This is a genomic window from Enterobacter nematophilus (assembly GCF_026344075.1).
GTDB classification, from domain to species: Bacteria; Pseudomonadota; Gammaproteobacteria; order Enterobacterales; family Enterobacteriaceae; genus Enterobacter; species Enterobacter nematophilus.
The window spans coordinates 1-55895 of sequence record NZ_JAPKNE010000008.1 but is presented as its reverse complement, the minus strand read 5'-3'; the positions used below and the strand labels follow the sequence as shown (position 1 = coordinate 55895).

At 56.9% G+C, this 55895-nt stretch carries 59 protein-coding genes (1 of these 59 running past the window's edge); 40 read left to right on the top strand and 19 right to left on the bottom strand.

Translation table 11 applies throughout. From position 1 onward, the window contains the following. The 5 genes from pckA to OSH03_RS18125 form a co-directional block, all read right to left on the bottom strand. Positions 1-616, bottom strand: partial view of a phosphoenolpyruvate carboxykinase (ATP) gene (pckA, locus tag OSH03_RS18145; protein ID WP_045259359.1) — the 5' end (the start) only. The gene continues 1004 nt to the left of window position 1, outside the view; only the first 616 of its 1620 coding nucleotides appear in the window; the start codon lies at positions 614-616; its stop codon lies off the left edge, out of view. A 353-nt stretch (positions 617-969) separates the two neighbouring features. Continuing rightward, positions 970-1854 carry an Hsp33 family molecular chaperone HslO gene (gene hslO, locus OSH03_RS18140; RefSeq protein WP_161495995.1) on the bottom strand — a complete coding sequence of 295 codons (885 nt, stop codon included), beginning with the start codon at positions 1852-1854 and terminating at the stop codon, positions 970-972. Between the two features lie 18 nt (positions 1855-1872). Continuing rightward, positions 1873-2274 carry a ribosome-associated heat shock protein Hsp15 gene (gene hslR / locus OSH03_RS18135; RefSeq protein WP_028014669.1) on the bottom strand — a complete coding sequence of 134 codons (402 nt, stop codon included), beginning with the start codon at positions 2272-2274 and terminating at the stop codon, positions 1873-1875. Further along, the gene (gene yrfG / locus OSH03_RS18130) at positions 2271-2954 is read right to left on the bottom strand and encodes a GMP/IMP nucleotidase (RefSeq protein WP_028014668.1); all 684 of its coding nucleotides are present in this window, start codon (positions 2952-2954) and stop codon (positions 2271-2273) included. The genes hslR and yrfG overlap by 4 nt, the downstream gene beginning before the upstream one ends. A gap of 67 nt (positions 2955-3021) precedes the next feature. Then, positions 3022-5157, bottom strand: coding sequence for an intracellular growth attenuator family protein (locus tag OSH03_RS18125; RefSeq protein WP_266179741.1), 2136 nt, complete (start codon positions 5155-5157; stop codon positions 3022-3024). Positions 5158-5479: 322 nt separating this feature from the next. Between OSH03_RS18125 and nudE the strand changes: the two genes are divergently transcribed. Continuing rightward, entirely contained in the window at positions 5480-6040 is a 561-nt protein-coding gene (gene nudE / locus OSH03_RS18120) for an ADP compounds hydrolase NudE (protein ID WP_008503041.1), read from the top strand. Positions 6041-6133: 93 nt separating this feature from the next. Here nudE and mrcA read toward each other — a convergent pair whose 3' ends face one another. Further along, the gene (gene mrcA, locus OSH03_RS18115) at positions 6134-8686 is read right to left on the bottom strand and encodes a peptidoglycan glycosyltransferase/peptidoglycan DD-transpeptidase MrcA (RefSeq protein WP_061096867.1); all 2553 of its coding nucleotides are present in this window, start codon (positions 8684-8686) and stop codon (positions 6134-6136) included. A gap of 120 nt (positions 8687-8806) precedes the next feature. On the opposite strand from mrcA, the gene OSH03_RS18110 reads away from it, so the two are divergent. The 12 genes from OSH03_RS18110 (at position 8807) to trpS (ending at position 18775) form a co-directional block, all read left to right on the top strand. Continuing rightward, positions 8807-9583, top strand: a complete 777-nt coding sequence (locus OSH03_RS18110; RefSeq protein ID WP_266179740.1) for a type IV pilus biogenesis protein PilM — start codon at positions 8807-8809, stop codon at positions 9581-9583. After that, the gene (locus OSH03_RS18105; protein ID WP_266179739.1) at positions 9580-10074 is read left to right on the top strand and encodes a PilN domain-containing protein; all 495 of its coding nucleotides are present in this window, start codon (positions 9580-9582) and stop codon (positions 10072-10074) included. Before OSH03_RS18110 ends, OSH03_RS18105 begins: the two co-directional genes overlap by 4 nt. Positions 10075-10077: 3 nt before the next feature. Next, positions 10078-10533, top strand: a complete 456-nt coding sequence (locus OSH03_RS18100) for a HofO family protein (RefSeq protein WP_266179738.1) — start codon at positions 10078-10080, stop codon at positions 10531-10533. Then, positions 10523-10927, top strand: coding sequence for a HofP DNA utilization family protein (locus tag OSH03_RS18095; protein WP_266179737.1), 405 nt, complete (start codon positions 10523-10525; stop codon positions 10925-10927). The genes OSH03_RS18100 and OSH03_RS18095 overlap by 11 nt, the downstream gene beginning before the upstream one ends. Continuing rightward, on the top strand, positions 10839-12077 hold the full coding sequence (hofQ, locus tag OSH03_RS18090) for a DNA uptake porin HofQ (RefSeq protein ID WP_266179736.1): 1239 nt from the start codon (positions 10839-10841) through the stop codon (positions 12075-12077). The genes OSH03_RS18095 and hofQ overlap by 89 nt, the downstream gene beginning before the upstream one ends. Before the next feature lie 286 nt (positions 12078-12363). After that, positions 12364-12885 (top strand): shikimate kinase AroK, encoded by a 522-nt coding sequence (gene aroK / locus OSH03_RS18085; RefSeq protein ID WP_003861630.1) that lies wholly within the window; start codon positions 12364-12366, stop codon positions 12883-12885. Positions 12886-12942: 57 nt separating this feature from the next. Further along, positions 12943-14031 carry a 3-dehydroquinate synthase gene (gene aroB / locus OSH03_RS18080; RefSeq protein WP_266179735.1) on the top strand — a complete coding sequence of 363 codons (1089 nt, stop codon included), beginning with the start codon at positions 12943-12945 and terminating at the stop codon, positions 14029-14031. Between the two features lie 92 nt (positions 14032-14123). Then, complete coding sequence (gene damX / locus OSH03_RS18075; RefSeq protein WP_266179734.1) at positions 14124-15425, top strand: cell division protein DamX; 1302 nt, start codon at positions 14124-14126, stop codon at positions 15423-15425. A gap of 67 nt (positions 15426-15492) precedes the next feature. After that, positions 15493-16305 (top strand): adenine-specific DNA-methyltransferase, encoded by an 813-nt coding sequence (gene dam, locus OSH03_RS18070; RefSeq protein WP_061096875.1) that lies wholly within the window; start codon positions 15493-15495, stop codon positions 16303-16305. Positions 16306-16346: 41 nt separating this feature from the next. Next, the gene (gene rpe / locus OSH03_RS18065) at positions 16347-17024 is read left to right on the top strand and encodes a ribulose-phosphate 3-epimerase (RefSeq protein WP_023333698.1); all 678 of its coding nucleotides are present in this window, start codon (positions 16347-16349) and stop codon (positions 17022-17024) included. Next, the gene (gph, locus tag OSH03_RS18060) at positions 17017-17778 is read left to right on the top strand and encodes a phosphoglycolate phosphatase (RefSeq protein ID WP_061096876.1); all 762 of its coding nucleotides are present in this window, start codon (positions 17017-17019) and stop codon (positions 17776-17778) included. The genes rpe and gph overlap by 8 nt, the downstream gene beginning before the upstream one ends. Continuing rightward, positions 17771-18775, top strand: a complete 1005-nt coding sequence (gene trpS, locus OSH03_RS18055; protein ID WP_266179733.1) for a tryptophan--tRNA ligase — start codon at positions 17771-17773, stop codon at positions 18773-18775. The genes gph and trpS overlap by 8 nt, the downstream gene beginning before the upstream one ends. Before the next feature lie 144 nt (positions 18776-18919). Here the strand turns inward: trpS and OSH03_RS18050 are convergent, their stop codons facing one another. The 4 genes from OSH03_RS18050 to nirB all read right to left on the bottom strand — a co-directional run bounded on the left by OSH03_RS18050 (position 18920) and on the right by nirB (position 23612). Beyond that, positions 18920-19090, bottom strand: coding sequence for a YhfL family protein (locus tag OSH03_RS18050; RefSeq protein WP_008503029.1), 171 nt, complete (start codon positions 19088-19090; stop codon positions 18920-18922). A 146-nt stretch (positions 19091-19236) separates the two neighbouring features. Further along, on the bottom strand, positions 19237-20610 hold the full coding sequence (gene cysG / locus OSH03_RS18045; protein WP_061096878.1) for a siroheme synthase CysG: 1374 nt from the start codon (positions 20608-20610) through the stop codon (positions 19237-19239). Positions 20611-20745: 135 nt separating this feature from the next. Beyond that, positions 20746-21072: a nitrite reductase small subunit NirD gene (gene nirD, locus OSH03_RS18040; protein ID WP_151412442.1), complete on the bottom strand. Its 327-nt coding sequence runs from the start codon at positions 21070-21072 to the stop codon at positions 20746-20748. Continuing rightward, positions 21069-23612 carry a nitrite reductase large subunit NirB gene (gene nirB, locus OSH03_RS18035; protein WP_266179732.1) on the bottom strand — a complete coding sequence of 848 codons (2544 nt, stop codon included), beginning with the start codon at positions 23610-23612 and terminating at the stop codon, positions 21069-21071. The genes nirD and nirB overlap by 4 nt, the downstream gene beginning before the upstream one ends. A gap of 239 nt (positions 23613-23851) precedes the next feature. Between nirB and OSH03_RS18030 the strand changes: the two genes are divergently transcribed. Beyond that, positions 23852-25168, top strand: coding sequence for a cytosine deaminase (locus OSH03_RS18030; protein WP_266179731.1), 1317 nt, complete (start codon positions 23852-23854; stop codon positions 25166-25168). A 3-nt stretch (positions 25169-25171) separates the two neighbouring features. Here the strand turns inward: OSH03_RS18030 and tsgA are convergent, their stop codons facing one another. Next, entirely contained in the window at positions 25172-26356 is a 1185-nt protein-coding gene (gene tsgA / locus OSH03_RS18025) for an MFS transporter TsgA (RefSeq protein ID WP_061096882.1), read from the bottom strand. Positions 26357-26634: 278 nt separating this feature from the next. Here tsgA and ppiA point away from each other — a divergent pair, with 278 nt between their 5' ends. The 4 genes from ppiA (at position 26635) to argD (ending at position 29798) form a co-directional block, all read left to right on the top strand. Next, positions 26635-27207: a peptidylprolyl isomerase A gene (gene ppiA, locus OSH03_RS18020; RefSeq protein ID WP_014885514.1), complete on the top strand. Its 573-nt coding sequence runs from the start codon at positions 26635-26637 to the stop codon at positions 27205-27207. Positions 27208-27312: 105 nt separating this feature from the next. Further along, entirely contained in the window at positions 27313-27897 is a 585-nt protein-coding gene (locus tag OSH03_RS18015; protein WP_061096883.1) for a putative adenosine monophosphate-protein transferase Fic, read from the top strand. 30 nt (positions 27898-27927) lie between these two features. Continuing rightward, positions 27928-28491 carry an aminodeoxychorismate synthase component 2 gene (pabA, locus tag OSH03_RS18010; protein WP_061096884.1) on the top strand — a complete coding sequence of 188 codons (564 nt, stop codon included), beginning with the start codon at positions 27928-27930 and terminating at the stop codon, positions 28489-28491. 86 nt (positions 28492-28577) lie between these two features. Beyond that, positions 28578-29798 carry a bifunctional acetylornithine/succinyldiaminopimelate transaminase gene (argD, locus tag OSH03_RS18005; protein WP_266179730.1) on the top strand — a complete coding sequence of 407 codons (1221 nt, stop codon included), beginning with the start codon at positions 28578-28580 and terminating at the stop codon, positions 29796-29798. Here the strand turns inward: argD and OSH03_RS18000 are convergent. Then, positions 29795-31882, bottom strand: a complete 2088-nt coding sequence (locus OSH03_RS18000; RefSeq protein WP_253543516.1) for a YccS/YhfK family putative transporter — start codon at positions 31880-31882, stop codon at positions 29795-29797. The genes argD and OSH03_RS18000 overlap by 4 nt on opposite strands. A 57-nt stretch (positions 31883-31939) precedes the next feature. After that, a complete protein-coding gene (gene crp, locus OSH03_RS17995) occupies positions 31940-32572 on the bottom strand; it encodes a cAMP-activated global transcriptional regulator CRP (protein WP_000242758.1) in 633 nt (210 codons plus the stop codon). Between the two features lie 311 nt (positions 32573-32883). On the opposite strand from crp, the gene OSH03_RS17990 reads away from it, so the two are divergent. After that, on the top strand, positions 32884-33288 hold the full coding sequence (locus tag OSH03_RS17990) for an OsmC family protein (protein ID WP_014885509.1): 405 nt from the start codon (positions 32884-32886) through the stop codon (positions 33286-33288). A gap of 66 nt (positions 33289-33354) precedes the next feature. Here OSH03_RS17990 and OSH03_RS17985 read toward each other — a convergent pair whose 3' ends face one another. Genes OSH03_RS17985 through OSH03_RS17975 form a run of 3 tightly spaced genes read right to left on the bottom strand, consistent with a single transcriptional unit; the run spans position 33355 to position 35492 of the window. Beyond that, positions 33355-34224 (bottom strand): phosphoribulokinase, encoded by an 870-nt coding sequence (locus OSH03_RS17985; RefSeq protein WP_253543376.1) that lies wholly within the window; start codon positions 34222-34224, stop codon positions 33355-33357. 30 nt (positions 34225-34254) lie between these two features. Then, the gene (locus OSH03_RS17980) at positions 34255-34473 is read right to left on the bottom strand and encodes a YheU family protein (protein ID WP_013099053.1); all 219 of its coding nucleotides are present in this window, start codon (positions 34471-34473) and stop codon (positions 34255-34257) included. Next, positions 34470-35492, bottom strand: a complete 1023-nt coding sequence (locus OSH03_RS17975; RefSeq protein WP_266179729.1) for a hydrolase — start codon at positions 35490-35492, stop codon at positions 34470-34472. Before OSH03_RS17975 ends, OSH03_RS17980 begins: the two co-directional genes overlap by 4 nt. A 228-nt stretch (positions 35493-35720) precedes the next feature. Here OSH03_RS17975 and mdcA point away from each other — a divergent pair, with 228 nt between their 5' ends. The 8 genes from mdcA (at position 35721) to mdcH (ending at position 42767) form a co-directional block, all read left to right on the top strand. Then, the gene (gene mdcA, locus OSH03_RS17970; RefSeq protein WP_013099050.1) at positions 35721-37376 is read left to right on the top strand and encodes a malonate decarboxylase subunit alpha; all 1656 of its coding nucleotides are present in this window, start codon (positions 35721-35723) and stop codon (positions 37374-37376) included. After that, positions 37376-38233 (top strand): triphosphoribosyl-dephospho-CoA synthase, encoded by an 858-nt coding sequence (locus OSH03_RS17965; protein ID WP_266179728.1) that lies wholly within the window; start codon positions 37376-37378, stop codon positions 38231-38233. Before mdcA ends, OSH03_RS17965 begins: the two co-directional genes overlap by 1 nt. Positions 38234-38242: 9 nt before the next feature. Beyond that, positions 38243-38542 carry a malonate decarboxylase acyl carrier protein gene (gene mdcC / locus OSH03_RS17960; protein WP_029882152.1) on the top strand — a complete coding sequence of 100 codons (300 nt, stop codon included), beginning with the start codon at positions 38243-38245 and terminating at the stop codon, positions 38540-38542. Next, positions 38535-39368 (top strand): biotin-independent malonate decarboxylase subunit beta, encoded by an 834-nt coding sequence (locus OSH03_RS17955; RefSeq protein WP_266179727.1) that lies wholly within the window; start codon positions 38535-38537, stop codon positions 39366-39368. Before mdcC ends, OSH03_RS17955 begins: the two co-directional genes overlap by 8 nt. Then, positions 39368-40168 carry a biotin-independent malonate decarboxylase subunit gamma gene (gene mdcE, locus OSH03_RS17950; protein WP_266179794.1) on the top strand — a complete coding sequence of 267 codons (801 nt, stop codon included), beginning with the start codon at positions 39368-39370 and terminating at the stop codon, positions 40166-40168. The genes OSH03_RS17955 and mdcE overlap by 1 nt, the downstream gene beginning before the upstream one ends. Positions 40169-40291: 123 nt before the next feature. Further along, positions 40292-41251 (top strand): AEC family transporter, encoded by a 960-nt coding sequence (locus OSH03_RS17945; protein WP_266179726.1) that lies wholly within the window; start codon positions 40292-40294, stop codon positions 41249-41251. Between the two features lie 2 nt (positions 41252-41253). Further along, the gene (locus tag OSH03_RS17940; RefSeq protein ID WP_061096895.1) at positions 41254-41871 is read left to right on the top strand and encodes a malonate decarboxylase holo-ACP synthase; all 618 of its coding nucleotides are present in this window, start codon (positions 41254-41256) and stop codon (positions 41869-41871) included. After that, positions 41871-42767 carry a malonate decarboxylase subunit epsilon gene (gene mdcH, locus OSH03_RS17935; RefSeq protein WP_061096896.1) on the top strand — a complete coding sequence of 299 codons (897 nt, stop codon included), beginning with the start codon at positions 41871-41873 and terminating at the stop codon, positions 42765-42767. The genes OSH03_RS17940 and mdcH overlap by 1 nt, the downstream gene beginning before the upstream one ends. 23 nt (positions 42768-42790) lie before the next feature. On the opposite strand, the gene OSH03_RS17930 is transcribed toward mdcH, so the two are convergent. Then, positions 42791-43723: a LysR substrate-binding domain-containing protein gene (locus OSH03_RS17930; protein WP_061096897.1), complete on the bottom strand. Its 933-nt coding sequence runs from the start codon at positions 43721-43723 to the stop codon at positions 42791-42793. Between the two features lie 15 nt (positions 43724-43738). Continuing rightward, positions 43739-45643: an ABC transporter ATP-binding protein gene (locus OSH03_RS17925; RefSeq protein ID WP_061096898.1), complete on the bottom strand. Its 1905-nt coding sequence runs from the start codon at positions 45641-45643 to the stop codon at positions 43739-43741. 138 nt (positions 45644-45781) lie between these two features. On the opposite strand from OSH03_RS17925, the gene kefG reads away from it, so the two are divergent. From kefG to slyD, 4 genes are all read left to right on the top strand, one after another. Beyond that, positions 45782-46333 carry a glutathione-regulated potassium-efflux system ancillary protein KefG gene (gene kefG / locus OSH03_RS17920; protein WP_014885493.1) on the top strand — a complete coding sequence of 184 codons (552 nt, stop codon included), beginning with the start codon at positions 45782-45784 and terminating at the stop codon, positions 46331-46333. After that, positions 46333-48138: a glutathione-regulated potassium-efflux system protein KefB gene (kefB, locus tag OSH03_RS17915; RefSeq protein WP_266179725.1), complete on the top strand. Its 1806-nt coding sequence runs from the start codon at positions 46333-46335 to the stop codon at positions 48136-48138. Before kefG ends, kefB begins: the two co-directional genes overlap by 1 nt. 13 nt (positions 48139-48151) lie before the next feature. Continuing rightward, the gene (locus OSH03_RS17910; RefSeq protein ID WP_003861689.1) at positions 48152-48352 is read left to right on the top strand and encodes a YheV family putative zinc ribbon protein; all 201 of its coding nucleotides are present in this window, start codon (positions 48152-48154) and stop codon (positions 48350-48352) included. A gap of 94 nt (positions 48353-48446) precedes the next feature. Beyond that, positions 48447-49037, top strand: coding sequence for a peptidylprolyl isomerase (gene slyD / locus OSH03_RS17905; protein WP_003861691.1), 591 nt, complete (start codon positions 48447-48449; stop codon positions 49035-49037). Positions 49038-49088: 51 nt separating this feature from the next. On the opposite strand, the gene OSH03_RS17900 is transcribed toward slyD, so the two are convergent. Then, on the bottom strand, positions 49089-49307 hold the full coding sequence (locus OSH03_RS17900) for a protein SlyX (RefSeq protein WP_008503009.1): 219 nt from the start codon (positions 49305-49307) through the stop codon (positions 49089-49091). Between the two features lie 238 nt (positions 49308-49545). On the opposite strand from OSH03_RS17900, the gene fkpA reads away from it, so the two are divergent. From fkpA to OSH03_RS17855, 9 genes are all read left to right on the top strand, one after another. After that, positions 49546-50367: an FKBP-type peptidyl-prolyl cis-trans isomerase gene (gene fkpA / locus OSH03_RS17895; RefSeq protein WP_023331457.1), complete on the top strand. Its 822-nt coding sequence runs from the start codon at positions 49546-49548 to the stop codon at positions 50365-50367. A gap of 166 nt (positions 50368-50533) precedes the next feature. Further along, entirely contained in the window at positions 50534-51256 is a 723-nt protein-coding gene (locus OSH03_RS17890; protein WP_014885489.1) for a helix-turn-helix transcriptional regulator, read from the top strand. Continuing rightward, the gene (gene tusD / locus OSH03_RS17885; RefSeq protein WP_266179724.1) at positions 51256-51642 is read left to right on the top strand and encodes a sulfurtransferase complex subunit TusD; all 387 of its coding nucleotides are present in this window, start codon (positions 51256-51258) and stop codon (positions 51640-51642) included. The genes OSH03_RS17890 and tusD overlap by 1 nt, the downstream gene beginning before the upstream one ends. Further along, a complete protein-coding gene (gene tusC / locus OSH03_RS17880; protein WP_266179723.1) occupies positions 51642-52001 on the top strand; it encodes a sulfurtransferase complex subunit TusC in 360 nt (119 codons plus the stop codon). Before tusD ends, tusC begins: the two co-directional genes overlap by 1 nt. A 7-nt stretch (positions 52002-52008) precedes the next feature. Continuing rightward, complete coding sequence (tusB, locus tag OSH03_RS17875; protein WP_041911943.1) at positions 52009-52296, top strand: sulfurtransferase complex subunit TusB; 288 nt, start codon at positions 52009-52011, stop codon at positions 52294-52296. Positions 52297-52420: 124 nt separating this feature from the next. Continuing rightward, positions 52421-52795 carry a 30S ribosomal protein S12 gene (gene rpsL / locus OSH03_RS17870; RefSeq protein WP_000246815.1) on the top strand — a complete coding sequence of 125 codons (375 nt, stop codon included), beginning with the start codon at positions 52421-52423 and terminating at the stop codon, positions 52793-52795. Between the two features lie 96 nt (positions 52796-52891). Continuing rightward, positions 52892-53362 (top strand): 30S ribosomal protein S7, encoded by a 471-nt coding sequence (rpsG, locus tag OSH03_RS17865; protein WP_003861706.1) that lies wholly within the window; start codon positions 52892-52894, stop codon positions 53360-53362. 96 nt (positions 53363-53458) lie between these two features. Next, complete coding sequence (fusA, locus tag OSH03_RS17860; protein WP_028014637.1) at positions 53459-55573, top strand: elongation factor G; 2115 nt, start codon at positions 53459-53461, stop codon at positions 55571-55573. A 69-nt stretch (positions 55574-55642) separates the two neighbouring features. Beyond that, positions 55643-55895 (top strand): GTP-binding protein (locus tag OSH03_RS17855; RefSeq protein ID WP_032983140.1); only part of this gene is annotated, 253 nt, incomplete at its 3' end.

Here is a 55895-nt window from a genome sequence, read left to right as displayed (position 1 = left end):
ACCAGGTACCGCCGATCAGCTGAATACGCTCGGTCAGGTTGAAGGCAATGAAGTTTTCGGAGTTCAGACCCTGCTCTTTCCACTGTGGGTTAGTGCATTTCGCACCGTTCATCACGATGAAGTCAGGTGTGAAGTCCTGCAGCTCTTCGTCGGTCGGACGAATAAACATATTCTTAACGAAATGCGCCTGCCAGGCCACTTCGGTAATGAAACGCACGGAAAGGCGGGTGTCGGCGTTAGCGCCGCAGAAAGCGTCGACAATGAACAGACGCTTGCCGGAAAGTTGATGGGTGACGAGCCCTTTCAGATGCTGCCAGGTTTCCGGGGAGAGCGGTTTGTTGTCGTTCTTCCCTTTGCCCTTGTCAGCCCACCACAGCGTATCGCGAGTGGTTTCGTCTCGGACGATATACTTATCTTTCGGCGAACGACCGGTAAAGATACCGGTATCGACGGCGATAGCACCAAGGTTCGTCAACACACCGCGCTCGTATCCTTCCAGTGCTGGATTGAGTTCTTCCTGATACAGCGTATCGTAGTCGGGGTTGTAGACGACTTCCTGGACGTCGTGAATACCATAAGCCTTGAGATCTTGCGGGGTTAAACCAGTAACACGCATATCACTGCTCCTTAGCCAATATGTACTGCCTGAAATTGTAGGGTTTTTCTGGGGATGTTAACCGCGACGGGGCTCATAGATTTGTGCATCTGGATAAAACCCTTACTAACGGAAAACGCTGCGACTCCAGTCACAGTGCAGGCGGATTATCGCAGGAATCGCTTTTTGGTTGGGGAAAATGTTCCGAAAAGGTTAAAGACTGGTGATTTTATCGGAGAGAATGTGAATGTAATCGCATACATGTAAGAAAACTACGTAAGGGTTACATTATGAAAACGATTCAGCTTTTGGGGCTGCCCCTCACCCCGGCCCTCTCCCCTTTGGGGAGAGGGTTAGGGTGAGGGGGAAGAGGTTTAATGAACCTGCGGATCCGCCGGAGAGGCGTTATTGCGGATTTCAGCGATATCCATTGAATTGAACACGTAGTGCGTACCGCAGTAATCGCAGTGCATATCAATTTCGCCGTCTTCAGCCATGATGCTGTCGATCTCTTCATCCGGCAGGGTTTTCAGTGCGCCAGCGCAGCGCTCGCGCGAGCAGGTGCATTTGAACTCTACGGACTGCGGATCGTACACGGTCACTTCTTCTTCGTGATACAGACGCCACAGCACGTCGGTCGCCGACAGGTTGAACAGCTCTTCCGCCTTGATGGTTTCGGTCAGCGTCGCCAGATGCTCAAAGTCATTGGTCTGCGCGTCCTGCGCTGGCAGAACCTGCAGCAGCATGCCGCCCGCAGCAGGCTGGCCGTCCACTTCACCGGTACGGATGAACAGACGCGTTGGCAGCTGTTCGGAGCGCATGAAGTAATCTTCCAGGCAGGCTGCCAGGGTATCGCCTTCCAGACCGACCACGCCCTGATAGCGCTCACCTTCCTCCGGGGAGATGGTGATCACCAGGTAGCCATTGCCCACCAGCGTTTTGAGGTCTGCATTTTCAGGCACGTCGCCCTGAACGCGCGCCACGCCGCGCATCTGCTGCTGGTTGTTGCCGTTGATCACCGCCAGCGTCATCGGGCCGTCACCCTGCAGCTGCACGGTGATATCACCGGCAAACTTCAGCGTTGCGGTCAGCAGGCTGGTGGCAACCAGCAGTTCGCCCAACAGGGTCTTCACCGGCAGCGGGTAGTTGTGGTTTTCCAGAATCTGTTTCCAGGTTTCGGATACGGTGACCAGCTCGCCGCGCACGGCGAATTGTTCAAACAGATAGCGGTGTAATTGGTCGTGTTGGGCCATTTTCATCTCTCGTGCGGGTGAGGGTTACTCGCTCTCACCGTGTTTAAATTTCATCAGATCGCGGCGCTCTTTTTTATCCGGTCGCCGGTCCGGGTGGGGCATGGTCAGCGCATTCATTTTGCGCGCCAGCGCGGTCTTCTCGCGCTTTTCAACGCTTTCTGCCGTCTCTTCGTAAAGCAGTACGGCTTCCGATGCGGGCCGCCGCTGTTCGGTAATGGCTTTAATCACTACCGTACGTTCGTCGTTGCCCTGGCGCAGCGTTAAGGTGGCGTTCAGCTCAACCAGCTTGCTCGGCTTGCTGCGCTGGCCGTTGTAATGCACTTTACCGCCGTCAACCATTTCGCGGGCAAGGGCGCGCGTTTTATAAAAACGGGCTGCCCACAGCCATTTATCCAGTCTTACCCCGTCTGAGGGCTTTTCTTTCATGGCGTCTCCTTCACGGTCAGTGAGGGGATCATCTGGCGGTAGTCGTTCAGTCCCGGATGGCGCAGATAGCTTTTTTCAGCCAGGCCAGAGTCAGGATTAGTGACGCCCAGACAATAGCGAATGCCAAACGTTGCCGCAGAATCCAGAATGGGCTCGCTGTCGTCAATGAATAGCGTGCGCTCCGGCTGCAGGCCGGTCTCTTCCTTCACCGCATGCCACAACCGCTGATCCTCTTTCGGATAACCAAATGTGTGGGTGGAAAGTAATAAATCAAGGTGCGACGCCAGCCCCGTATGCTCCAGCTTCACGGCCAGGTTATGTGGATGCGCGTTGGTCAGCAAAATACGGCGCTTGCCGCTTGCTTTCAGCGCGTCCAGGAAGGGAACCGTATCTTCGCGCAGCACGGCGCGTGGTCCCTGGGCTGTGGTCATGGCACAAATATCCAAACCGAGGCGCTCGCTCCAGTAGTCCAGACAGTACCAGTTTAGCGTATGTTGCACCGCGCTATATTGCGAACGAATAAACGCCTGCGCTTCTGCCGGGGAGATACCCTGCTGTTCACCATAGGTTTCCGGCACCAGCTTTTGCCAGAAATAGTTGTCAAAGGCGAGATCGAGCAGCGTGCCGTCCATATCCAGCAGAACGGTGTCGACCTGCTGCCAGTCGATATCAAGATGCATAGGGGGGAACTCCAGCCAGAAGAAACGTGCGCGACAGGGTAGCACATCTTGTCGCGCAACGACGTTATCAGATCAGGCTCTCAGAGGAGGGGATCAGCTTAGGATTGAGGCAATTCTCGTAGTATTGCTGGATCTCCGCCAGACGGGTGCGGGAGCGCTGATAGCGGCGCAGGGCCATAAAACCGTTCCAGAAAATGGCGATCAGCATGGCGATCATCAGCAGAGAGGTGCCAATGTAACGCCACAATCCTGCGCTGTCCGGCATCCGGTGCAGGCCGATATGGCGCGTGCCGTTGGCGTCGGTGTAGATGCTTGTGACAATCCCTTCGGCGCTGAACGGCGTTTGCATCAGCATCTGCGCCAGACGCTGGAACTGGCTCCACTGCTCCTGGGCCGGGTAGTCATAAAGCGCGACCTGCGGGTAAGGCTGATCGACCAGGTCACTGCCTTCGTCGCTGGCAATCACAAAGCCGCCCGGCGCCGGACTGTTGAGGGCCTGAGCCGCCCGGGTGGTTTCGCGCATCATAAACGGCGATGTCGAGGTGGCGACCAGGTTATCAAGCGATTCCGCGCTGACCGGACGCAGCAGCACGTTGACGCCATCCAGTCGTCCCGCTTCGGCGCGTTTCACCAGCGAGTCCCAGTCTTTACTGTTCCCGAGGTTAACCAGCGCGTTTTTGAGGCGTACGCACTCATCCTGCGAGGAGCATAGGTCCTGGGTTTTCAGGACAATGTCGCCAAAATCATCCAGCAGAATCATGCCTGATTTCTGAATGGCGGAACGCAGCGCGGGGCTGACGCGTGAATCATCGTCCGGTTTTGGGTGCAGCTGGCGGTTGACCGTCTGGGTCAGCGCCGTGGCTTTATTCACCACTTCGGATTCCGGCAGCGGCAGCGGCGGCGCGTCGTTCCAGATAATTTGCGAGCAGTCGAACGGCGTGAACGGTGAGTTCTGGCGCGTGTTCCACGCCCCCGGGGTATGGATATTACACATCCCGGTGCCTTTCAGGCGCAGCGTATCGCCCACCCGTACACCCGCTTCATCGAGCTGGTTGACGCTGGTCGCCTCGATGGTCTGCGCGCCTTTGATCCACGACAGGGTAAATTTGATGGGCATATCCAGCGGCACGAAAAGCAGCAGCATGATAAACACCAGCGCGGCGCCGCCGGCGATGACCGTGCTGCGGAGCCAGTGCTGAAGCGGGAAATTTTTCACTTCATCATGCAGAGACAGGAAGCGCCCCTGGCGCACAACGTGGCGGTCAAGGTAGATATCAATATCGGTTTTCTGCCCTAAATCCTGCGCAATCCACGGCTGCCAGTGGCGCGGGTAGATCAGGTCGATAATACCGAGTGAGATATTGTTGAGATGCTCCTGATCGTTCTCACCGAACAGGCCCCAGCGCTTTGGCGTGCCGCGCAGGCAGTGGATCTCCCGCAGCGATGTTTTGGCAGGTGGGGCAAATAGCCCCCACAGCCCGGCCGCAAGAAGCAACACTGCGCCACCCGCCAGCCACGGGACAAAGACGTCCGGCGTCAGCAGGCAGACAAAAAAGAGCAGGAAAGCGGCAACGATAAGGATGGCTTCACGAATACCGTCCGGACGGCTCAGGGCGTACTCCTCATGCGTCTCCTGACGAATGTTCAGCAGCTCAATCTGCTCGGTCTCTTCACCACGAATAGAGGCCTGCGTTGAACTGGCGCGTTCCAGCGCAAAGCGCGGGGCTTCGTGAAGATAGTCATTCAGGGTATGGCCGTTGAGCGAGATCACCAGCGGCAGCGAATCGGTGTGAATCAGCTCAACGCTGTTCTCGTCGTTAATGTACTGCTCCCAGGACGGGGGCAGATGCACCTCAACGGAATCCAGGTAGTAGCGCCACTTGTTGGGGTCGTCAGTTGTAATGCCGTAGCGCGTGATGGAGCGCGTCACGCAGAGCACGGTGTCACTTTGCGCGTTCAGCTTAAGTGCAACAGGCGCAGCGGTGGCTCCCGTCGGCCCAGGCGTTAACTGAGAACGGTTAAGCGTTTCAAGATAGTTTTCAACTGCATCGCGCTCGTCTTGCGTGAGTTTACGGGTTGTCGCACCCGCGAAGGCATTTAAAAAGGGCAGCCGGTAACGGCGCTGTATGCGTCGCCTGTATAGCCACCCTGCAATCAATGCGCTGACCAGCATAGCAGCGAGAACAATCAAAATGGTGCTCATGCTTTCCCCATCTTACTTATCTTACAGGTGTAGTCAGTAGCACCTTTACATTGAATGAGAGTCTGTGGCTGGCTATCGGCAAGTATGGAGTCGAACTTGAGCATTCTAAAGCGCATCCCAGTGACCGGTGATGATAGCAAAGCCTGTCATGGCGCGATATCAGCAAATTCCTGGAAACATTTCAACCTCTTGACATTTGTTTTGAATTGAGGATTGATCCCTGTTACGTTGCATAAATGTAAATAAAGAACAATTGACATTGCCGAAACCGTGCGGCATATCGCACAATAACGCCAGTTCACACTGCTAAGACCCCATCAAGATGAGCAAACCACTACAAAAACCCACCATTCTGAACGTTGAAACTGTCGCCAAATCGCGCCTGTTTAATGTCGAGAGTGTGGATCTGGAGTTCAGCAACGGTGTGCGTCGTGTTTATGAGCGTATGCGCCCCTCTTCGCGCGAAGCGGTGATGATTGTTCCTATCGTCGACGATCATCTGATTTTGATCCGCGAATACGCCGTGGGGACGGAATCTTACGAGCTTGGGTTCTCGAAAGGGCTCATCGACCCGGGTGAAACGGTCTTTGAAGCAGCAAACCGCGAGCTGAAAGAAGAGGTGGGTTTTGGCGCGAACGAGCTGTCGTTCCTGAAAAAGCTGAGCATGGCGCCGTCCTATTTTTCCAGCAAAATGAACATTGTAGTGGCGGAAGATCTCTATCCTGAATCGCTGGAGGGAGATGAACCAGAGCCGCTGCCGCAGGTTCGCTGGCCGCTGGCGCATCTCATGGATCTGCTGGAAGACCCTGACTTTAACGAGGCTCGCAACGTGAGCGCGCTGTTCCTGGTTCGCGAGTGGTTGAAGGGGCAGGGGAGATTGTAGTGGCCTGATGCCCTCACCCCAACCTCTCCCTCTCCCGTGGGAGAGGGAGCAAACACAAAAACGGCAACCCGAGGTTGCCGTTTTGCTTTGTTGTCAGAACAGCTCGTGCGTCTCGCCGTTATCAATAATCTCTGTACCCACCTCGTGCACCGCCTGTGTGGTTGGCTGCGTACCTTCGATGAAATACTCGGCACGGCTATTACCGCCGTTAGCAAGCTGGCCGGTGCTGCGGTCAATATTGACCGTCACCACGCCCGGTGGCGGCGTCAGCGGCTGCTCCGGTACGCCTTCAAGAACGGATTTCATGTAGGCATCCCAGGCCGGCTGCGCGCTTTTGGCACCGCCTTCGTAGCCGGAAATCTGATCTTTAATCGCGCCGGATGCCGTGGTACGGCCTAAATCACGGCGATGATCGTCGAAACCGATCCAGACTGACGTCACCACGCCCGGCCCGTAGCCGGAGAACCATGCATCCTTCGAGCTGTTGGTTGTCCCGGTTTTACCGCCGATATCGTGGCGCTGCAGGTCGCGCCCTGCTCGCCAGCCGGTACCCTGCCAGCCCGGTTCACCGAAGATGTTGGTGTTCAGCGCGCTCTTGATCAGGAACGCCAGCGGCGTGTTGATCACGTGCGGGGCGTACTCCTGCGCGCCGGTTTGCGCCACCAGCGACTGGTTGGCCTGCTCCAGCTGCGGCTGCGGCAAGACGATATTTGGCTGCTCCTGAGAAACGGCAGGGTCTTCCATGTCCTTGTTTTCGAGCACCTCGGATTTCGGCGTATTGCCGTAAATGACCGGAATATCACACTCTGGGCAGGCAATTTTCGGCTTCGCTTCAAACAGCACGCCGCCCTGGTCGTTCTCGATTTTACTGATGAAGTACGGGTCAACCAGGAAGCCGCCGTTAGCCATCACCGAGTATCCGCGCGCGACCTGAAGCGGCGTAAAGGAGGCTGAGCCCAGCGCCAGCGACTCGGTGCGAACGATGTTCTGCGCCGGGAAGCCGAAGCGCTGCAGGTACTCTGCCGCATAGTCGACGCCCATCGCGCGCATGGCACGCACCATCACCACGTTTTTCGACTGCCCAAGACCCTGACGAAGACGAATAGGACCTGCATACTCCGCAGGAGAGTTCTTCGGCTGCCAGTCGGAACCGGCACCGGCATCCCAGCGGGAGATCGGCACGTCGTTAAGGATGCTGGCAAGAGTCAGTCCCTTATCCATCGCTGCCGTGTAGAGGAACGGTTTGATGTTGGAACCGACCTGACGCAGCGCCTGCGTGGCGCGGTTAAATTTGCTCTGGTTGAAATCGAACCCGCCGACCAGCGCCATTACCGCCCCGTTCTGCGGGTTGATGGACACCAGAGCCGAGTTCACATCCGGTACCTGCGCCAGCCACCAGGCATCGCCCACCTTGCGCACCCAAATCTGCTGCCCGGTTTGTACCACGTCGGTCACTTTGCGCGGCGTTGGCCCCTGCAGGGTGTCTGAACGGTATGGACGCGCCCAGCGAATACCGTCCATGTGCAGGGAGACGGACGTGCCGTCCGCCAGCGTCGCAACGGCTTCCTGAGGATTGGCCTGCGTCACCACGGCAGGAAGGAGTGGACCATAGGTTGGCAGCGCCTTCAGCGTGCTGGTGATTTTTTTGCTGTCCCACGCGCTTTCGCCCACTTTCCAGAGCACGTTCGACGGTCCGCGATAGCCGTGACGCATATCGTAGTCCATCACGTTATTGCGCACCGCGTCCTGAGCCGCCTGCTGCACTTTGCGGGTAACGGTGGTGTACACGCGATAGCCATCTTCATAGGCCTTGTCGCCATAACGGCTCACCATCTCCTGGCGCACCATTTCGGTCAGATAAGGGGCAGAGAAGGCAATCTCAGGGGCGTGATAATTGGCGTCAATGACGTCGTTACGCGCCTGGTCGTACTCGCTCTGGCTGATATAGCCTTCGCTCAGCATACGTGACAGGACGACGTTACGACGTGAAGTGGCGCGATCGAGCGAATAAAGCGGGTTAAACGTGGACGGCGCTTTTGGCAGACCGGCAATGGTTGCCATTTCGCTTAAGGTGAGCTGCTCAACAGGCTTACCGAAGTACACCTGCGCGGCTGCCCCCACGCCATAGGCACGGTAGCCCAGGTAAATTTTATTGAGGTACAGCTCAAGGATCTCGTCCTTGCTCAGCAGCTGCTCAATGCGGATCGCCAGGAACACCTCTTTGATCTTACGCGTCAGCGTCTTTTCAGGGCTGAGGAAGAAGTTACGCGCCAGCTGTTGCGTAATGGTGCTCGCCCCCTGGGAGGCGTGACCGGAGAACAGCGCAATGCTTGCGGCACGGAAAATCCCCACCGGATCGACACCGTGGTGCTCGTAGAAACGGCTGTCCTCCGTGGCGATAAAAGCTTTCACCATCACGGGGGGAATTTGGTTTAAGGTCAGCGGGATACGACGCTTCTCGCCATACTGCGCCATCAGCTCGCCATCGGCGCTATAGACCTGCATTGGGATCTGGAGACGCACATCGCGGAGCGTGGCGACATCAGGTAGCTGTGGCTCAATATATTTGTACAAACCGTAAATCGAGCCTGCTCCCAGCAGAATGCAACAGACTGCAAGGATGAATAAATACTTTACGAACTTCACCGGAGATTTCCCATTTGGTTTCACTTGGGCAGTTTCTAAACAATCGCGCGGTAGTATAAAGGCAAGCCTGATTCATTGATATAGCCGTCAAGGCGACGGGCGATAAGGAGATCGTGAAGCATGGCTTTCAAAACATGGCAAACGGGCGTTCATATTCAACAGGATAAGGTCCTGATTACGGCACTGGTCCGGGAGAGAGGCGGCTGGTGCTTACGCCGCTGGTGGGCCATTTCTCTGGCCGAGGGCATCATTCGTGACGGCAAAATTTGTCAGCCAGAAGCGCTGGCCGATGCCTTACGCGACTGGCGAAAAGCGCTCCCGCACTACCACCGGGTATTTCTCTCCTTTCCTGCTGCACGGACTCTGCAAAAAACGTTGCCCCGACCGGCTCTTGCATTGCGCGACAGCGAGCAGCTCTCTTGGATGGGGGCGGCGCTTTCGCGTGAACTGGAGATGTCGACAGAGTCCCTCTGTTTCGACTACACCCAGGACACCTTCAGCAATACGTTTCACGTGACGGCCGCACAAAACAAAGAGGTTGAAACGCTTCTGGCCCTGGCGAAAACGCTACGTTTGCGGCTGGCGACCATCACCCCGGACGCCAGCGCGCTGGCGAACCTGCTGCCTGCGGTAGCGCCGACGCAGTGCGTCGCCTGGCGAGACGCGCATCACTGGCTGTGGGCCATGCGCCATCAGTGGGGGCGTCGTTATACCACTGAAGCAGAAAGCGTCACCGAGCTGGCGGCGCTGCTGGCCCTCAACCAGAACGACATCGCGTTCTTTGATGCCGAACGGTCCCCATGGGAAACGCTGCAGCGCTGGCATGCGCCTCTTCCCGAATGCGGAGCTGACTATACCGTCGCGCTGGCGCTGGCCATGAGCGAGGTGCCTGAATGAACGTGACCAACCTCCTGCCCTGGCGTCAGCAGCGGCGCGCGCGATGCCTGCGTTTCTGGGGCGGCGCGTTTGTCGGCACATCGCTGCTCGTGCTGGTGGCCGCTTTTAGCATGAGGATGAACCATCTGATAACGCTGCGCGCGCTGCAAACGCAGCTGGCGGGTACGCAGTCCGTGCAGCGTGGCCTTGTGTCTCGCCAGCGATCCACCGCAGAGGCGCAGAACCCTGCGGGCACGCCGCCGCGCCGCGCATGGCAACCGGTGCTGGAGTCGCTTGCTGGCGCCATGCCTGCGCAGGTATGGCTCACAGAGCTGCGTTATCAGCCTCCTGCTCTGATGTTGATCGGATATGCCACTACCCTGCAGGCGCTTTCTGCCTTGCGTAATGGGCTGGAGCATATAGACGGCTTTACGCCCGGTTCTGAGGGGGAACTCCGGCAGGATAGCCAGGGGCGCTGGATGTTCACTCTGCACCTGAAAAGCGAGGGATGACGCGTGGAGACCTTGTTAGAGCGCTGGTGTGAAAGTCGTCCCTGGTGTCGGCTGGTCTGCGGGGCGCTGAGTATTCTCCTGATGGGCCTGACAGCATGGGGTGTATTGCTCCGGCCAGCAGAGAGGCAGTGTGCGGATCAGCGGCTGCAGTTGAGCCAGGCGGCGCGGACTAACGCGTCGCTGTGGCGCACCGCCAGTCAGGTGCCGTTTAGCCCGATAACCCGGACGGCACTGGAGATAAAGCCCTTTTCACCGCTCGATTTTCAGGGAGAGGGCACAAGGCTTCTTCACTGGAAGCCGTTGCAAAACGGCGGTGAACTGGCCCTGGAGGCGCAGTGGCAGGCGATCCCGCCTATTTTTTCCCGGCTGGCGCAGCGGGATGTGCGGGTCGCTGCTTTTACGGTTGCGCCACAAAGTACGGCGTTACGCCTGAGGCTGGAGCTGGAACATGCGAAATAGCGCGAGATACCTGCTGGTTTGCTCGGCGCTGCTGTTGACCGGCATGCGCGATCCGTTTCGCCCGCCGGACGACCCCTGCGCCACAGCCGAGCTGGCACAGTGGCACTACCGCGGAATGGTAGGAGGGCAGCAGCGTGTTGGTATTTTGCAGGATGGGCAACGGCGCTGGCATCGTCTGAAAGAGCACGATCGTTTTCCGGCGGGCTGGCGAATAACGGCTATCAATGAAACGGAACTGGTTGTTGATGTGGGTGACGCATGCGATCCCGAAGAATGGGCGTGGCAACGAGAAGGAAAGGGTAAAAATGAAGCTAAGGATAGTGCTGTTACTGCTGGCGTTCAGCCGCCCGCTGTGGGCCGCCGCGCCAAAGCCGGTCACGCTGGTGGTGGATGACGTGCCGGTGGTCCAGGTGCTGCAGGCGCTGGTTGCGCAGGAGAGCCGTAATCTGGTGGTATCGCCGGATGTCGGCGGCACGCTCTCGCTGAACCTGACGCGCGTCCCCTGGCGGCAGGCGTTACAGACGGTGGTCACCAGCGCCGGGCTCGTTTTACGCGAGGAGGGCGGTATTTATTATGTTCATACCGCGGCCTGGCAGCGTGAACAGCGGGAACGTTTAGAGCAGGAGCGAATGCGTCGACAGCTTGATGCACCGCTGGTCTCGAACAGCATCCCATTTTCTTATGCGGATGCCGGAGAACTGCAAAAAGCGGCTGAAAAACTCCTGAGCCCAAAAGGGAGTTTATCTGTCGACAAACGCACTAATCGTCTGCTCATCAGGGATAGCCAGGCGGTGCTGGAGACGCTGCAGCAGTGGGCGGCTCAGATGGATATTCCCGTTGAGCAGGTTGAGCTGGCGGCGCACATTGTCACCATTAATGAAAAAAGCCTGCGTGAGCTGGGGGTGAAGTGGAATCTTGCCGAGGCCACTGAGGCGGGCAAGGTTGGAGAGCTCACGACGCTTGGCAGCGATCTTTCCGTGGCCAGCGCTACCACGCATGTGGGGTTTAACATCGGGCGGATTAACGGCAGGCTGCTGGATCTGGAGCTATCTGCGCTGGAGCAAAAACAGCAGGTCGATATTATCGCCAGCCCGCGGCTGCTGGCCTCGCACATGCAACCGGCCAGCATTAAGCAGGGAAGCGAGATCCCGTATCAGGTTTCAAGCGGTGAAAGCGGGGCGACCTCGGTGGAGTTCAAAGAGGCGGTACTCGGAATGGAGGTCACGCCGGTAGTATTGCCCGGTGGGCGCGTGCGCCTGAAGCTTCACATCAGTGAAAACATGCCGGGACAGGTGCTGCAGCAGGCCGATGGCGAAACGCTTGCCATCGACAAGCAGGAGATAGAAACCCAGGTGGAGGTAAAAAGTGGAGAAACGCTGGCGCTGGGCGGAATTTTCTCGCAAAAGAACAAAACCGGCAGTGATAGCGTGCCGGGGCTTGGGAGCATCCCTTGGCTTGGGCAGCTGTTTCGCCACGATGGAAAGGATAATGAACGGCGTGAGTTAGTGGTGTTTATTACGCCACGTCTGGTCGGTATTCACTAACGGGTAACGATCCCCGCAATGATTTTGCATTCAGTTTGTTGCAGATGTTTGACGTGGGGCATGAATTAGCATACAAGGAGTACCGATTTGAGTTGGACTTACGTCTTATTACCTTATGCGTCCGGCGCGGTGATTTAATCAGTTGCCAAACAAGCCGGAGTATTGAGATAATTTTTAGTCTGACTCTCGCTCTATTGCATATGAGGTTTCAGTTCATGTCCTGCTACGCCGGGTGTCTGCGAAGCGGGGATTACCATTAACGAATAGTCTTAGTAGTACCGATAAAATGGCAGAGAAACGCAATATCTTTCTGGTTGGGCCTATGGGTGCCGGCAAAAGCACTATTGGGCGTCAGTTAGCTCAACAACTCAATATGGAATTTTACGATTCTGATCAAGAGATTGAGAAACGAACCGGAGCTGATGTGGGCTGGGTTTTCGATGTAGAAGGCGAAGAAGGTTTCCGTGACCGAGAAGAAAAAGTGATCAACGAACTCACGGAAAAACAGGGCATCGTACTGGCGACAGGCGGCGGCTCTGTGAAATCTCGCGAAACCCGCAACCGTCTCTCCGCCCGTGGCGTAGTGGTCTATCTTGAGACGACCATTGAGAAACAGCTGGCACGTACGCAGCGCGATAAAAAGCGCCCGCTGCTGCAGGTTGAAACGCCACCACGCGAAGTTCTGGAAGCGTTGGCCGACGAACGCAATCCCCTGTATGAAGAGATTGCCGATGTGACCATTCGTACTGACGATCAGAGCGCTAAAGTGGTTGCAAACCAGATTATTCATATGCTGGAAAGCAACTGATTCTGGCTTTATATACACTCGCCTGCGGGTAAAAGCATTAAAGGTGGATGTCGCGTCATGGAGAGGATTACAGTTACTCTCGGGGATCGTAGTTACCCTATCACCATCGCGGCTGGTTTGTTTAACGACCCAGCTTCCTTTTTACCACTAAAAGCGGGTGATCAGGCGATGCTGGTCACCAATGAGACGCTGGCTCCGCTTTATCTCGACCGCGTGCGCCACCTGCTTGAGCAGGCAGGCGTAAAAGTCGACAGTGTGATTCTGCCCGATGGCGAGCAGTATAAAAGCCTGACGGTACTCGATACCGTCTTTACCGCATTGCTGCAAAAACTGCACGGTCGCGATACAACACTGCTTGCCCTGGGCGGCGGTGTTGTGGGCGATCTGACCGGCTTTGCGGCCGCAAGCTATCAGCGTGGCGTTCGTTTTATTCAAATCCCGACCACGTTGCTGTCTCAGGTCGACTCCTCTGTCGGCGGCAAAACGGCAGTCAACCATCCCCTCGGCAAAAACATGATTGGCGCGTTCTACCAGCCTGCGTCGGTGGTGGTGGATCTCGACTGTCTGAAAACCCTGCCGAAGCGCGAGCTGGCCTCTGGCCTGGCTGAAGTGATCAAATACGGCATTATTCTGGATGGCGAGTTCTTTAACTGGCTTGAAGAGAATATGGATGCGCTGCTGAGCCTGGATGAGGCGAAACTGGCATACTGCATTCGGCGCTGTTGTGAGCTGAAAGCAGAAGTTGTCGCGGCAGACGAGCGTGAAACCGGCTTACGTGCTTTACTGAATCTTGGGCATACGTTTGGCCACGCCATTGAAGCCGAAATGGGTTATGGCAACTGGCTGCACGGTGAAGCCGTCGCGGCTGGAATGGTCATGGCAGCCCGCACCTCTGAACGTCTTGGGCAGTTTAAACCGGAAGAGACGGCACGTATCATTGCGCTACTTGAACGTGCAGGTTTGCCGGTAACCGGGCCGCAGGAGATGTCGGCGCAGGCGTATTTACCCCACATGATGCGCGATAAAAAAGTATTGGCAGGTGAGATGCGTCTTGTACTCCCGCTTGCAATAGGGAAGAGTGAAGTGCGCGGCGGAGTGTCGCACGATGTCGTTCTTGGCGCTATTGCTGATTGCCAGCAGGCGTAACAACTAGAAAGGTCAGGCCACTGTTACCGGTGGTCGTTTAGCTTCAGGCGAAATGCAAAGACGTAGGCATAAGCCTTTGAGTGGGGTGTTAAATGGATGAATTCAAACCAGAAGACGAGCTGAAACCCGATCCCAGCGATCGTCGTACTGGTCGTTCTCGTCAATCTTCAGAACGTGATAACGAGCCGCAGATCAACTTTGACGATGTTGATCTGGATGCAGACGATCGTCGCCCTTCGCGCAGCCGCAACGCGCGTGATGAGCGAGAAGAAGAGGATTATGAGTCCGAAGAAGATTCAATGGACGAACAGCCTGTAGAGCGTCGCCCGCGTAAACGTAAAAAAGCCGCTGCGCAGAAACCGGCCTCCCGCCAGTACATCATGATGGGGCTTGGCGTTCTGGTGCTTGTGCTGCTGATTGTTGGCATTGGCTCCGCGCTGAAAGCACCGTCCACCAACTCAACCGAACAAACCGCCTCCGCAGAGAAGAGCATCAACCTCTCCGGTAATGATGCGACGGATCAGGCGAATGGTGCACAGCCAGCGCCGGGTACCACTTCCGCTGAGCAGACTGCCAGCAACACAACGACGCCGCAGGATGTTTCTCTGCCGCCCGTTTCGTCAACGCCTGCTCAGGGCCAGGCACCTGTCACGCCTGAAGGCCAGCAGCGTGTTGAAGTCCAGGGAGACCTGAACAATGCGCTGATGCAGCCGCAAAACCAGCAGCAGGTTGATAACGTCGTGGTTAACTCTACGCTGCCAACTGAACCTGCAACCGTCGCGCCTATCCACGGTGCTGCGGCGCAGCCGCAGACTGCAGCAACGGAAACCAAGCCGCGCCAGGCGCAAACTGCGACGCGTCCTGAACGTAAGCAGGCGGTCATTGAGCCGAAGCGTGAAACTAAACCTCAGGCCGTAGTCAAAGCGCCTGAAGTGAAAGCCGCACCGGCACAGCCGAAACGCACTGAAACGGCTGCTGTGAGCGAGCCTGCCAAAGCGCCGGTCACGCAGACTGCGCCGAAAGCGACGGCAACCACAACGGCACCTGCTGCCACCGCTGCGCCTGCCGCAACGGCGACGGCTTCAAGTGCTGCCGCAGGTAAAACTGCTGGCAACGTCGGTTCGCTGAAATCTGCGCCGTCCAGCAACTACACGCTGCAGTTGAGCAGTTCGTCTAACTATGACAACCTCAACGGCTGGGCGAAGAAATCGAATCTGAAAAACTACGTGGTGTATCAGACGACCCGTAACGGTCAGCCGTGGTACGTGCTGGTGAGCGGTGTGTATGCTTCTAAAGATGAAGCGAAGCGCGCCGTGGCGACACTGCCAGCAGACGTTCAGGCGAAAAACCCGTGGGCGAAGCCGATTCATCAGGTGCAGGCCGATCTGAAGTAATGTTTAAAGCGCAGGATGCTGTCGGAGCTTTCTCCACAGCCGGAGAAGGTGTAATCAGTTAGTCAGCATGAAAAAAAATCGCGCTTTTCTGAAATGGGCAGGGGGGAAATATCCCCTGCTCGATGATATTAAAAAGCACCTGCCAAAAGGCGAGTGTCTTATCGAGCCCTTCGTGGGCGCGGGATCGGTGTTCCTGAACACCGATTTTTCTCGTTATATCCTGGCGGATATCAACAGCGACCTTATCAGCCTCTATAACATCGTTAAGCTGCGTACCGATGAGTATGTGGAAGAGGCGCGCAAGCTGTTTACGCCTGAGAACAACAGCCCTGACGTCTACTATCAGTTCCGCGCGGAGTTTAATCAGAGCCAGGATCCGTTCCGCCGCGCGCTGCTGTTCCTTTATCTCAACCGTCATGGCTACAACGGCCTGTGCCGGTATAATCTGCGCGGCGAATTCAACGTGCCGTTTGGTCGTTATAAGCGCCCGTACTTCCCGCAGGACGAGCTGTATCACTTTGCTGAAAAAGCGCAGAATGCAGAATTCCACTGTCTCTCCTATGAAGAGTGCATGGAGCTGGCAGGCGTAAACTCGGTGGTTTACTGCGATCCGCCTTACGCGCCGCTGTCTGCGACGGCGAACTTCACCGCCTACCACACCAACAGCTTCAGCCCGGCCGAACAGGCCCGTCTGGCGGAGATGGCGGAAAAGCTGGTCAGCAAAAGAATTCCGGTGTTAATTTCAAATCACGATACCCCTGATACGCGCGAATGGTACAAAGCCGCGAAGCATTTTCAGGTTAAGGTGCGGCGTAGCATTAGCAGCAACGGCGGCACACGTAAAAAGGTGGACGAACTCCTGGCTCTTTATCGCCCCTGAGCCGTTTTGCCCGCCGGTAAACACATTTCAAGGAGATGCGGATGAAACAGTTTTTGATTGCCCCCTCAATTCTGTCGGCCGATTTTGCCCGCCTGGGTGAAGACACGGCGGAAGCTCTCGCAGCTGGCGCAGATGTCGTCCATTTCGACGTTATGGATAACCACTACGTTCCCAATCTGACCATCGGTCCGATGGTGCTCAAGGCGCTGCGTAACTACGGTATTACCGCACCGATTGACGTTCACCTGATGGTGAAGCCTGTCGACCGTATCGTGCCAGACTTCGCCGCAGCGGGTGCCAGCATCATCACCTTCCATCCAGAAGCCTCCGAGCACGTTGACCGCACGCTGCAGCTGATCAAAGAGAACGGCTGTAAAGCGGGGCTGGTATTTAACCCGGCTACCCCGCTGAGCTATCTCGATTACGTGATGGACAAGCTGGACGTGATTTTGCTGATGTCCGTTAACCCGGGCTTTGGCGGACAGTCGTTCATCCCCCACACGCTGGATAAGCTGCGCGAAGTGCGCCGTCGCATTGACGAGTCTGGCTACGATATTCGTCTGGAAGTGGACGGCGGTGTGAAAGTGAATAACATTGGCGAAATTGCGGCAGCGGGCGCGGATATGTTCGTTGCAGGTTCGGCAATTTTCGACCAACCGGATTACAAAAAAGTCATTGATGAAATGCGCCGAGAGCTGGCGAAGGTAAGTCATGGATAAATTGCAGGCAATTCGGGGTGTGGCATTCGACCTCGACGGCACGCTGGTGGACAGCGCGCCGGGCTTAACGAGCGCCGTCGATCAGGCGCTGTATGCACTGGAACTGCCCGTTGCGGGCGAAGATCGTGTGATTACGTGGATTGGCAACGGTGCCGATGTCCTGATGGAGCGCGCGTTGACGTGGGCTCGTCAGGAACGCGCGTCGCAGCGTTCCGCGCAGGGTAAACCGAGCGTCGATCACGCCGATATCCCGCAGGATGAGCAGCTGCGTATTCTGCGCAAGCTGTTCGATCGTTTCTACGAAGAGACCGTCGAGGAGGGGAGCTTCCTGTTCCCGGACGTCCAGGAAACCCTGAGCGCGCTGCACGCGAAAGGCATCCCGCTGGGGCTGGTGACCAACAAGCCGACGCCGTTTGTTGCGCCGCTGCTGGAGGCGCTGGATATCGCGAAATATTTCTCCGTGATCGTAGGCGGGGATGACGTGCAGAACAAAAAGCCGCATCCGGAGCCGCTGTTGCTGGTGGCAGGAAAATTATCCTTAACGCCTGCGGAGCTGCTCTTTGTCGGGGATTCGCGTAATGATATTCTGGCTGCCCGAGCGGCTGGGTGTCCTTCCGTCGGTTTAACCTATGGCTACAACTACGGTGAGGCCATTACGCTGAGTGAGCCGGATGTTGTGTTCGACCACTTCAAAGATTTGTTGCCCGCACTCGGGCTTTCGCACAGTGAACATCAGGAATTGAATAATGACTAAGCCCATCGTTTTTAGTGGCGCACAGCCTTCAGGTGAATTGACCATTGGTAACTACATGGGTGCGTTGCGTCAGTGGGTCAGCATGCAGGATGACTACCATTGCATTTACTGCATCGTAGATTTGCATGCTATCACCGCGCGTCAGGATCCTGAGAAGCTGCGCAAAGCCACCCTCGATACGCTGGCGCTGTATCTGGCCTGCGGTATCGATCCAGAGAAGAGCACCATTTTCGTTCAGTCTCACGTGCCGGAGCACGCGCAGCTGGGCTGGGCGCTGAACTGCTATACCTATTTCGGCGAGCTGAGCCGCATGACCCAGTTCAAGGATAAGTCCGCCCGCTACTCTGAAAACATCAACGCCGGCCTGTTTGACTATCCGGTGCTGATGGCGGCCGACATCCTGCTGTACCAGACCAACCAGGTGCCGGTGGGTGAAGACCAGAAGCAGCACCTGGAGCTGAGCCGCGATATCGCCCAGCGCTTTAACGCGCTTTATGGTGACGTGTTTAAAGTGCCAGAGCCGTTTATTCCGAAATCCGGCGCGCGCGTGATGTCGCTGCTGGAGCCGACCAAGAAGATGTCCAAGTCTGACGATAACCGCAACAACGTTATCGGCCTGCTGGAAGATCCGAAATCGGTGGTGAAAAAGCTCAAGCGCGCGGTCACCGACTCCGACGAGCCGCCAGTGGTGCGCTACGACGTGCAGAATAAAGCGGGCGTCTCCAACCTGCTGGATATTCTCTCCGGCGTGACCGGCCAGAGCATTCCCGAGCTGGAAAAACACTTCGAAGGCAAGATGTACGGCCACCTGAAAGGTGAAGTGGCAGAGGCCGTTTCCGGCATGCTGACCGAGCTGCAGGAGCGCTACAACCGCTACCGTAACGACGAAGCCTTCCTGCAGAAGGTGATGAAAGACGGCGCGGAAAAAGCCAGCGCGCGCGCGTCCGAAACCCTGAAAGCGGTGTACGAAGCGATTGGGTTTGTGGGTAAACCGTAGGTAAAAGCAAAACGGTAACGACGTTACCGTTTTTAGGGTTTGTACCCTCTCCCCGTGGGAGAGGGCCAGGGTGAGGGCATCACGCCGCACTTTTCTAAACAAAAAAACCGGGGAATCCCCGGTTTTTTTACGCCTGAAAAACGCTTACTGCTGCGCCGCCGGGCCGCAACCGCCGATGATCTTCGAAATGGAGATCGCCGGATGCAGCAGGTAATCGTAGCTGCAGTTATTTTTAGTATTTTGAACGTGACCGGTGCAGGCGGTCAGAGTCGATAACAGGCCAACCAGAACGGCGGCTTTTGCCAGTTTGAACATGCGCATTCCTTGTCTAAAAAAATCAAAAATTAGGTGTAACACGAGGGAATAAATGGAAAAGTTCCACTATGCGGGCGGTATGTTATCGATAGTAATAAGAGGGGAGTAGTCCGCTTAAGGACTACTCGAAGAAGGGAGAATATGCGTTAGTGATTCGAGAACCAGTTCAGCTTATCGCGCAGTTCAACCACGCGACCGACAATAATCAGCGCCGGGCTTTCAACCTGCTGCGCCAGCTCACCGAGCTGCGTCAGCGCGCCATTCACCACGCGCTGCTTGATTGACGTACCGTTTTCCACCAGCGCAACGGGCATATCCGCCTCCATGCCGTGCTCCAGCAGTTTCGCCTGGATGGTGGCGGCCTGGTTCAGCCCCATGTAGAACACCAGCGTCTGCTTTTCAGCGGCCAGGTTATGCCAGTCCAGCTCGCTGCCGGTTTTCAGGTGGCCCGTGACCAGACGCACGCTCTGGGCGTAGTCGCGATGGGTCAACGGAATGCCAGAGTAGGCCGAACAGCCGGACGCCGCCGTAATGCCCGGCACCACGGAGAACGGAATGCCGGCATTGCACAGGGTTTCCAGCTCCTCGCCGCCGCGGCCAAAGATAAACGGATCGCCACCCTTAAGGCGCACCACGCGTTTTCCCTTTTGCGCTTCGCGCAGCAGGATCTGGTTAATCTCCTCCTGCGGCACGCAGTGGTAGCCCGCGCGCTTGCCGACGAAAACGCGGTCGGCGTCGCGGCGCACCAGGTTCATGATGTCATCGGAAACCAGACGGTCGTAAACCACGATATCCGCCTGCTGGATCTGCTGAAGCCCTTTCAGGGTCAGTAAACCCGCATCTCCCGGCCCGGCCCCGACCAGCACCACTTCACCACGGTGATCCAGCGGCTCGCTCAGCAGCTGCTCGGTCGTCTCTTCCACCGCTTTCGCGTCCTGATTCGCCAGCGACTGCGCCAGCCTGTCGTTAACGAAGAATTTCTCCCAGAAGCGACGACGCTCGCCCACGGTTGAGAAGGTTTGCTTCACGCGGGAGCGGAGCTGCCCGGCGTAATGCGCTATCTGACCAAGGTGCTGCGGCAAAATAGCTTCCAGTTTTTCCCGCAGCAGGCGGGCAAGAACGGGCGAGCGGCCGCCGGAAGACACCGCAATCATCAGCGGTGAACGGTCGATAATCGACGGCATGATAAAGCTGGCCTCTTTCGGCGCATCCACCACGTTGCAGAAGATCCGGCGCGCTTCGCAGGCGTCGCTGACGCGCTGGTTCACTTCATCGTCATCCGTCGCGGCAATCGTCAGCCAGCAGGTATCCAGCAGGGACTCATCAAACGCCCCCTGCACCAGCGTGAGCATCCCTTCCTGAGCCCAGACGTCAAACTGCGGAGCGAAGGTGAGGGCGTTGACGGTCAGTCGGGCTCCGGCTTCCAGCAGCAGGCGCGCTTTGCGTTCAGCCACATCGCCGCCGCCCACAAGCAGGCAGTCGCGATGGCGTAATTGACAGAAAATCGGCAGGTGGTCCACGACGTTACCTCACAGCATTCAAGGAGGGGGTAAGAATTGACGTCAGGATAACAGCAGGAATCGTACAGAACATACGGTTTTTCCTGCCGTTACCCATAAGGGGTCATAAGCCTTTCCTATTGAAAAGGCGGGGGGTTACGCTTTGAGCTGCACCTTGCCGTCCTTCACGCGGACGTCGTAGTGCTTCACGGAGAAGCTTTCATCTTCCATGCAGCGCCCGTCGCTTAAACGGAAACGCTGTTTTTTCAGCGGGCTGGCGACCCACAGCTCACCCTGGTGCTCGGCAATCAGTCCGCGGGAGAGCACGCTGGCCTCGAAGAACGGGTCGATATTGCTGATGGCAAAGACCTGCTCATCGTGGCGAGGGCGGAAAATGGCGACCTGCTCGTTGCCCAGCAGCGCACACACGCCGGTGGCGGGCAGAATGTCGTTAATCTCGCAGATGTTTACCCACTGGCTCATGCGTTTTCCTCCACCAGCGTCACTGGAATGCGTTCATACGGTGTTGCCGGGCGATGCTGCTCGCGCTCTGGCACTACCTGCACGTTCGGATCGCGCTGGGTGCTGTTGATAAAGTGTTTGAAGCGCGTCTGCGCCGCAGGGGTATTGACGGTTTCAGTCCACTCGCAGATCACCGCCTCGCGCAGGCGAGCCATCTCGGCTTCCAGATGCTCGTTCAGGCCCAGCTTGTCGTCGATGATCACCGCTTTCAGGTAGTCGATGCCGCCTTCGAGGTTATCGAGCCAGGAGGCGGTACGGGTCAGCTTATCGGCGGTACGGATGTAGAACATCATAAAGCGGTCAAGATACTGGATCAGCGTGTCGCGATCGAGATCCGCCGCCAGCAGGTCCGCGTGGCGTGGTTTCATCCCGCCGTTGCCGCACACGTACAGGTTCCAGCCTTTCTCGGTGGCAATGATCCCCACGTCTTTACCCTGCGCTTCTGCACATTCGCGGGTACAGCCTGAGACGCCGAACTTCATTTTGTGCGGGGTACGGATGCCTTTGTAGCGGTTTTCCAGCTCAACGCCGAAGCCCACGCTGTCGCCGACGCCGTAGCGGCACCAGGTGCTGCCCACGCAGGTTTTCGCCATACGCAGCGCTTTAGCATACGCGTGGCCGGTTTCGAAGCCGGCTTCAATCAGCTGACGCCAGATTTCCGGCAGGTCATCCTTCTGCGCGCCAAACAGGCCGATACGCTGGGAACCGGTAATTTTGGTGTACAGGTTAAATTCACGGGCGATACGGCCCACGGCGACCAGCCCTTCCGGGGTGATTTCGCCCCCGGCGGAGCGTGGGATGACGGAGTAAGTCCCGTCTTTCTGGATGTTCGCCAGGAAGTTATCGTTGGTGTCCTGCAGCGGCGTGTGTTCTGGCTTGAGCACGTACTCGTTCCAGCAGGAGGCCAGCAGCGAGCCGACGGTCGGTTTACACACTTCACAGCCGTAGCCCTGGCCGTGCTTCGCCAGCAGTTCGTCGAAGGACCTGATGCCTTCCACGCGGATCAGGTGGTACAGCTCCTGGCGAGAATACGCGAAGTGCTCGCACAGGTTGTTGTTCACTTCGATGCCCTGTTTCGCCAGTTCAGCGTTCAGCACCTGCGTCACCAGTGGAATACAGCCGCCGCAGCCGGTACCGGCTTTGGTTTCCGCTTTCAGCGCCGCAACGGTGTGGCAACCTTTGTTGATGGCGGAGATCAGCATGCCTTTGGTGACGTCGAAGCAGGAGCAAATCTGCGCGCTGTCCGGCAGTTTATCCACGCCGATAGACGGCTTGCCGCTGGAGGCGTGAGCCGGGAGGATTAGCGCGTCCGGGTTTTCCGGCAGCTCAATGGCGTTCAGCACCAGCTGGAGCAGGTTACCGAAGTCGCTGGTGTCGCCCACCAGCACCGCACCGAGCAGGGTTTTGTTGTCCTGGCTGACGATGAGGCGTTTGTAGACCTCTTTGCTTTCGTCGAGGTAAACGTAGCTGCGGGAGTTCGGGGTGCGGCCGTGCGCATCGCCGATACCGCCCACGTCCACGCCCAGCAGCTTCAGCTTGGCGCTCATGTCTGCGCCGGTGAAGGCGTTTTCGCTGCCGAGGATATGGTCCACGGCGACCTGCGCCATTTTGTAACCCGGCGCGACCAGACCGTATACCCGGTTATTCCAGCTGGCGCACTCGCCGATGGCGTAGATATCCGGGTCGGAGGTCTGGCAGGCGTCGTTAATCATGATTCCGCCGCGCTGCGCAACCGCCAGGCCGCACTGGGTCGCCAGCTTGTCGCGCGGGCGGATCCCGGTGGAGAAGACGATGAAGTCCACTTCCAGCTCGCTTCCGTCGGCAAAGCGCATGGTTTTGCGCGCTTCGGTGCCTTCCTGCACGATCTCTTTGGTGTTCTTGCTGGTGTGAACCTTCACGCCCATGCTTTCGATTTTACGGCGCAACTGGTCGCCACCCATGTGGTCCAGCTGTTCGGCCATCAGCATCGGCGCAAATTCGATGACGTGGGTTTCAACCCCGAGGTTTTTGAGCGCGCCAGCCGCTTCCAGACCCAGCAGGCCGCCGCCGACCACCGCGCCGCGTTTGCTTCGGCGCGCGCAGGATTCGATGGCGTTGAGGTCTTCAATCGTGCGATAAACGAAGCAATCCTGCGTCTCCGAGCCTTTAATGGGCGGGATCCACGGATACGAGCCCGTCGCCATGATCAGCTTGTCGTAAAAAACCGTACGTCCGGCGCTGGAGTGGATCACTTTTTCCTGACGGTTAATGGTGATGGCGCGTTCGCCCACCAGCACTTTTACGCCATGCTTCTCGTAGAAACCTTCACGCACCAGAGAGAGCTCTTCGGCGGTATGATGGGAGAAGTAGGAAGACAAGTGCACACGGTCGTACGCCTTGCGGGGTTCTTCACAGAACACGGTAATATCGAACTGCTCAGCGTCGGCCTTATCGAGAAGATCCTCAATAAAGCGGTGGCCGACCATGCCGTTACCGATGATAGCGAGTCTGACTTTGCTCATTATTGCCTCGATTTCTTTTCTATTACTGCCTACCTTAACGATTCAGCAGGGGCGCTTATTGATGTAAATCAAATACGTCTTCGCCTACTCCTTAGGTGGTATGAGGCTGATTTGTCAGGATTTTTATAAGTTGTGGAAATCGCAGGCTTTTCGGTGTCGTCGATTTTGTGTACAAACAAAGGCGTATTTTTAAACAAAAATACGCATAAACAACAGTTGCGTTTATCAGGGGAAATGAAATGTCTACAACACCGCTTTGGCTTGTTCAGAACGTTCGCTTACCGGGCCGGGAAGGACTGTGGCAAGTCGCCATTGAGAACGGGCGATTTGGTGATATCACCCCGATGAACGACACCCACGCCGAGAGTTATGAAGTGTTAAACGCGCACGGCGGACTGGCTATTCCGCCGTTTATCGAGCCGCATATCCATCTTGATACCACCCAGACGGCGGGCGAGCCTAACTGGAACCAGTCCGGCACGCTGTTTGAGGGCATTGAGCGCTGGGCCGAGCGTAAAGCGTTGCTCAGCCATGAAGATGTGAAAGCGCGTGCCTGGAAAACGCTGAAGTGGCAAATTGCCAACGGCATTCAGTTTGTCCGCACCCACGTTGATGTCTCCGACCCGACGCTCACCGCCCTCAAGGCGATGCTGGAGGTGAAGCAGGAGGTCGCCCCGTGGGTGACGCTGCAAATCGTCGCGTTCCCGCAGGAGGGCATTCTCTCTTACCCGAACGGCGCGGCGCTGCTGGAAGAGGCGCTAAAACTGGGGGCTGACGTGGTGGGGGCGATCCCGCACTTCGAATTCACCCGCGAGTACGGCGTGCAGTCGCTGCACATCGCTTTCGATCTGGCGAAGAAGTATGACCGCCCGCTGGATATCCACTGCGATGAAATTGACGACGAGCAGTCGCGCTTTGTCGAGACGGTGGCAGCCCTGGCCTATGAGGCCGGCATCGGCCCGCGCGTGACCGCCAGCCACACCACCGCCATGCACTCGTACAACGGCGCTTACACCTCGCGGCTCTTCCGCCTGCTGAAGATGTCCGGGATTAACTTCGTGGCTAACCCGCTGGTGAACATCCACCTGCAGGGGCGTTTTGACGACTATCCGAAGCGCCGCGGCATCACCCGGGTGAAAGAACTGCAGGAGGCAGGCATTAACGTCTGCTTCGGCCATGACGACGTTTTCGACCCGTGGTACCCGCTCGGCACCGGCAACATGCTGCAGGTGCTGCACATGGGGCTGCACGTGTGCCAGATGATGGGCTATCCGCAGATCGACAGCGGCCTGAATCTGATCACCCATAACAGCGCCCGAACCTTTGGCCTGAGCGATTACGGTATTGAGACGGGAAATCCGGCGAACCTGATTATTCTGCCTGCGGAGAGCGGGTTTGAAGCGGTGCGCTGTCAGGTTCCGGTGCGCTGGTCGATTCGTCAGGGGCGGGTGATTGCGACCACGCAGCTGGCGCAGACGTGGATCCAGACGGACGTTGGGGGAGAAGAGGTGAGCTTTGCCAGAAACAGCCCCTCTGCCGAGCGCAAAGGGGCGTAGGGGTTAGTGAGACGCTGCTGCCGCGTTGTGCTGGCGGTGGCGGGTCACAAAGCCCAGGATGAAGCACATGATGAACACCACGGCATACAGACCGTTAGCGGTGTGCAGCGCCGCCAGCGGGCCGCTGTGGGCAACGATCGGGCCCGTCACCACGAAGGTGAGCATGGTGCCGATGGTGCCGCAGGTCAGCACGAAGTTAACCAGCTTCGGCGAAGCCACTTTGGTCTGCAGGGAGCCCAGGGTGATGATCGAGGTGTAAATCGCGCTGGAGAAGAAGCCCAGGGTCAGAATGAACCACGGCATATGCTCCGGTGAACCGTTGATGAACAGGTACATCAGCACGGTCGCCAGGCCCGCCAGCACGGTCAGAATGCGCTGCAGGTCGAAGAAGCGCAGGATGAAGCTAAACGCCCACATGCCGAACATGTAAGACATCCAGAAATCGCTCACCAGCTTACCCGCGTCGTTCAGGCTCATGCCCAGACCTTTGGCGTATTCCGGAACCCAGGAGATAAAGCCCAGCTGGCCGAGGATGTAGCACAGGGCGGCGATGGAGAGGAACAGCACGCCGATGCCCCATTTCTCTTTCGCGACGGGCTCTGCGGTAGCCTGTGCTTTTTTGCCCAGCACCGGGAACTCACAGCCGAAGGTCAGGATAAAGATCGCCACGTAGACGAGGCCGATGCAGGCGTATACCCAGTACCACTCAATGCTGCGCGCCAGCAGAACGGCGGCAACCATCGGGAAAATCATCCCGGCCATGCTGAAGAAGGAGTCGGTAAACAGCAGGCGCGCGCCGCGCTGGCGGCCTTCATACATATGGGTAATCAGGAACGTACCGATCGACATCGTGATCCCGCTGACCAGACCAAGCACGAACATGGCGGCGGAGAATAGCGCGATGCTGTGGCTCAGCATCAGGCCTGCCACGGCGGCAACCATCAGCACAAAGCCAAAGCGCAGCTGGGTTTTCAGCGGGACGATTTCCATCAGCCAGGCATTCAGGAAAATAGAGATCAGGATCCCCGCGTTGAGGAAGGTGAAGGTATTGCTCATGCTGGAAACGGGCAGCTGGAAGTAGTCTGCGATATTTCCCATCACCATCCCGGTGACGATCACCAACGCGCCGGTCAGGGCGTAGGAGAAAAAGCTGATCCATGTGAGCTTGATGCGATTGCTGTTAGTCATGTCTGGCCTGTTCAGAAAAAGAAAAGCGCCGAGGGGGCGCTGAGAGCGGGCAGATTTTAGTCGCTAAAGTGATCTATTCCTATCTTTTAAGGGAAATGATTATGGTATTGCAGGTTTTAGTGTGATCTAAATCACATTAAATGGTCGTATAACCAATCGTTTGCGCAGTAATAATTGTTTCAATTTCGTAAAATTAGGTAAAAGGCTGGTCTCGGTTCATACTGCTCTTTAGAATCAAGCCATTCGCTTTTTATACTGCGCTTTGTTAAGGAATTCTCATGCTCAAATCAACACTGGCGGCTGTCGCAGCTGTGTTTGCTCTTTCTGCCGTTTCCCCTGCTGCGCTGGCAGCCAAAGGGGACCCTCACGTTCTGCTGACCACCTCTGCCGGGAACATTGAGCTGGAACTGAATAGCCAGAAAGCTCCGGTTTCTGTGAAAAACTTCCTCGACTATGTGAACAGTGGTTTCTATAACAACACCACCTTCCACCGCGTGATCCCAGGCTTCATGATTCAGGGCGGCGGCTTCAACGAGCAGATGCAGCAGAAACAGCCTAACCCGCCAATTAAAAACGAAGCGGACAACGGCCTGCTGAACAAGCGCGGCACCATCTCCATGGCGCGCACGGCGGATAAAGACAGCGCCACCAGCCAGTTCTTCCTCAACGTGGCGGATAACGCCTTCCTCGACCACGGCCAGCGCGACTTCGGCTATGCGGTCTTCGGTAAAATCGTGAAAGGGATGGACGTGGCGGACAAGATTTCCCAGGTACCGACCCATGACGTCGGCCCGTACCAGAATGTACCGTCTAAACCTGTCGTGATCCTCTCCGCGAAAGTTCTGCCATAAGCCTCTTTGACACGGGCGATCCTCGCCCGTGTTGTGACCCCTCCCTGCGAAAGCGCGTTTTGCTGCTTATACTTGTGGCAAACGGACTATTCAGGGAGGCGTTAAGTGAAAAAACTCACCGATAAGCAAAAATCCCGTCTCTGGGAGCAGCAGCGTAACGTCAATTTTCAGGCCAGTTGTCTCCTTGAAAAAGGTAATGGTCCTTCAGAGCCCGGCATTGAGACGCTGGAGCTAGGGCCTTCAGCACCCGGGCTGCCGCATCTGTGCCTCATTCACCGCCATCTGTATCACAGAGAGATGAAGCAGGCAGGCGAATTCCGTACCGACGATATTTTTAAGGGTGACATTCCCTTCTGCCATTTTGAGTACATCGAGACGATGGGTAACGAACTGATGGCGGCGCTGGAAAGCGATAAGTATCTTGTGGGACTGGAGAAGGCGGCGTTTGTTGAAAAAGTGAGCCATTACTACTGTGAAATCAACATGCTGCATCCCTTTATGCGCGGTAACGGCATTGCTCAGCGCGTCTTCTTTGAGCAGTTGGCCATTCACGCAAATTACGCGCTGGACTGGCGGGATATCGATCCCGAACAGTGGGTGGCGGCGAACCGAAGCGGCGCCACGGGGGATTTGAGCGCGCTGAGCGCTATCTTTGCCAAAGTAGTGAGCGAAGCGCGGGAATCTGAGTAGAATAGGGCGGCATTTTTTTCGGGAGCCGCCATGATTCTGCTGATTGATAACTACGATTCCTTCACCTGGAACCTTTACCAGTACTTTTGTGAACTGGGTGCAGAGGTGGTTGTCCGCCGCAACGACGAACTCAGCCTGGCCGATATCGAGACGCTGGCTCCGCAGAAAATCGTCATTTCGCCGGGGCCGTGTACGCCGTCGGAATCGGGCATTTCTCTGGACGTTATTCACCACTATGCCGGCAGGCTGCCGATCCTGGGCGTCTGTCTCGGCCATCAGGCCATTGCCCAGGCGTTTGGGGCCACCATCGTGCGTGCCGCGAAAGTGATGCACGGCAAAACCTCACCAGTCACCCACACCGGCACGGGCGTATTCACAGGGCTGAATAACCCGTTAACCGTGACGCGCTACCATTCGCTGGTGATTGACCCGCCGACGCTGCCCGACTGCTTTGAGGTGACCGCCTGGAGCGATACGCAGGAGATCATGGGGATTCGCCACCGCGAGTGGGATCTCGAAGGGGTGCAGTTCCACCCTGAAAGTATCCTCAGTGAGCAGGGGCACGCCCTGCTGGCAAATTTCCTCAATCGCTGAATATCTGTTGCCTTGTTGTGATTTTTTATGCATATTTTGTGATTATATTTTCACAATCAATGTGACATAAAATGGATGGGCATGACATGGCAACTGAACAACCAGCAATTACCCGCGCGACATTCGATGAAGTGATTCTGCCGATTTATGCACCGGCTGAGTTTATCCCGATGAAGGGGAAAGGCAGCCGCGTCTGGGATCAGCAGGGCAAGGAGTACGTGGATTTCGCGGGCGGTATTGCGGTCACGGCGCTGGGTCACTGCCATCCTGCGCTGGTGGAGGCGCTGAAAACCCAGGGCGAAACCCTGTGGCACACCAGCAACGTATTCACCAACGAACCCGCGCTGCGCCTGGGCCGTAAGATCATTGATGCCACCTTTGCCGAGCGCGTGCTGTTTATGAACTCCGGCACCGAAGCGAACGAAACCGCCTTCAAGCTGGCGCGCTACTACGCCACCACGCGCCATAGCCCGTACAAAACTAAAATCATCGCCTTCCATAACGCCTTCCACGGACGCTCTTTCTTTACCGTCTCCGTTGGCGGCCAGCCGAAGTATTCCGACGGCTTTGGCCCAAAACCGGCCGACATCGTCCACGTGCCGTTTAACGATCTGCACGCGGTGAAAGCGGTGATGGACGACCACACCTGCGCGGTCGTGGTGGAGCCGATTCAGGGCGAAGGCGGCGTGACCGCAGCAACCCCGGAATTCCTGAAAGGGCTGCGCGAACTGTGCGACGAGCATAAGGCGCTGCTGGTGTTTGATGAGGTGCAGTGCGGGATGGGGCGTACCGGAGAGCTGTTTGCCTACATGCACTACGGCGTGACGCCGGATATTCTGACCAGCGCCAAAGCGCTCGGCGGCGGTTTCCCGGTGAGTGCGGTACTGACGACGCAGGAGATTGCCTCCGCGTTCCACGTCGGGTCTCACGGCTCCACCTACGGCGGTAATCCGCTGGCGAGCGCCGTGGCAGGTGCCGCGTTCGACATCATCAACACCCCTGAGGTGCTAAACGGTGTAAGCGCGAAGCGCGAGCTGTTTGTGAAGCATCTCCAGCAGATTAACGATAAGTACGACGTCTTCAGCGAGATCCGCGGCATGGGGCTGCTGATTGGTGCGGAGCTGAAGCCGCAGTACAAAGGCCGCGCGCGCGATTTCCTGCACGCTGCCGCCCACGAAGGCGTCATGGTGCTCAACGCTGGGCCGGACGTGATGCGCTTTGCGCCGTCGCTGGTGGTGGAAGAGAAAGATATTGAAGACGGGTTAGCCCGCTTTGCCGCGGCGGTCGCGAAGATCGTTCAAGGCTAATACTCGGTTCGCTTTAACCGCCGCGTTAACCAAATGCCGTGATGCGGGCGCTGACGCCATGCCACCGACGAAATGGTGTGCATGGTGTTCAGATGCCCCAGCACGCGCTGCAAATGCTGCTCCAGGGTGCTCATCGGCCCGTGGGTCAGCGTCTCCGGTGCTTCCAGAATGTTCGAGTCGCCCGACTCGCCCGGCGCGTCATACTCCAGACGCTGCTGACACCTCTGCAGGGCAATTTCACAGGACTGCAAATAGCGCTGCGCCAGATCCGGCGTCAGCATCGTGTGCTCGCGCGCCAGCGTCGTCATGGCGTTAATGTGCTCGACGATAAACTGGCTGTGCGTCACCCACAGCTTCATGTCTGCAAGATAGTGTGAGTTAAAGCCCGGCTCCTGCATCGCCTGATTCAGCGAGTTGAACAGGGCGTTATGCGCCTGGTTGACCTTCATACGTTCGTAAGCAAGCGGGGAAGGCTGCGGATCGTCGCTCAGGATCAGACGAATGGCCTGCTGATCGGCTTCCAGCGCGTCGTGGGCGTTCTGCCTCAGCAGCCCGCTCTGCCACTGCGGCCACAGCCAGACCATCCCGCCAAAGGCGATCAGGCAGCCAATCAGCGTGTCGATCAGCCGGGCAACGATGAACTGTTCGCCGTTAAGCGTAAGCAGCTGCAGGGTGTATACCGCCGTCACCGTAAAGCCCACCATCGCCCAGCCGTAGTTTTTGCGAATGATGAGATAGCTTACCAGGGTGATCGCCAGCATGCCTGCCAGGGTATAGCCCTCTGGCACGTGAAAGTGCAGCGTCACGCCCGCAATGATCAGCCCCGCCATCGTGCCGCCTGCCCGGTGCAGAATGCGCACTCGCGTGGCGCCATAGCCGTTCTGGGTAACAAACAGCACGGTCATTAAGATCCAGTACGGTTTCGGCAGGTGGAGCGCTATGCCCATCAGGCTGGCGATACTGAGCATGACGCTAATTCTTGCGGCGTTGCGCAGGGCGGAAGATTTCAGAGACAGGTAGCTTCTCAGCGCCGGCAGCAGCGGCAGACGTTTTTGTTTATCCGCCATCAGGTCACGGGGATAAAGCGGTCGCTGGGTGCGCAGCACGCGGGCGATGCGGCTGAAGTGCCAGGCAGCGAACTGGCCGACCGGGTTATCCGGGTGCTGGCGGGCAATTTTCTCCAGCGCGCCGAGCTGTTTGTCCATGTTAAAGCGCGTGGGGTAACGGTGGTAGAGAATATCATCGGCCAGCACCCGCAGGCGCGCGGAGACGGTCTGCGCGTTCCAGCGGATCACCGCTTCGGCATGGCTGCGCTCAACCAGCTTTTGCACCTCCTGCGGGTGGTGAAGGCTAACGGAGATATGCTCCTGAAGGTCCAGCCCCACCTGGAAGGTGCGCAGCAGCCGTTTATATTCGTGGTTCTTGTTGGCGGCGAGCATATGCAGCTGCTGATAGCACTGGCTTATCAGATCCACCACCTTTTGCTGGCGCGTCAGCAGCGGCGGTAAGGATTTTTCCGGATCGGTATGCTGGGTGAGCAGGGTGTATTTGGCTTCGCAGTAATCCGCAAGCTGCACGTAGAGCAGGCTCAGCGATTCGCGCAGCGGCTGCTCCCGCCACAGCCAGAACCAGAACCAGTTAAACAGCCCGTACCACAGCGTGCCGAGGGCGTAGATCAGCAGCGGCTCCCACACGGGCATATTCCCGGCGAGGCTCAGGGTGAAGATGGCCGCAATGAGTGACGCGGGAAGCAGACGGGCATGGAGCGAACTGATTTCGGCGGTGACGCCGAGGGTCATCGCCAGCACGGTCAGGATCAGCGGCAGGGGAATATCGCGAGCCAGCAGAAGCTGCACCGCGAGGCTACAGCCTGCAAACAGCGAACCGCCAATTATCAGGCGTTTGAAAAAGCGTTTATGGGGCGTATCCAGACCGGCAATGTTGCAGCAGGCGGGCACGAGGGAAAACAGCAAGCCCTGCTGAAGATGTCCCAGGATCAGGCCCACGGCCACGGGAAGACACAACACCAGCGTTTGTCGCAGTGCGTAGTTAACTTCCGGGTGATATATCAGCCTGCGCCACATGGGGAAAAGAGACAAAAACGGCGTGACACCTCGCGATGGCACGCCGTTTGAGCAGGATTAACGGGTTCCGTAAACCACGATGGTTTTACCGTGGGCGGAGATCAGGTTTTGATCTTCCAGCATTTTCAGGATACGGCCCACGGTTTCGCGGGAGCAACCGACGATCTGACCAATTTCCTGACGGGTAATTTTAATTTGCATGCCGTCCGGGTGGGTCATCGCGTCTGGCTGTTTCGCCAGGTTCAGCAGGGTCTGCGCGATGCGGCCGGTCACGTCCAGGAAGGCGAGGTTACCCACTTTCTCTGACGTCACCTGCAGACGGCGCGCCATCTGGGAAGAAAGACGCATCAGGATGTCAGGGTTTACCTGAATCAGTTGACGGAATTTCTTATAAGAAATTTCAGCCACTTCACATGCTGTCTTTGCACGAACCCAGGCGCTACGTTCCTGGCCTTCTTCAAACAGGCCCAGTTCACCGATAAAATCGCCCTGGTTCAGATAAGAAAGGATCATCTCTTTGCCTTCCTCATCTTTGATCAGCACTGCCACCGAGCCTTTGACGATGTAATACAACGTTTCCGCTTTTTCACCCTGGTGAATCAGCGTGCTCTTCGATGGGTACTTATGAATGTGGCAATGAGACAAGAACCATTCGAGAGTCGGGTCTGTTTGCGGTTTGCCAAGCACCATGCGCTGTTATCCTCTGTTATAAGCTGTCACCAGAGTCATCAGATGCATCCGGACTCTGGGGTTGCAATCGAATTCTTACCCATACCCTGGGAAGTCGGCTGTCGTAACGTTTCGCAGCCAGTAAAGTTTGATGTCCTCTGCATACATGTGTAACGTCAATGTATTACTGTAGCATCCTGAGTGTTTTAGCATAGCTTTCGCCGCGTGTCTCCTGGTGTCTCGCTTCAGCATGATGCAGGTCGCCTTCCATTGCGAGAAATGTAACGCACGCGTAATCTGTCACCAAAAATGCAACGTTGGAGTTAATGAATATGCAAGCGCGCGTGAAGTGGGTTGAAGGTTTAACGTTCCTGGGCGAGTCCGCGTCAGGACACCAGATTTTGATGGATGGTAACTCCGGCGATAAAGCGCCGAGCCCAATGGAAATGGTGCTGATGGCGGCAGGTGGATGCAGCGCGATCGACGTGGTGTCGATTCTGCAAAAAGGTCGTCATGACGTGACGGATTGCGAGGTTAAACTCACCTCAGAACGTCGCGAAGAGGCGCCGCGCCTGTTCACCCACATTAATCTGCACTTTGTTGTTACCGGGAAAGCGCTGAAAGACGCGGCGGTTTCACGCGCGGTGGATCTCTCTGCCGAGAAATACTGCTCTGTGGCGTTAATGCTGGAGAAAGCGGTAAAAATCACCCATTCGTATGAAGTGATCGAGGCGTGATTCATGGGGCATCGTGCGTGTTGATGCCCTCATCCTAACCCTCTCCCACGGGGAGAGGGAACATGTTTACGGAATCTGCTTCCCTTCCATCAGTCGCTGAACCAGCGGCGTCATGATGAGCTCCATCGCCAGCCCCATTTTTCCGCCCGGCACCACTAACGTATTCATGTGCGAAATAAATGAGCCCTGCAGCATCGCCAGCAGCCAGGGGTAATCAATGCCGTCAAGATTGCGGAAGTGGATCACCACAAAGCTCTCATCCAGCGACGGGATGCTTTTCGCCGCGAACGGATTGGAGGTGTCCACCGTCGGCACGCGCTGGAAGTTAATGTGGGTTCGGGAGAACTGCGGCGTGAGGTAATTGATGTAGTCTTCCATGGAGCGCACTACCGAGTCCATCACCGCCTCGCGCGAATGGCCGCGCTCGCTCATGTCACGCGTCAGCTTCTGGATCCACTCCAGGTTAACGATCGGCACCACACCGACCAGCAGATCCACATGGCGCGCCACGTCGTGCTGAGGCGTGACCACGCCGCCGTGCAGTCCTTCATAAAACAGCACGTCGGTGGGTTCCGGCAGCGGTTGCCAGGGGGTAAAGGTGCCCGGCACCTGGTTCCACGGTACGGCTTCATCGTAGGTGTGCAGATATTTGCGGGACTGCCCGGTACCGCTCTGCCCGTATTCGCGGAAGGTTTGCTCCAGAAGGCCGAAATCATTGGCTTCCGGGCCGAAGTAGCTGATGTGTTTACCCAGATCGCGCGCCTTGCGGATCGCCATGTCCATCTCAGGCCGCGTATAGCGGTGAAAGCTGTCGCCTTCGACCTCCGCCGAACGGAGATTCAGCTGGGCGAAAATCTTGCGAAAAGCGAGGCTGGTGGTGGTGGTTCCCGCACCACTCGAGCCCGTAACGGCAATAATGGGATGTCTGGCAGACATAGCAACTCCCTGACTGAAAAGGTTGGAAGATCAGCCGTGAAACGCGTTGCGGGGCATGATATTGACCGTCTCATGCAGTTCTGACCACACCAGCACCACGTCGCCGCTTTTCAGCTGGCGTTTTACATCGTTGACCTTTTGCTCAAGCGAACGCTCATGTTCACCATAATCGGTGCCTTCGCGTAATACAAAGCTTTCAATCAGATTATCGAGCGTTTCGGGAGCCAGATCCTGCCAGGGAATGATCATTTTGCACCGTCCAGATAAGGAGTAAGCCAGTCAGGAATTCGCGCTTCCAGCCACATTTTCGGCCTGCGCAGCGTGCCGCCGATGAAACCCACGTGGCCGCCATGTTCGGTCAGCTGGTAGTGAACGTTGTCAGGCAGGAATTCCTGTGCGGGAATAGAATGATGATCCATGAACGGGTCATCTTTAGCGTGAATAATCAGCGTCGGCTGCGTGATTTTGCTGAGCAGCGGCATAGCGCTGCACTGTCGGTAATAGTCGATAGCATCGGCGAAGCCGTGAATTTTGGCGGTGATCAGATCGTCAAACTCGCGGATGCGGCGCACCTTTTTCAGCTGGCGCAGGCTTACCGGCAGGGTATCCGGATAGGCCTTCAGCTTGCGCGCCGCGTTGGCTTTCAGCAGGTTGAGCAGATAGCGCTGATAGACGCGAGAAAAGCCTTTTTCCATGTGGTAGCTGCACTGCTCCAGCATAAACGGTGCGGAGACAATGACGGCGGCATTCAGCGGTACGCTGTCGCCCTCTTTGGCCAGCAGGCAGGCCAGCATATTTCCGCCGAGCGAATAGCCCACCGCCGCCGTCGGCACGGTGCCGAAATTATCCCGCAGCCAGTGCAAGAACCAGGTGCCATCTTCGGTTTCACCCGAGTGATAGATGCGTTTCTGGCGATTCGGCTCACCGCTGCATCCTCGAAAGTGCATCACCACGCCGAGCCAGCCGCGCGCTTTTGCCGCCTGGATTAACCCATGTGCATAGGGGCTGTGCAGACTGCCTTCCAGACCGTGAAACACCACCAGGCGGGGTTTATGGCGCGCCTGTTCGGGATCTTCGCTCCAGGCGAGATCCAGAAAATCACCGTCCGGCAAATCCAGCCGCTGCCAGTGCGGAGTGAACTGCACCTTGCGGCGAATCAGGCGCGGCAGCATGGTTTGCAGGTGGGGGTTAGCCACGCCGCGCATGGGCACGAACTCGGTGCTGTCTTCGGCCGCAAAGTCGAAGTCTGAGGGAATGATTTGGGTCATAAGGGCGATGCTGATTCTTGTCAGAAATTTACTATACCTTCCGAATTGTACCCCGTTTAGCCTGGTTTTCCGAACCATGAACTGATCCCGATCACAAATATTTACCTTGATTATTACTCTCAGGCTAATGATTCCTCTCTACGCTTAATTGATGCCTTTTCCGCCAGGGTGCAGACTTTACTCAGCGTTAAGCAAATCAAAATGATGTGCTGAATCAGGAGGTTAATAATGTTATCTGGGCAAATACCCACCCGGCAATGGAACACCCGACGCAGCGAAAAAGCGCGTCGTCTGGCTTCCGTACCGGTGCAGGGCAAGGTTCTGCCAACCGGCGACCTTGTCGCCATGCTGGAAAAACTGATCGCACCAGGCGATAAGGTCGTTCTGGAAGGCAACAACCAGAAGCAGGCGGATTTTCTTTCCCGCTCGCTGGCCGAAGTGAACCCGCAAATCGTGCATGACCTGCACATGATCATGCCAAGCGTTGGCCGCAGTGAACATCTGGATATCTTTGAGAAGGGCATTGCCCGTAAGCTGGACTTCTCCTTCTCCGGCACGCAGAGCCTGCGAATCTCCCAGCTGCTGGAGGATGGTCAACTCGAAATCGGCGCCATTCATACCTATATCGAACTGTATTCACGTCTCTACGTCGACCTTTCACCAAACGTGGCGCTGATTGCCGGGTTTAAAGCAGACCGTAAAGGCAATCTCTACACCGGGGCGAGCACCGAAGATACCCCGGCGCTGGTAGAGGCCGCCGCGTTCCACGATGGGATCGTCATCGCACAGGTAAACGAGCTGGTGGACGACGAGTGCGACCTGCCGCGCGTCGATATCCCAGGCTCCTGGATTGACTACGTGGTGGTGGCCGACAAGCCGTTCTTTATCGAACCGCTGTTTACCCGCGACCCGCGCCTGATCAAACAGGAACACATCCTGATGGCGATGATGGCCATCAAAGGCATCTACGCTGAACATCAGGTGCAGTCCCTGAACCATGGCATTGGTTTTAACACCGCGGCAATCGAGCTGCTGCTGCCCACCTACGGCGAACAGCTCGGCCTGAAGGGCAAAATCTGTAAACACTGGACGTTGAACCCGCACCCGACGCTGATCCCGGCGATTGAAAGTGGCTGGGTGGAGAGCGTGCACTGCTTCGGCGGCGAGCTGGGGATGGAAGAGTACATCCGCGCCCGTCCGGACGTGTTCTTCACCGGTGCTGACGGCTCCATGCGCTCCAACCGCGCCTTCTGCCAGCTGGCGGGCCAGTACGCCGTGGATATGTTTATCGGCTCAACCCTGCAGGTGGATGGTTACGCCAACTCCTCAACGGTGACTCGCGGTCGCCTCTCCGGCTTCGGCGGCGCGCCGAACATGGGCCATGACCCACACGGTCGTCGCCACGCCACCCCGGCCTGGCTGAATATGATCACCGAACCAGACCCGATGCAGCGCGGTAAAAAGCTGGTCGTGCAGATGGTGGAAACTTTCCAGGCAGGCGTGAAGCCGACCTTCGTGGAAAAACTCGATGCCGTAGACGTGGCGAAAGCCTCCGGCATGCCGCTGGCACCGGTGATGATTTACGGCGATGACGTCACCCACGTGCTGACGGAAGAGGGTATTGCCTACCTTTACCGGGCAAAAGATCTGGAAGAGCGTCGTGCTATGGTCGCGGCCGTGGCGGGTATTACCGATATCGGTCTGGGCGTGGACGCCAGACGCGTGGCGGAACTGCGCCAGAGCGGCAAGGTCGTGTACCCGGAAGACATGGGGATTCGCCGTACCGATGCCACCCGCTCTCTGCTGGCGGCGGGCAGCGTGGCTGACCTCGTTGAGTGGTCCGGTGGTCTCTACAACCCACCTGCGAAATTCCGGAGCTGGTAATGACACTTCTGCCCCAGATTCAGGTTGAAGGCGGTGCCGAATGGCTGGCGCGAACCGCCACGCAGTGTCTGATTGACGAAGCGCGTTTAAGCCCGAAACCCGGTCTGGTGGACAGCCGGGGAAACGGCGCGCACCACGATTTATCCCTTGCGTTGATGGAGCGCTCCGCGCACAGCCTGACCTCCACCTTTCAGGCGCTGGCGCAGCAGAGCTGGCGGCGTCCGGCGGATATTGCCCTCAGGCAAACCGTTGGCCGCCTTGGCCGCGAAGGCGAACGGCAGATGATGATCGCCACCGACGGCGTGAATACGCACCGTGGCGCAATCTGGGCGCTGGGGCTGCTGGTGAGCGCGGTGGCGATGCTGGGCGGCGACGCCCGCGCGCAAACCGTCGCTAACACCGCCGCGCAGCTGGCGAAACTCCCGGACGACGCGGCGCCGAAGGTGTTCAGTAAGGGGTTACGCGCCACGCACCGCTACCGCGTGCCGGGCGCACGGGAAGAGGCTCAGCAGGCGTTTCCGCACGTTATGCAGCGCGCGCTGCCGCAGCTTCGCCTCAGCCGTCTCAACGGCAGCAGCGAAACGAACGCCAGACTCGACGCGCTGATGGCAATCATGACCTCGCTCACCGATACCTGCGTGCTATCGCGCGCCGGAATGGAGGGGCTGGACGCCATGCAGAACGGCGCCCGGGCGGTACTGAACGCCGGAGGATGCGCAACGCTCGCGGGGCAGCAGGCGCTGGCGCGGTTAGATCGCCAGATGCTGACGCTCAATGCCTCACCGGGCGGCGCCGCCGACCTGCTTGCCGCCACGCTGTTTCTTGACCGTGTCGAAACGCCCTATTCAAAGCATTAAGAGGATGTTATGGAAAAAATCACATTGACCATGCCAGCCAGCCGCACGTTAAGCGGCCGGGCGCTGGCAGGGGTAGTTGGATCCGGGGATATGGAGGTGCTCTTCACCGCCGAACCGGGACAGACGCTAACCATTGATATCACTACTTCAGTCGACAACAGCCGTGGGCGCTGGGAGGCGTTGTTCAGCCGCCTGGAGACCGTCAGCAGCCTGCCCGCAGGCAAACTGACCATCCACGACTTTGGCGCGACGCCGGGCGTGGCGCGCATTCGTATCGAACAGGTTTTTGAAGGGGTGAGCCATGCGTGATGACAGCAGCTTTATCGAATTAAAAGCGCGCCAGCGTGCGCAGGCGCTGCTCGACGAGGGCAGCTACCGCGAACTGCTGGATCCTTTTGAAGGCATTATCTCTCCGTGGTTGGGGCCACAGGGCATTGTTCCTCAGGCCGATGACGGCATGGTGGTCGCGAAAGGGACCATCAACGGCCAGCCTGCGGTAGTCGTGGCAATTGAAGGCGCGTTCCAGGGCGGCAGCATGGGCGAGGTTTCCGGCGCGAAAATGGCGGCGGCGCTTGAGCTGGCGGCGGAAGATAACCGCAACGGCATTCCGACTCAGGCGGTGCTGTGTCTCGAAACCGGCGGCGTACGCCTGCAGGAAGCCAACCTCGGCCTGGCGGCGATTGCCGATATCCACGCGGCGATCGTTGACCTGCGTCGCTACACGCCCGTTATCGGGATCGTGGCCGGAACCGTGGGCTGCTTCGGCGGGATGTCCATTGCGGCAGCGCTGTGTAGCTACCTGATTGTGACCCGCGAAGCGCGTCTGGGGCTAAACGGCCCTCAGGTAATTGAGCAGGAAGCGGGCATTGACGAGTACGATTCCCGCGACCGTCCGTTTATCTGGAGCATGACCGGCGGCGAGGTGCGTTATCAGAGCGGGCTGGTGGACGCGCTGGTCGGCGACGGCGTTAAAGCGGTGAAAGCCGCGATGAACGAGGCCATCGCCAAAGGCGTACCGGCGAAGCATCGCACCGATAACTATGACGATTACCTGAACCGTCTGACCAATTTCGACACCCGCAAACAGGCCGATGCCGAACAGATTAACGCGCTTTTTGCCCGGGAGGTGAAATGATGAATAACGCAATGAGCCGTGGCGAACGCTGGCTGGAAACCCTCGCGCCGAACGCCAAACGTATTGAGGGGCTGTGCCCGTCCGTGCAGGCGGCAGACGGTGAGCTGAACGGTGAAACGGTGCGTTTTATCGCCGTAGTGCCGGATGCCAACAACCACTTCCCGCGCGCGGCGAAAGGGGAAGTCGGCCTGCTCGAAGGCTGGACGCTGGCAAAAGTGGTCAGCGAAACCGTCGCGGCAGATGCTGATAAAACCGTTAAGCGCCCGATTGTGGCGGTGATCGACGTCCCAAGCCAGGCCTATGGCCGTCGCGAAGAGGCGTTTGGTATCCACCAGGCGCTGGCGGGAGCCGCGGCCGCCTACGCCAACGCGCGCCTGGCGGGTCATCCGGTGATTGGCCTGATTGTTGGTAAAGCCATGTCCGGCGCGTTTCTGGCGCATGGCTACCAGGCCAACCGTCTGATTGCCTTTAACGATAAAGGCGTGCTAATCCACGCCATGGGGAAAGAGTCTGCCGCGCGGATCACCCTGCGCAGCGTGGAGGCGCTGGAAAAACTGGCTGCCACTATTCCGCCTATGGCGTATGACATTAACAACTACGCCACGCTGGGGCTGCTCTCCAGCCTGCTGGATATCAGCAACCCGGATGCCCCATCCGAAAGCGACCTGACGCTGGTGAAAACCACCCTGCAACAGGCCATCAGTGACGCTCGCCAGGACCCGACGCTAAAAAGCCGTCTGGGTGCTGACAATCGCCGCAGCTCGGCGCTCGTACGCGAACGTATGCGCGCCAGCTGGTAAGTAAAAAGAGACCTGCCAGATGCACAACCTCACGGGCATATCCGTTATGCCCGTGCGGGAACCTGCATCCTGAAAATAATAATCATCGCGCCAGTGCTACTTCTTTTTAATCACAGGTGATTTATGACTTACGTAATTGTTCATGCTCTCGCACCGATTTTCGTCATCATGCTGCTGGGATTCTGGGCCGGTAAGGCAAAGATGGTCGATAACAAAAATGTTTCCCTGCTCAATATCTTCGTCATGGATTTTGCGCTGCCTGCCGCGCTGTTCAGCGCGACCGTGCAAACCCCGTGGACCGGCATCGTGGCGCAGTCGCCGCTGATCCTGGTGCTGACCCTGGCGATGTGGATCACCTATGCGGCTATCTACTTCCTCGCGACGAAAGTCTTTAAAAAATCCTCGCAGGATGCGGCCGTGCTGACGCTCACCGTCGCGCTGCCAAACTATGCGGCGCTTGGTCTGCCGATTCTGGGCAGCGTGCTGGGTGAGGGATCTTCCACGTCTCTGTCCGTAGCGGTCTCTATTGCCTGCGGTTCCGTGCTGATGACGCCGTTCTGTCTGCTGATTCTGGAGCGGGAAAAAGCGCGCGCTGAGGGCAATACCTCCGGCTCAACCCTCTCTATGCTGCCGGTGCTGATGTGGCGTTCGATTAAAAAACCGATCGTGATGGGGCCGCTGCTGGGTGTGATTTTATCCGCCATCGGCATCAAAATGCCGGAGCTGGTCCTCGCTGCGATTAAACCGTTGGGGCTGTCCGCCACCGCTGCGGCGCTGTTCCTGACCGGGGTGATCCTCTCTGCCCGTAAGCTGCAGATCAACACCATGGTGATTACCTCGACCATTGCCAAACTGCTGATCCAACCAGCCATTGCCTGGGGTATCGTTTTGATCTTCGGTCTGCATGGCTCCGTGGCGATCACCGCCATCCTGATGATTGCGCTTTCTGCGGGCTTCTTCGGCGTGGTGTTCGGTAACCGCTTTGGCGTGCAGTCGCCGGATGCAGAAGCGGTACTGCTGTTAAGCTCCGTACTGTGTATCCTGTCGCTGCCGCTGTTTATTTCGCTGACTTCAGGAATGTAATCATGACCACAACATTACGCCCCCACGACCTCATCTGGCTTACCTCGCGTGACGCGCTGGAAGGGATTATAGAATCCTGGGTGGATGCCGCCTGGCATACCGGCCTGCCGGTGGTGGTGCGGCGTGATGTTGATAACGATGGCCGAATCCCCGTTGGCGTGCGCGGACTGCGCCGCGACCAGCGGGCGGCCGGATGGGTGAAGACGGAAAACGTACGCCGCGTGGTGTCTCCTGAAGACCTGTGCGTCACCGCCGATCTGCTGCGTTCGCCGTTTGTCACCCAGCCACCGGTTCAGGTGGCGCTGCAGCTTGCGCAGCAGTCGTGGCCGTGGACGTGGGGCATCACCGGCAGTACCGGCTACGCGCTGGCGACCGGCATTCCGGTGATCCATGCCGACAGCGATCTCGATCTGCTGATCCGCGCCCCGCAGCCGATATCACCTGACGCGTTTGCCGCCTGGCAGTCGCAGTTGAATGGTGCGCTGTGCCGGGCTGATACGCAGGTGGATACGCCTGAAGGCGGATTCGCGCTGGCGGAGTGGCTGCGCGACGGTAAAACGCTGCTGAAAACCCGCCGTGGGCCACGCCTGGTGGCAGATCCATGGCGCAGGGAGGAGTGATGAAAATACTGTTTACCTTTCCGGGTCAAGGCACGCAGCATGAAGGTATGCTGCAAAACCTGCCGGGAACGGAACTGGCTCAGGCGCGTGAGGTGCTGGGCGTCGAAGTTGACACGCTGGACAGTGCCGCCTCGTTAACCCACACCCGTGCGGTTCAGCTTTCTCTGCTCATCGCTGGTGTCGCCTGGGCGCACGAGCTGGAGCGACGTGGCGTGTCACCTGACATCGTCAGCGGTTTATCGATTGGCGCTTACCCCGCAGCGGTGGTGGCAGGGGCGCTGGAATTTACGGACGCGCTTAAGCTTGTGGCGCTGCGCGGCGACCTGATGGAACAGGCCTGGCCGCACGGTTACGGCCTGACGGCCATCATGGGCTTAACCCTGCCGCAGGTGGAACAGCTAGTCGAGGGTAGCGGAACGTATATTGCAAACCTGAATGCCGAAACGCAGATCGTCATTGCCGGATCCGATGAAGGGATGGCACTGGTGGCAAAACGCGCCCTGGAAAAAGGTGCGAGCAAAGCGCAAAGGCTGGCTGTCAGCGTGCCGTCCCACTGTGAACTGCTGGCGGAACCGGCACAAAAGCTGGCGGCGGCGTTTGAGTCCGTCACGCTGGCTCGTCCACGCTGTGCGTACCTGAGCGGCAGTACCGGCCGCGTGCTCTGGCAGCCGGAAAAAATCGCTGACGATCTGGCAATGAATATGGCGCGCACCGTGCGCTGGCAGGAGGCAGTGATTGCCGCGAACGAGCGTGACGCCCGGCTGGCGATCGAGATGCCGCCCGGCGGCGTACTGACCTGTCTGACGCGCCAGGCGGCGTGGGAAGGGGAGACAATTTCGCTGGAGCGCAGCGGCGTGGACGTGGCGGTGCATCTGGCAGGAAGGCTTCGTGCGTGAATTTTTAGCCCGGTGGCGCTACGTCAGGCATCCTCCTGCAGGCTGCGCGCATACATCCGCCCCTCGGCGGCTAATGCCCGCAGGCTCGGATCCTGCTCGCGGTTGCGGGCAAAGACAATCGCGATCAGCTGCTGCATCTGGTACGGCTGTGCCAGCTTTAACAGCTGCACGGAATTTTCATACACCTTCTTCATCCTGCCCGGCATCAGCGTAAAGCCCACGCCAGCCTGAACCAGGCTTAGCATTGAGAAAATGTCATTCACGCGGGTGACAATTTCCGGTTCAAATCCGGCGATATGAAATGCTTCCTGGAACCCCGCATAGGTGGCGAACCCTTCTGCCAGTGAGACAAATTTCTGATCTTTGTAGTCGCGTAAATCCGCCAGCCCGCCGGTATTCAGCGTGGCAGAGGCCGGAGCGGCCAGGAAAATGTCATCATGAAACAGGGGCAGGACTTCAAGGCTGTTGCGGTCGATGTCGCTTTCGGAAATCGAGATGAGGATCGCGTCCAGCGTACCGTCATCGAGCATGTGCAGCAACGTATCGTTGGAGCCCATGGTCAGATCCATCTCCAGATCCGGGCGACGCAGCTTCATGCCCATTATCAGGCGCGGCACGGTTTCCAGCGTCAGCGAGTAGAGCGTGCCGACGCGTAACCGGCCCTGACCGATGCCGGCGACCTTGCGGGATTCTTCCAGCCCGCGCTCCATCACCTGCATAACTTCCTGGCAATACTCCAGCAGCGTCCACGCCGAGGGAAGGGCAACCAGGTTACGCCCTTTGTGGGTAAAGAGGGGGCAGCGGACATTCTCTTCCAGGGTATGCAGCGCCCGGTGTACGCTGACGCCGCTCAGCCCCAGCGTTTCGGCGGTACGCGCGATATTGCCCTTCTCCATAAACGTCATGAAGATGCTGAGCTTGCGGAATGTAATTTCGCTCGTGGTATCGAAACCCATAACCCTCCCGGCGTGTTAGTCTGCCTGCAGCATCGCTTCCAGCTGTTCCTGGGCGTCCAGCCAGGCCATCTCACACGCTTCGAGGCTGGATTTGGTCTTCGCCTGGGTTTGCAGGCAGTCGGTCAGTTCGGCTTTACGGCTCTGATCGTACAGACCGCTATCGCCGAGCTTCTCTTCAACGGCGGCAAGCGTGGCGTTGAGCTTTTCCATCTCTTTTTCAAGACGGGCAATCTCTTTACGCAGCGGCTGGGTCTGGGTGCGCAGTTCCGCTTCGCGACGCTTCTGGTCTTTACGCGACTGCGCGCTGTTGGCGTTGTCTTTGGCTGACTCTTCAGGCTGGTTTTCCTGTTTCTGTACGTCCGTCAGCCACTGCTGGTAGTCTTCCAGGTCGCCGTCGAACGGTTCGACTTTACCGCCGTGCACCAGGTAGAGATCGTCCGTGGTGGAGCGTATCAGGTGACGGTCGTGCGAAACCACCACCAGCGCGCCTTCGAACTCAATTAGCGCTTCGGTCAGCGCCTGGCGCATGTCGAGATCCAGGTGGTTGGTCGGTTCATCGAGCAGCAGCAGGTTAGGGCGCTGCCAGACGATCAGCGCCAGCACCAGACGGGCCTTTTCGCCGCCGGAGAAACGCTCGGTGTTTTCAGTCACCTTATCGCCCTGGAAGCCGAAGCCGCCGAGATAGTCGCGCAGCTTTTGCTCCATTTCCTGCGGTGCAAGACGCGCGAGGTGCTGAATAGGCGACTCATCAGCGCGTAAAAATTCCAGCTGATGCTGGGCGAAATAGCCCAGCTTGATACCCTTCGCCAGGCCGATTTCACCGCTGATTGGGTTAAGCTCGCCCGCCAGCAGCTTGATTAGCGTCGATTTACCGGCGCCGTTGCGCCCCAGCAGGCCAATGCGCGAACCCGGCACCAGGTTAAGCTTGATGGAGTCGAGGATGATGCGATCCCCATAGCCAGCGCTGACCTTTTCCATTTTCAGAAGCGGGTTCGGCAGGCTTTCCGGCGCGCGGAAGCTGAAGTGGAACGGGTTATCCACGTGTGCCGGGGCAATCATCTCCATGCGTTCCAGCATCTTGATGCGGCTCTGGGCCTGCTTGGCTTTTGACGCCTTGGCCTTGAAGCGATCCACGAAGCTCTGCAGGTGCGCCACGCGCTGCTGCTGGCTTTCGTACATGGACTGCTGCTGTGCAAGGCGCGTCGCGCGCTGGCGCTCGAAGGAGCTGTAGTTGCCGGTGTACTCGAACATGGTTTGCTGTTCGATATGAATGATTTTATCCACCACCGGGTCGAGGAAGTCGCGGTCGTGGGAGATGAGAATCAGAGTGCCCTGATAGCTCTTGAGCCACTTCTCCAGCCAAATAACCGCATCGAGATCGAGGTGGTTGGTCGGTTCATCGAGCAGGAGCAGGTCAGAGCGGCAGATCAGCGCCTGCGCCAGGTTGAGGCGCATGCGCCAGCCGCCGGAGAAATCGCTGACCGGGCGTTCAAGCTGTTCATTACTGAAGCCCAGGCCGTGCAGCAGGCTGGAGGCGCGGGAGCGAATGGTCCACGCGTCGATGGCGTCCAGCTTACCGTGAACGGTAGCGATGGCGTGACCGTCGTTGCGCTCGTTGGCCGCGTTGAGCTCCGCTTCGAGCTTGCGGTATTCGCGATCGCCGTCGATAACATAGTCGAGCGCCGGTTCGCTCAGGGCTGGCGTCTCCTGATTTACCCACGCAAGCTGCCAGTTCCCCGGGAAGGTAAAGTTACCGCCATCCGCGCTAATCTCGTTTTTCAGCAGCGCCAGCAGGGTGGATTTACCGCAGCCATTTTTGCCGACCAGGCCCACTTTTTGGCCCGGGTTGATGGTAGCAGTGGCGTTATCCAGCAGGACGCGCACGCCGCGACGAATTTGTAACGAGGAGAAAACAATCATAGAAGCGCCGTATGTTCCGACTATGTTAATTTGTCATTATGATAATGTAAGGTGTGGGCCATTTTCCGCACCGGGCCGCCATGGTAGCCCAAAACAACGACGATACACAAAAACAGAAACAAGACCGGGAGGGGAATGATGTCTCAGACAGCAAAGGTGCTGCTGCTGTATGCCCATCCGGAATCTCAGGACTCGGTGGCGAACCGGGTGCTGCTTAAGCCGGCCACGCAGCTCAGTAACGTAACGGTGCACGATCTCTACGCGCACTATCCTGATTTCTTTATTGATATTCCTTACGAGCAGGAACTGCTGCGTCAGCATGACGTTATCGTTTTCCAGCATCCGCTTTATACCTATAGCTGCCCGGCACTGCTCAAAGAGTGGCTGGACCGCGTGCTGAGCCGGGGCTTTTCCAGCGGGGTGGGGGGCAACCAGCTGGCGGGAAAGTACTGGCGCAGCGTGATTACCACCGGTGAACCCGAAAGCGCTTACCGTCACGACGGGCTGAACCGCTATCCGATGAGCGACATCCTGCGGCCTTTCGAGCTGACGGCGGCCATGTGCCGCATGCACTGGATGAGCCCGATTATCGTTTACTGGGCACGGCGTCAGGATCCGAAAGAGCTGGCAAGCCACGCCAGAGCCTATGGTGAATGGCTGGCATCACCGATTCCGGCAGGAGGTCGTTAATGGAAGGATCGAATTTGCTCCTCGCCGGGGTGCTGTTTTTATTTGCCGCCGTTGTCGCGGTGCCGCTTGCCGCCCGTATCGGCATCGGGGCGGTGCTGGGGTATTTGCTCGCGGGGATTGCCATTGGCCCATGGGGACTGGGTTTCATCAGCGACGTGAATGAAATTCTCCACTTCTCGGAGCTCGGCGTGGTGTTTCTGATGTTCATCATCGGCCTCGAACTGAACCCCTCGAAGCTGTGGCAGCTTCGACGCTCTATCTTTGGCGTGGGCGCCGCGCAGGTGCTGTTTAGCGCCGCGATTCTGGCAGGTCTGTTAATGCTGACCAACTTTTCCTGGCAGGCGGCTGTGATTGGTGGGATTGGTCTCGCAATGTCGTCGACGGCGATGGCGCTGCAGCTGATGCGCGACAAGGGGATGAACCGCAATGAGGCCGGACAGCTGGGCTTTTCGGTACTGCTGTTCCAGGATTTAGCGGTGATCCCGGCGCTGGCGCTGGTGCCGCTGCTGGCGGGCTCGGGCGACGATCACTTCGACTGGGCAAAAATTTCCATGAAGGTGCTGGCCTTCGCGGGCATGCTGATTGGCGGACGTTTCCTGTTACGTCCGGTGTTTCGCTTTATTGCCGCCTCGGGCGTGCGCGAGGTGTTTACCGCCGCGACGCTGCTGCTGGTGCTCGGCTCGGCGCTGTTTATGGACGCGCTGGGGCTGTCGATGGCGCTGGGCACCTTTATTGCCGGCGTGCTGCTGGCGGAGAGTGAATATCGGCACGAGCTGGAAATTGCTATCGATCCCTTCAAAGGGCTGCTGTTAGGCCTGTTCTTTATTTCGGTGGGAATGGCGCTCAATCTTGGCGTGCTTTATACCCATCTGCTCTGGGTTGTGGTGAGTGTTGCGATCCTGGTGGCGGTGAAAACGCTGGTGCTGTACGTCATGGCGCGTATCTACGGGTTGCGCAGTTCGGAACGTATGCAGTTTGCCAGCGTGTTGAGCCAGGGAGGCGAGTTTGCGTTTGTGCTGTTCTCCACCGCCTCCTCCCAGAAGCTGTTTAAAGATGACCAGATGGCGCTGCTGCTGGTGACGGTCACGCTGTCGATGATGACCACGCCGCTGCTGATGAAGATGGTGGATAAACTCCTGTCGCGCCGCCTGAATCCGGCAGATGATGAAGATGAAGCGCCGTGGGTGGAAGACGATAAGCCGCAGGTGATCGTCGTGGGCTTCGGCCGCTTCGGGCAGGTGATTGGCCGCCTGTTGATGGCGAACAAAATGCGCATTACGGTGCTGGAGCGCGATATCAGCGCGGTCAACCTGATGCGCAAATATGGCTACAAGGTCTATTACGGCGATGCCACCCAGCTTGAGCTTCTGCGCTCGGCCGGGGCGGAAGCCGCGGAGTCCATCGTCATCACCTGCAACGATCCGGAAGACACGATGAAGCTGGTGGAGCTGTGTCAGCAGCACTTCCCGCACCTGCATATTCTGGCGCGTGCCCGGGGACGTGTTGAAGCTCACGAATTGTTGCAGGCAGGTGTGAAACACTTCTCCCGCGAAACGTTCTCCAGCGCGCTGGAGTTGGGGCGCAAGGCGTTAATCTCCCTGGGGATGCATCCTCACCAGGCGCAGCGCGCCCAGATGCACTTCCGCCGGCTGGATATGCGAATGCTGCGCGAGCTGATGCCGGTACACACCGATACGGCGCAGATCTCCCGCGTGCGGGAAGCGCGGCGCGAGCTGGAGGAGATCTTCCAGCGAGAGATGCAACAGGAACGACGCCAGCTCGACGGCTGGGATGAATTTGAATAAAGGGTAACGAAAGATGGCTGTACGTAAACGCTTTATCGCGGGTGCAAAGTGCCCGTCTTGCCAGGCTCAAGATACGCTGGCCATGTGGCGCGAAAATAATATTGATATAGTTGAGTGTGTTAAGTGCGGTCACCAGATGCGTGAGGCCGACAAAGAAGCACGCGATCACGTTCGCAAAGAAGAGCAAGTCATCGGCATTTTTCATCCAGACTAGCGATATGCTCTGAGTTTTTTTAAGCTTAAGGGTACACGGGTGCAGATTTCCGCTACAATCTGCGCCAGCAATTTTCCCACGCTCAGGAGATATCATGAAAGTAGCAAAAGACCTGGTGGTCAGCCTGGCCTATCAGGTACGTACAGAAGACGGTGTGTTGGTTGATGAGTCTCCGGTGAGTGCGCCGCTGGACTACCTGCATGGTCACGGTTCCCTGATTTCCGGCCTGGAAACTGCGCTGGAAGGTCATGAAGTTGGCGATAAATTCGACGTTGCTGTAGGCGCGAACGACGCTTACGGTCAGTATGACGACAACCTGGTTCAGCGTGTTCCTAAAGACGTATTCATGGGCGTTGACGAGCTGCAGGTTGGCATGCGCTTCCTGGCTGAAACTGACCAGGGTCCGGTTCCTGTTGAAATCACTGAAGTTGAAGACGACCACGTTGTGGTTGACGGCAACCACATGCTGGCTGGCCAGAACCTGAAGTTCAACGTAGAAGTTGTTGCGATCCGTGAAGCGACCGAAGAAGAGCTGGCTCATGGCCACGTTCACGGTGCGCACGGTCACGACCACGATCACGATCACGGCCACGACGGCTGCTGCGGTGGTCACGGCCACGACCATGGTCATGACCACGGCCACGGTAAAGGTGGTTGCGGCAACGGCGGCTGCGGTTGCCACTAATTCCGTCATGCGGAAAATAAAAAAGCGGGATAATCCCGCTTTTTTTACGCCTCAATAATGAGGTGGTGGCGTCTCTTCTGACTGTGAGGCAATGTTTGACGGCTGCGTCGCCTTCAGTTTTTCCGTCAGCAGGCGCATATGATCCCGCAGTTTCGCCATTTCGAGTTCGTGCGCGGTCACGGTCTGGTTAAGCTCTTCGATGGTGATGTCCTGAAAAGCCAGGCGGCTTTCCAGCTCAGCCATTCTCGCTTCTATCGTTGTGTCCTTCATCATTCACCTCGTTTATATCTGATACGCCATATTGGCCCAGCGGCGGCGCAGTTTAACTGAGTTTATCCTGAAGTGCAGTCTCTATCCCGTTGGCAAGAAACTTATTTAAACAAAAATAGTCTGAAAAGTGGCGAGAATTGGAAGTGTCTGTCTGTAGATTTCTTCCGCAACGTTTTATAGTACGTCACTCATTTACGTTTAACGCTGGGGTGAGAGTCCCCAGGCCCTGGAGATATGGATGAAATCACTGTTTAAAGTAACGCTGCTGGCGACGACGATGGCTGTTGCACTGAACGCGCCGCTGTCATTCGCTGCTGATACTGCTGCGAAGCCTGCTGCCACTGCAGACAGCAAAGCGGCGTTCAAAAATGACGACCAGAAATCCGCCTACGCACTGGGCGCATCTCTGGGCCGCTACATGGAAAACTCTCTGAAAGAACAAGAGAAATTGGGCATCAAACTGGATAAAGCCCAGCTGATCGCGGGTGTTCAGGACGCCTTTGCTGATAAGAGCAAACTTTCTGACCAGGAAATCGAACAGACTCTGCAGGCGTTCGAAGCGCGCGTGAAGGGTGCCGCTCAGACCAAGATGGAAGCGGACGCTAAAGACAACGAAGCGAAAGGCAAAGCCTACCGCGATACCTTTGCTAAAGAGAAGGGTGTGAAAACCTCCTCTACTGGCCTGGTGTACAAAGTTGAGAAAGAAGGTACCGGTGATGCGCCTAAAGACAGCGACACTGTTGTAGTGAACTACAAAGGTACGCTGATCGACGGTAAAGAGTTCGACAACTCTTACACCCGTGGTGAACCTCTTTCCTTCCGTCTTGACGGTGTAATCCCTGGCTGGACTGAAGGCCTGAAAAACATCAAGAAAGGCGGCAAAATCAAGCTGGTTATCCCACCGGATCTGGCCTATGGCAAAACTGGCGTTCCGGGTATCCCGGCTAACTCCACGCTGGTCTTCGACGTAGAGCTGCTGGACATCAAACCAGCGCCGAAAGCGGATGCGAAACCGGAAGCGCAGGCAGATCAGAAAGCTGCGACAGACGCTAAGAAGTAATGTGATGCAAACCGCCGCCTTTTAAGGCGGCGGTTTTTTTATTGTGGGGCAGATATAATTAACACTGGAAAGCGTTAGGCACGCTGTATTAATTTAGTTGTCCGTGTAGATAATGAGCCTGCCCTGAAAACCTAACGACAGGCTCCTGAAAAGGAGTGTTTTTTTCATGTCCAGGTCGCTTTTAACCAACGAAACCAGTGAACTTGATTTGCTGGATCAACGTCCTTTTGACCAGACCGACTTCGATATTCTGAAATCCTATGAAGCGGTAGTGGACGGGTTAGCGATGCTCATTGGTTCCCACTGCGAAATCGTATTGCACTCCCTGCAAGATCTGAAGTGTTCCGCCATCCGCATTGCTAATGGTGAGCATACCGGCCGTAAAATTGGTTCGCCAATTACCGACCTTGCATTGCGTATGTTGCATGACATGACCGGCGCGGACAGCAGCGTCTCAAAATGTTATTTCACCCGCGCCAAAAGCGGCGTGCTGATGAAATCAGAAACCATCGCGATTCGAAACCGCGAGCATCGTGTGATTGGACTGCTGTGCATCAACATGAACCTTGATGTGCCATTCTCGCAGATCATGAGCACCTTTATTCCACCAGAAACGCCAGACGTTGGCTCTTCTGTTAACTTTGCCTCCTCCGTTGAAGATCTCGTCACGCAGACGCTTGAGTTCACCATTGAAGAGGTCAATGCCGACCGCAACGTATCGAACAACGCCAAGAATCGCCAGATCGTACTTAATCTCTACGAGAAAGGGATTTTCGACATTAAAGATGCCATCAACCAGGTGGCCGATCGTCTGAACATCTCCAAGCATACGGTTTACCTCTACATCCGTCAGTTCAAAAGCGGCGATTTCGTGGGGCAGGATAAGTAATGCGTTTTGCGCTAATGGTGACGGGCCCGGCGTATGGAACTCAGCAGGCCAGCAGCGCGCTGCAGTTTGCGCATGCGCTGCTGGCGGCCGGACACGAACTGGCGAGCGTCTTTTTCTATCGGGAAGGGGTGCATAACGCGAACCAGTTTACGTCGCCGGCGAGCGACGAGTTTGACCTGGTCCGCGCCTGGCAGACGTTAAATGAAAAGCAGGGCGTAGAACTGCATATCTGCGTGGCGGCGGCGCTGCGTCGCGGCGTGACGGATGCAGCCGAAGCCGAACGTCTGGGGTTATCGGGCGCTAACCTGCAGCCTGGTTTTTCATTGAGTGGTCTGGGCGCATTGGCTCAGGCGGCGTTAACCTGCGACAGAGTGGTGCAATTCTGATGAAGCGTGTGGCATTTGTTTTTACTTCTGCGCCGCACGGCAACGCCTCTGGCCGTGAAGGACTGGATGCGCTGCTCGCGACATCGGCATTAACAGAAGATATCGGCGTCTTCTTTCTGGGGGACGGCGTGCTTCAGCTTCTGGCGGGCCAACAGCCGCAGGCCATCCTGGCGCGCGACTATATCGCCACCTTCAAAGTGCTGCCGCTTTACGATATTGAAACCTGCTATGTCTGTGCCGACTCTTTAACGGCGCGCGGTTTAAGCGATAAGACGCCTTTTGTGCTGGATGTGACGACCTTACCTGCCGCAGCACTGCGTGAACAACTATCCCACTACGACACCATTCTGACTTTCTGAGGCTTCCATGCTCCATATTCTCAGCCATTCACCATGGCAATGTGATATCGACACGCTGTTGAGCATGCTGCGCGAAGGTGACGATCTGCTGCTGATTCAGGATGGCGTGCTCGCTGCGCTTGAAGGCGGCCGTTTCGTTGAAATTCTCACGAATGCCCCCATAACTGTCTCTGCGCTGAAGGACGATCTGGATGCGCGGGGTCTTTCTGGTCAAATTTCAGCCAAAATTGACGTGGTTGGCTATACTGATTTCGTCAATCTTACTGTGACGCACGCCAGTCAAATGAACTGGTGATTTGAGATCGCTGTATATTTCTTGACACCTTTTCGACGTAGCCCTAAAATTTCGCGTCCTCATATTGTATGAGGTCGTTTTATTACGTGTTTACGAAGCAAAAGCTAAAACCAGGAGCTATTTAATGGCAACAGTTAACCAGCTGGTACGCAAACCACGTGCACGCAAAGTTGCAAAAAGCAACGTGCCTGCGCTGGAAGCCTGCCCGCAGAAACGTGGCGTATGTACTCGTGTATATACCACCACTCCTAAAAAACCAAACTCCGCACTGCGTAAAGTATGCCGTGTGCGTTTGACTAACGGTTTCGAAGTGACTTCCTACATCGGTGGTGAAGGTCACAACCTGCAGGAGCACTCCGTGATCCTGATCCGTGGCGGTCGTGTTAAAGACCTTCCGGGTGTTCGTTACCACACCGTTCGTGGTGCGCTGGACTGCTCAGGTGTTAAAGACCGTAAGCAGGCTCGCTCCAAGTACGGCGTGAAGCGTCCTAAGGCTTAATGGTTCTCCGTTAAGTAAGGCCAAACTGATTTATCTTAATGTCAAACTAAACTCGTAGAGTTTTGGACAATCCTGAATTAACAACGGAGTATTCCCATGCCACGTCGTCGCGTCATTGGTCAGCGTAAAATTCTTCCAGATCCGAAGTTCGGATCAGAACTGCTGGCAAAATTTGTAAATATCCTGATGGTAGATGGTAAAAAATCTACTGCAGAAGCAATCGTATACAGCGCGCTGGAGACCCTGGCTCAGCGTTCTGGTAAAAATGAACTGGAAGCTTTCGAAGTCGCTCTCGACAACGTTCGCCCAACTGTAGAAGTTAAGTCCCGCCGCGTTGGTGGTTCTACTTATCAGGTTCCAGTTGAAGTTCGTCCGGTTCGTCGTAATGCCCTGGCAATGCGTTGGATCGTTGAAGCTGCTCGTAAACGCGGTGATAAATCCATGGCTCTGCGTCTGGCGAACGAACTTTCTGATGCTGCAGAAAACAAAGGTACTGCAGTTAAGAAACGTGAAGACGTTCACCGTATGGCAGAAGCCAACAAGGCGTTCGCACACTACCGTTGGTAATCCCTTCGGAGTATTAGTCACCAGGCGGGCGCTTCAGAGAAGCCGCCCGCTCTGGGTAACTTAACTGAACGCCTAAAGAAACAAACGAGGAATCAAATGGCTCGTACAACACCCATCGCACGCTACCGTAACATCGGTATCAGTGCGCACATCGACGCCGGTAAGACCACTACTACCGAACGTATTCTGTTCTACACCGGTGTAAACCATAAAATCGGTGAAGTTCATGACGGCGCAGCCACCATGGACTGGATGGAACAGGAGCAGGAGCGTGGTATTACCATCACCTCCGCAGCGACTACTGCATTCTGGTCAGGTATGGCTAAGCAGTACGAACCGCATCGCGTAAACATCATCGACACCCCGGGCCACGTTGACTTCACCATCGAAGTAGAACGTTCCATGCGTGTTCTTGACGGCGCGGTAATGGTTTATTGCGCAGTTGGTGGTGTTCAGCCACAGTCTGAAACCGTATGGCGTCAGGCGAACAAATATAAAGTTCCACGCATCGCGTTCGTTAACAAAATGGACCGTATGGGTGCTAACTTCCTGAAAGTTGTTGGCCAGATCAAAACCCGTCTGGGCGCGAACCCTGTTCCGCTGCAGCTGGCAATTGGTGCTGAAGAAGGCTTCACCGGCGTTATCGACCTGGTGAAAATGAAAGCCATCAACTGGAACGATGCAGACCAGGGCGTTACCTTCGAATACGAAGATATCCCGGCTGAGATGCAGGACCTGGCTGACGAATGGCACCAGAACCTGATCGAATCCGCTGCTGAAGCTTCTGAAGAGCTGATGGAGAAATACCTGGGTGGTGAAGAACTGTCTGAAGAAGAGATCAAAAAAGCTCTGCGTCAGCGCGTTCTGAACAACGAAATCATCCTGGTAACCTGTGGTTCTGCGTTCAAGAACAAAGGTGTTCAGGCGATGCTGGATGCGGTAGTTGACTACCTGCCATCCCCGGTTGACGTTCCTGCGATCAACGGCATCCTGGACGACGGTAAAGATACTCCGGCTGAGCGTCACGCAAGTGATGACGAGCCGTTCTCTGCACTGGCGTTCAAAATTGCTACCGACCCATTCGTGGGTAACCTGACCTTCTTCCGCGTTTACTCTGGTGTGGTTAACTCCGGTGACACCATCCTGAACTCCGTGAAAGCGGCGCGTGAACGTTTTGGCCGTATCGTACAGATGCACGCTAACAAACGTGAAGAGATCAAAGAAGTTCGTGCGGGCGACATCGCTGCAGCTATCGGTCTGAAAGACGTGACCACCGGTGACACCCTGTGTGACCCGGATCACCCGATCATTCTGGAGCGTATGGAATTCCCTGAGCCGGTAATCTCCATCGCGGTTGAACCAAAAACCAAAGCTGACCAGGAAAAAATGGGTCTGGCTCTGGGCCGTCTGGCGAAAGAAGACCCATCATTCCGCGTATGGACTGATGAAGAATCTAACCAGACCATCATCGCTGGTATGGGTGAACTGCACCTGGACATCATCGTTGACCGTATGAAGCGTGAATTCAACGTTGAAGCGAACGTGGGTAAACCTCAGGTTGCTTACCGCGAAGCGATTCGCGCGAAAGTTACCGATGTTGAAGGTAAACACGCTAAGCAGTCTGGTGGTCGCGGTCAGTACGGTCACGTTGTGATCGACATGTACCCACTGGAGCCGGGCTCTAACCCGAAAGGTTACGAGTTCATCAACGACATCAAAGGTGGTGTAATTCCTGGCGAATACATCCCAGCCGTTGATAAAGGCATCCAGGAACAGCTGAAAGCGGGCCCTCTGGCTGGCTATCCGGTTGTTGACATGGGTATCCGTCTGCACTTCGGTTCTTACCACGACGTTGACTCCTCTGAACTGGCGTTTAAACTGGCTGCGTCTATTGCCTTTAAAGAAGGCTTTAAGAAAGCAAAACCAGTTCTGCTTGAGCCAATCATGAAGGTTGAAGTAGAAACTCCTGAAGAGAACACCGGTGACGTTATCGGTGACTTGAGCCGTCGTCGCGGTATGCTGCGTGGTCAGGAATCCGAAGTAACTGGCGTTAAGATCCACGCTGAAGTTCCGCTGTCTGAAATGTTCGGATATGCAACTCAGCTGCGTTCTCTGACCAAAGGTCGTGCATCATACACCATGGAATTCCTGAAGTATGATGATGCGCCTAACAACGTTGCTCAGGCCGTTATTGAAGCCCGTGGTAAGTAATCCACAGGATTAAAACCTAAGTCCCGTGCTCTCTCCATAGGGGAGAGCACTATAGTAAGGAATATAGCCGTGTCTAAAGAAAAATTTGAACGTACAAAACCGCACGTCAACGTTGGTACTATCGGCCACGTTGACCATGGTAAAACTACCCTGACCGCTGCAATCACTACCGTTCTGGCTAAAACCTACGGTGGTTCTGCTCGTGCATTCGACCAGATCGATAACGCGCCAGAAGAAAAAGCTCGTGGTATCACCATCAACACCTCTCACGTTGAGTACGACACCCCGACTCGCCACTACGCACACGTAGACTGCCCAGGCC

What these genes read in the sequence shown, in the direction of transcription:
- aroK (WP_003861630.1), top strand. Translation starts at nt 12,364, where the DNA reads ATGGCAGAGAAACGCAATATCTTTCTGGTTGGGCCTATGGGTGCCGGC.
- pabA (WP_061096884.1), top strand. Translation starts at nt 27,928, where the DNA reads ATGATTCTGCTGATTGATAACTACGATTCCTTCACCTGGAACCTTTAC.
- slyD (WP_003861691.1), top strand. Translation starts at nt 48,447, where the DNA reads ATGAAAGTAGCAAAAGACCTGGTGGTCAGCCTGGCCTATCAGGTACGT.
- OSH03_RS18095 (WP_266179737.1), top strand. Translation starts at nt 10,523, where the DNA reads ATGCGAAATAGCGCGAGATACCTGCTGGTTTGCTCGGCGCTGCTGTTG.
- mdcH (WP_061096896.1), top strand. Translation starts at nt 41,871, where the DNA reads ATGAAAATACTGTTTACCTTTCCGGGTCAAGGCACGCAGCATGAAGGT.
- OSH03_RS17980 (WP_013099053.1), bottom strand. Translation starts at nt 34,473, where the DNA reads ATGATCATTCCCTGGCAGGATCTGGCTCCCGAAACGCTCGATAATCTG.
- OSH03_RS17930 (WP_061096897.1), bottom strand. Translation starts at nt 43,723, where the DNA reads ATGGGTTTCGATACCACGAGCGAAATTACATTCCGCAAGCTCAGCATC.
- rpsL (WP_000246815.1), top strand. Translation starts at nt 52,421, where the DNA reads ATGGCAACAGTTAACCAGCTGGTACGCAAACCACGTGCACGCAAAGTT.
- damX (WP_266179734.1), top strand. Translation starts at nt 14,124, where the DNA reads ATGGATGAATTCAAACCAGAAGACGAGCTGAAACCCGATCCCAGCGAT.
- nirB (WP_266179732.1), bottom strand. Translation starts at nt 23,612, where the DNA reads ATGAGCAAAGTCAGACTCGCTATCATCGGTAACGGCATGGTCGGCCAC.
- nirD (WP_151412442.1), bottom strand. Translation starts at nt 21,072, where the DNA reads ATGAGCCAGTGGGTAAACATCTGCGAGATTAACGACATTCTGCCCGCC.
- OSH03_RS18125 (WP_266179741.1), bottom strand. Translation starts at nt 5,157, where the DNA reads ATGAGCACCATTTTGATTGTTCTCGCTGCTATGCTGGTCAGCGCATTG.
- OSH03_RS17975 (WP_266179729.1), bottom strand. Translation starts at nt 35,492, where the DNA reads ATGACCCAAATCATTCCCTCAGACTTCGACTTTGCGGCCGAAGACAGC.
- ppiA (WP_014885514.1), top strand. Translation starts at nt 26,635, where the DNA reads ATGCTCAAATCAACACTGGCGGCTGTCGCAGCTGTGTTTGCTCTTTCT.
- OSH03_RS18030 (WP_266179731.1), top strand. Translation starts at nt 23,852, where the DNA reads ATGTCTACAACACCGCTTTGGCTTGTTCAGAACGTTCGCTTACCGGGC.
- OSH03_RS17900 (WP_008503009.1), bottom strand. Translation starts at nt 49,307, where the DNA reads ATGAAGGACACAACGATAGAAGCGAGAATGGCTGAGCTGGAAAGCCGC.
- trpS (WP_266179733.1), top strand. Translation starts at nt 17,771, where the DNA reads ATGACTAAGCCCATCGTTTTTAGTGGCGCACAGCCTTCAGGTGAATTG.
- kefB (WP_266179725.1), top strand. Translation starts at nt 46,333, where the DNA reads ATGGAAGGATCGAATTTGCTCCTCGCCGGGGTGCTGTTTTTATTTGCC.
- OSH03_RS18105 (WP_266179739.1), top strand. Translation starts at nt 9,580, where the DNA reads ATGAACGTGACCAACCTCCTGCCCTGGCGTCAGCAGCGGCGCGCGCGA.
- OSH03_RS17945 (WP_266179726.1), top strand. Translation starts at nt 40,292, where the DNA reads ATGACTTACGTAATTGTTCATGCTCTCGCACCGATTTTCGTCATCATG.
- tsgA (WP_061096882.1), bottom strand. Translation starts at nt 26,356, where the DNA reads ATGACTAACAGCAATCGCATCAAGCTCACATGGATCAGCTTTTTCTCC.
- OSH03_RS18000 (WP_253543516.1), bottom strand. Translation starts at nt 31,882, where the DNA reads ATGTGGCGCAGGCTGATATATCACCCGGAAGTTAACTACGCACTGCGA.
- OSH03_RS17925 (WP_061096898.1), bottom strand. Translation starts at nt 45,643, where the DNA reads ATGATTGTTTTCTCCTCGTTACAAATTCGTCGCGGCGTGCGCGTCCTG.
- tusB (WP_041911943.1), top strand. Translation starts at nt 52,009, where the DNA reads ATGCTCCATATTCTCAGCCATTCACCATGGCAATGTGATATCGACACG.
- gph (WP_061096876.1), top strand. Translation starts at nt 17,017, where the DNA reads ATGGATAAATTGCAGGCAATTCGGGGTGTGGCATTCGACCTCGACGGC.
- mdcA (WP_013099050.1), top strand. Translation starts at nt 35,721, where the DNA reads ATGTTATCTGGGCAAATACCCACCCGGCAATGGAACACCCGACGCAGC.
- tusD (WP_266179724.1), top strand. Translation starts at nt 51,256, where the DNA reads ATGCGTTTTGCGCTAATGGTGACGGGCCCGGCGTATGGAACTCAGCAG.
- yrfG (WP_028014668.1), bottom strand. Translation starts at nt 2,954, where the DNA reads ATGCATCTTGATATCGACTGGCAGCAGGTCGACACCGTTCTGCTGGAT.
- mdcC (WP_029882152.1), top strand. Translation starts at nt 38,243, where the DNA reads ATGGAAAAAATCACATTGACCATGCCAGCCAGCCGCACGTTAAGCGGC.
- OSH03_RS17940 (WP_061096895.1), top strand. Translation starts at nt 41,254, where the DNA reads ATGACCACAACATTACGCCCCCACGACCTCATCTGGCTTACCTCGCGT.
- dam (WP_061096875.1), top strand. Translation starts at nt 15,493, where the DNA reads ATGAAAAAAAATCGCGCTTTTCTGAAATGGGCAGGGGGGAAATATCCC.
- fkpA (WP_023331457.1), top strand. Translation starts at nt 49,546, where the DNA reads ATGAAATCACTGTTTAAAGTAACGCTGCTGGCGACGACGATGGCTGTT.
- rpe (WP_023333698.1), top strand. Translation starts at nt 16,347, where the DNA reads ATGAAACAGTTTTTGATTGCCCCCTCAATTCTGTCGGCCGATTTTGCC.
- mdcE (WP_266179794.1), top strand. Translation starts at nt 39,368, where the DNA reads ATGAATAACGCAATGAGCCGTGGCGAACGCTGGCTGGAAACCCTCGCG.
- OSH03_RS18110 (WP_266179740.1), top strand. Translation starts at nt 8,807, where the DNA reads ATGGCTTTCAAAACATGGCAAACGGGCGTTCATATTCAACAGGATAAG.
- OSH03_RS17965 (WP_266179728.1), top strand. Translation starts at nt 37,376, where the DNA reads ATGACACTTCTGCCCCAGATTCAGGTTGAAGGCGGTGCCGAATGGCTG.
- OSH03_RS17910 (WP_003861689.1), top strand. Translation starts at nt 48,152, where the DNA reads ATGGCTGTACGTAAACGCTTTATCGCGGGTGCAAAGTGCCCGTCTTGC.
- argD (WP_266179730.1), top strand. Translation starts at nt 28,578, where the DNA reads ATGGCAACTGAACAACCAGCAATTACCCGCGCGACATTCGATGAAGTG.
- OSH03_RS18050 (WP_008503029.1), bottom strand. Translation starts at nt 19,090, where the DNA reads ATGTTCAAACTGGCAAAAGCCGCCGTTCTGGTTGGCCTGTTATCGACT.
- OSH03_RS17890 (WP_014885489.1), top strand. Translation starts at nt 50,534, where the DNA reads ATGTCCAGGTCGCTTTTAACCAACGAAACCAGTGAACTTGATTTGCTG.
- rpsG (WP_003861706.1), top strand. Translation starts at nt 52,892, where the DNA reads ATGCCACGTCGTCGCGTCATTGGTCAGCGTAAAATTCTTCCAGATCCG.
- OSH03_RS17955 (WP_266179727.1), top strand. Translation starts at nt 38,535, where the DNA reads ATGCGTGATGACAGCAGCTTTATCGAATTAAAAGCGCGCCAGCGTGCG.
- hslO (WP_161495995.1), bottom strand. Translation starts at nt 1,854, where the DNA reads ATGAAAATGGCCCAACACGACCAATTACACCGCTATCTGTTTGAACAA.
- crp (WP_000242758.1), bottom strand. Translation starts at nt 32,572, where the DNA reads ATGGTGCTTGGCAAACCGCAAACAGACCCGACTCTCGAATGGTTCTTG.
- hslR (WP_028014669.1), bottom strand. Translation starts at nt 2,274, where the DNA reads ATGAAAGAAAAGCCCTCAGACGGGGTAAGACTGGATAAATGGCTGTGG.
- tusC (WP_266179723.1), top strand. Translation starts at nt 51,642, where the DNA reads ATGAAGCGTGTGGCATTTGTTTTTACTTCTGCGCCGCACGGCAACGCC.
- kefG (WP_014885493.1), top strand. Translation starts at nt 45,782, where the DNA reads ATGTCTCAGACAGCAAAGGTGCTGCTGCTGTATGCCCATCCGGAATCT.
- nudE (WP_008503041.1), top strand. Translation starts at nt 5,480, where the DNA reads ATGAGCAAACCACTACAAAAACCCACCATTCTGAACGTTGAAACTGTC.
- hofQ (WP_266179736.1), top strand. Translation starts at nt 10,839, where the DNA reads ATGAAGCTAAGGATAGTGCTGTTACTGCTGGCGTTCAGCCGCCCGCTG.
- OSH03_RS17985 (WP_253543376.1), bottom strand. Translation starts at nt 34,224, where the DNA reads ATGTCTGCCAGACATCCCATTATTGCCGTTACGGGCTCGAGTGGTGCG.
- aroB (WP_266179735.1), top strand. Translation starts at nt 12,943, where the DNA reads ATGGAGAGGATTACAGTTACTCTCGGGGATCGTAGTTACCCTATCACC.
- fusA (WP_028014637.1), top strand. Translation starts at nt 53,459, where the DNA reads ATGGCTCGTACAACACCCATCGCACGCTACCGTAACATCGGTATCAGT.
- OSH03_RS17990 (WP_014885509.1), top strand. Translation starts at nt 32,884, where the DNA reads ATGCAAGCGCGCGTGAAGTGGGTTGAAGGTTTAACGTTCCTGGGCGAG.